The organism is Aureimonas populi (assembly GCF_017815515.1).
Classification (GTDB): domain Bacteria; phylum Pseudomonadota; class Alphaproteobacteria; order Rhizobiales; family Rhizobiaceae; genus Aureimonas; species Aureimonas populi.
In genome coordinates this window covers 2,253,692-2,309,072 of the sequence record NZ_CP072611.1, presented here as the reverse complement: position 1 = coordinate 2,309,072, position 55,381 = coordinate 2,253,692, and the positions used below count along the sequence as shown (strand labels likewise).

Annotated in this window: 51 protein-coding genes, 1 tRNA gene and 1 riboswitch (1 of these 53 only partly in view); of the genes, 25 read left to right on the top strand and 27 right to left on the bottom strand. The window is 68.8% G+C overall.

Translation table 11 applies throughout. The features are described 5' to 3' along the window. The 3 genes from J7654_RS10725 to J7654_RS10715 form a co-directional block, all read left to right on the top strand. Positions 1-449: the 3' portion of a putative glycolipid-binding domain-containing protein gene (locus J7654_RS10725; protein WP_209735920.1), read on the top strand. Its footprint begins 115 nt before the window's first position; 449 of the gene's 564 nt are visible here — the last part of the coding sequence; the start codon falls outside the window, past its left edge; its stop codon occupies positions 447-449. Positions 450-459: 10 nt separating this feature from the next. Then, entirely contained in the window at positions 460-1,653 is a 1,194-nt protein-coding gene (locus J7654_RS10720) for a phosphoglycerate kinase (RefSeq protein ID WP_209735919.1), read from the top strand. A gap of 308 nt (positions 1,654-1,961) precedes the next feature. After that, positions 1,962-2,711, top strand: coding sequence for an SGNH/GDSL hydrolase family protein (locus J7654_RS10715; RefSeq protein WP_245195467.1), 750 nt, complete (start codon positions 1,962-1,964; stop codon positions 2,709-2,711). Here the strand turns inward: J7654_RS10715 and J7654_RS10710 are convergent. Next, positions 2,690-3,703 (bottom strand): ligase-associated DNA damage response exonuclease, encoded by a 1,014-nt coding sequence (locus J7654_RS10710; protein ID WP_209735917.1) that lies wholly within the window; start codon positions 3,701-3,703, stop codon positions 2,690-2,692. The genes J7654_RS10715 and J7654_RS10710 overlap by 22 nt on opposite strands. A gap of 97 nt (positions 3,704-3,800) precedes the next feature. Here J7654_RS10710 and J7654_RS10705 point away from each other — a divergent pair, with 97 nt between their 5' ends. The 4 genes from J7654_RS10705 to pdeM all read left to right on the top strand — a co-directional run bounded on the left by J7654_RS10705 (position 3,801) and on the right by pdeM (position 8,810). Continuing rightward, the gene (locus tag J7654_RS10705; protein WP_245195466.1) at positions 3,801-4,718 is read left to right on the top strand and encodes a class I SAM-dependent DNA methyltransferase; all 918 of its coding nucleotides are present in this window, start codon (positions 3,801-3,803) and stop codon (positions 4,716-4,718) included. Between the two features lie 48 nt (positions 4,719-4,766). After that, entirely contained in the window at positions 4,767-5,459 is a 693-nt protein-coding gene (locus tag J7654_RS10700) for a YitT family protein (protein ID WP_245195465.1), read from the top strand. 38 nt (positions 5,460-5,497) lie between these two features. After that, positions 5,498-8,014, top strand: a complete 2,517-nt coding sequence (locus J7654_RS10695) for a ligase-associated DNA damage response DEXH box helicase (RefSeq protein ID WP_377946321.1) — start codon at positions 5,498-5,500, stop codon at positions 8,012-8,014. A gap of 79 nt (positions 8,015-8,093) precedes the next feature. Further along, entirely contained in the window at positions 8,094-8,810 is a 717-nt protein-coding gene (gene pdeM / locus J7654_RS10690) for a ligase-associated DNA damage response endonuclease PdeM (RefSeq protein ID WP_209735915.1), read from the top strand. A 4-nt stretch (positions 8,811-8,814) separates the two neighbouring features. Here pdeM and J7654_RS10685 read toward each other — a convergent pair whose 3' ends face one another. From J7654_RS10685 to J7654_RS10675, 3 genes are all read right to left on the bottom strand, one after another. Next, positions 8,815-9,585, bottom strand: coding sequence for a TIGR02186 family protein (locus J7654_RS10685; protein WP_209735914.1), 771 nt, complete (start codon positions 9,583-9,585; stop codon positions 8,815-8,817). After that, a complete protein-coding gene (locus J7654_RS10680) occupies positions 9,582-10,511 on the bottom strand; it encodes a sulfite exporter TauE/SafE family protein (RefSeq protein WP_209735912.1) in 930 nt (309 codons plus the stop codon). The genes J7654_RS10685 and J7654_RS10680 overlap by 4 nt, the downstream gene beginning before the upstream one ends. Positions 10,512-10,674: 163 nt before the next feature. Further along, positions 10,675-14,487 carry a peptidoglycan-binding protein gene (locus tag J7654_RS10675; RefSeq protein WP_209735911.1) on the bottom strand — a complete coding sequence of 1,271 codons (3,813 nt, stop codon included), beginning with the start codon at positions 14,485-14,487 and terminating at the stop codon, positions 10,675-10,677. Positions 14,488-14,812: 325 nt separating this feature from the next. Between J7654_RS10675 and J7654_RS10670 the strand changes: the two genes are divergently transcribed. The 4 genes from J7654_RS10670 to J7654_RS10655 all read left to right on the top strand — a co-directional run bounded on the left by J7654_RS10670 (position 14,813) and on the right by J7654_RS10655 (position 20,757). Further along, complete coding sequence (locus tag J7654_RS10670) at positions 14,813-15,286, top strand: MerR family transcriptional regulator (protein WP_245195463.1); 474 nt, start codon at positions 14,813-14,815, stop codon at positions 15,284-15,286. Between the two features lie 177 nt (positions 15,287-15,463). Further along, positions 15,464-17,257, top strand: coding sequence for an acyl-CoA dehydrogenase C-terminal domain-containing protein (locus J7654_RS10665; RefSeq protein WP_209735908.1), 1,794 nt, complete (start codon positions 15,464-15,466; stop codon positions 17,255-17,257). Positions 17,258-17,331: 74 nt separating this feature from the next. After that, the gene (locus J7654_RS10660; protein ID WP_209735906.1) at positions 17,332-18,540 is read left to right on the top strand and encodes an acetyl-CoA C-acetyltransferase; all 1,209 of its coding nucleotides are present in this window, start codon (positions 17,332-17,334) and stop codon (positions 18,538-18,540) included. Positions 18,541-18,552: 12 nt separating this feature from the next. Then, on the top strand, positions 18,553-20,757 hold the full coding sequence (locus J7654_RS10655) for an FAD-dependent oxidoreductase (RefSeq protein ID WP_209735905.1): 2,205 nt from the start codon (positions 18,553-18,555) through the stop codon (positions 20,755-20,757). Positions 20,758-20,805: 48 nt separating this feature from the next. Here J7654_RS10655 and J7654_RS10650 read toward each other — a convergent pair whose 3' ends face one another. Then, positions 20,806-21,876, bottom strand: a complete 1,071-nt coding sequence (locus J7654_RS10650; protein ID WP_209735904.1) for a YihY/virulence factor BrkB family protein — start codon at positions 21,874-21,876, stop codon at positions 20,806-20,808. A gap of 201 nt (positions 21,877-22,077) precedes the next feature. On the opposite strand from J7654_RS10650, the gene J7654_RS10645 reads away from it, so the two are divergent. Then, positions 22,078-22,719 carry a S24 family peptidase gene (locus tag J7654_RS10645; RefSeq protein WP_209735902.1) on the top strand — a complete coding sequence of 214 codons (642 nt, stop codon included), beginning with the start codon at positions 22,078-22,080 and terminating at the stop codon, positions 22,717-22,719. Between the two features lie 86 nt (positions 22,720-22,805). Next, a complete protein-coding gene (locus J7654_RS10640) occupies positions 22,806-23,552 on the top strand; it encodes a hypothetical protein (RefSeq protein ID WP_209735900.1) in 747 nt (248 codons plus the stop codon). Here the strand turns inward: J7654_RS10640 and J7654_RS10635 are convergent. Both J7654_RS10635 and J7654_RS10630 read right to left on the bottom strand, forming a co-directional pair. Beyond that, entirely contained in the window at positions 23,549-25,219 is a 1,671-nt protein-coding gene (locus J7654_RS10635; RefSeq protein ID WP_209735898.1) for a lysine--tRNA ligase, read from the bottom strand. The two genes, J7654_RS10640 and J7654_RS10635, sit on opposite strands and share 4 nt — an antisense overlap. 92 nt (positions 25,220-25,311) lie before the next feature. Further along, entirely contained in the window at positions 25,312-26,079 is a 768-nt protein-coding gene (locus tag J7654_RS10630) for a transporter substrate-binding domain-containing protein (protein WP_245195462.1), read from the bottom strand. A gap of 316 nt (positions 26,080-26,395) precedes the next feature. On the opposite strand from J7654_RS10630, the gene J7654_RS10625 reads away from it, so the two are divergent. Next, entirely contained in the window at positions 26,396-28,153 is a 1,758-nt protein-coding gene (locus J7654_RS10625) for a glycosyltransferase family 2 protein (protein ID WP_209735891.1), read from the top strand. A 7-nt stretch (positions 28,154-28,160) separates the two neighbouring features. On the opposite strand, the gene J7654_RS10620 is transcribed toward J7654_RS10625, so the two are convergent. Then, entirely contained in the window at positions 28,161-28,415 is a 255-nt protein-coding gene (locus J7654_RS10620; protein ID WP_209735889.1) for a DUF2188 domain-containing protein, read from the bottom strand. Between the two features lie 139 nt (positions 28,416-28,554). Beyond that, the gene (locus tag J7654_RS10615; RefSeq protein WP_209735887.1) at positions 28,555-29,274 is read right to left on the bottom strand and encodes a L,D-transpeptidase; all 720 of its coding nucleotides are present in this window, start codon (positions 29,272-29,274) and stop codon (positions 28,555-28,557) included. Between the two features lie 609 nt (positions 29,275-29,883). Between J7654_RS10615 and J7654_RS10610 the strand changes: the two genes are divergently transcribed. From J7654_RS10610 to J7654_RS10595, 4 genes are read left to right on the top strand one after another with little or no spacing between them, the layout of a single operon-like run. Beyond that, positions 29,884-30,942, top strand: a complete 1,059-nt coding sequence (locus tag J7654_RS10610) for a glycosyltransferase family 2 protein (protein WP_209735885.1) — start codon at positions 29,884-29,886, stop codon at positions 30,940-30,942. Then, positions 30,932-32,023 (top strand): acyl-CoA dehydrogenase family protein, encoded by a 1,092-nt coding sequence (locus J7654_RS10605; RefSeq protein WP_209735883.1) that lies wholly within the window; start codon positions 30,932-30,934, stop codon positions 32,021-32,023. Before J7654_RS10610 ends, J7654_RS10605 begins: the two co-directional genes overlap by 11 nt. Continuing rightward, complete coding sequence (locus J7654_RS10600) at positions 32,020-32,736, top strand: PIG-L deacetylase family protein (protein ID WP_209735881.1); 717 nt, start codon at positions 32,020-32,022, stop codon at positions 32,734-32,736. Before J7654_RS10605 ends, J7654_RS10600 begins: the two co-directional genes overlap by 4 nt. Beyond that, entirely contained in the window at positions 32,733-33,308 is a 576-nt protein-coding gene (locus tag J7654_RS10595) for a class I SAM-dependent methyltransferase (protein ID WP_209735879.1), read from the top strand. Before J7654_RS10600 ends, J7654_RS10595 begins: the two co-directional genes overlap by 4 nt. A gap of 107 nt (positions 33,309-33,415) precedes the next feature. Here J7654_RS10595 and J7654_RS10590 read toward each other — a convergent pair whose 3' ends face one another. The 5 genes from J7654_RS10590 to J7654_RS10570 form a co-directional block, all read right to left on the bottom strand. Next, positions 33,416-33,676, bottom strand: a complete 261-nt coding sequence (locus J7654_RS10590) for a GlsB/YeaQ/YmgE family stress response membrane protein (protein ID WP_209735877.1) — start codon at positions 33,674-33,676, stop codon at positions 33,416-33,418. A 138-nt stretch (positions 33,677-33,814) separates the two neighbouring features. Next, positions 33,815-33,889, bottom strand: a tRNA-Gly gene (locus J7654_RS10585). A gap of 100 nt (positions 33,890-33,989) precedes the next feature. Next, positions 33,990-34,229: a hypothetical protein gene (locus J7654_RS10580; RefSeq protein ID WP_209735875.1), complete on the bottom strand. Its 240-nt coding sequence runs from the start codon at positions 34,227-34,229 to the stop codon at positions 33,990-33,992. A gap of 84 nt (positions 34,230-34,313) precedes the next feature. Further along, positions 34,314-34,583, bottom strand: a complete 270-nt coding sequence (locus J7654_RS10575; RefSeq protein ID WP_209735873.1) for an Rmf/CrpP family protein — start codon at positions 34,581-34,583, stop codon at positions 34,314-34,316. 33 nt (positions 34,584-34,616) lie between these two features. Further along, positions 34,617-35,702 carry a 2'-deoxycytidine 5'-triphosphate deaminase gene (locus tag J7654_RS10570; protein ID WP_209735872.1) on the bottom strand — a complete coding sequence of 362 codons (1,086 nt, stop codon included), beginning with the start codon at positions 35,700-35,702 and terminating at the stop codon, positions 34,617-34,619. 88 nt (positions 35,703-35,790) lie between these two features. After that, positions 35,791-35,869: riboswitch (SAM riboswitch) on the top strand. An 81-nt stretch (positions 35,870-35,950) separates the two neighbouring features. Between J7654_RS10570 and J7654_RS10565 the strand changes: the two genes are divergently transcribed. Together J7654_RS10565 and apaG are read left to right on the top strand one after the other, a co-directional pair. Further along, a complete protein-coding gene (locus J7654_RS10565) occupies positions 35,951-37,144 on the top strand; it encodes an O-succinylhomoserine sulfhydrylase (protein WP_209735870.1) in 1,194 nt (397 codons plus the stop codon). A 72-nt stretch (positions 37,145-37,216) separates the two neighbouring features. After that, positions 37,217-37,609 carry a Co2+/Mg2+ efflux protein ApaG gene (gene apaG / locus J7654_RS10560; protein WP_209735869.1) on the top strand — a complete coding sequence of 131 codons (393 nt, stop codon included), beginning with the start codon at positions 37,217-37,219 and terminating at the stop codon, positions 37,607-37,609. On the opposite strand, the gene J7654_RS10555 is transcribed toward apaG, so the two are convergent. The 3 genes from J7654_RS10555 to J7654_RS10545 are packed head-to-tail and all read right to left on the bottom strand — an operon-like array spanning position 37,602 to position 40,745. Beyond that, entirely contained in the window at positions 37,602-38,600 is a 999-nt protein-coding gene (locus J7654_RS10555) for an Hsp33 family molecular chaperone (protein ID WP_209735868.1), read from the bottom strand. The two genes, apaG and J7654_RS10555, sit on opposite strands and share 8 nt — an antisense overlap. Beyond that, on the bottom strand, positions 38,593-39,525 hold the full coding sequence (gene argF / locus J7654_RS10550; protein WP_209735866.1) for an ornithine carbamoyltransferase: 933 nt from the start codon (positions 39,523-39,525) through the stop codon (positions 38,593-38,595). The genes J7654_RS10555 and argF overlap by 8 nt, the downstream gene beginning before the upstream one ends. Further along, complete coding sequence (locus tag J7654_RS10545; protein ID WP_209735864.1) at positions 39,522-40,745, bottom strand: aspartate aminotransferase family protein; 1,224 nt, start codon at positions 40,743-40,745, stop codon at positions 39,522-39,524. Before J7654_RS10545 ends, argF begins: the two co-directional genes overlap by 4 nt. Positions 40,746-41,132: 387 nt before the next feature. Between J7654_RS10545 and J7654_RS10540 the strand changes: the two genes are divergently transcribed. Together J7654_RS10540 and J7654_RS10535 are read left to right on the top strand one after the other, a co-directional pair. Next, a complete protein-coding gene (locus tag J7654_RS10540; RefSeq protein WP_209735862.1) occupies positions 41,133-41,693 on the top strand; it encodes a GcrA family cell cycle regulator in 561 nt (186 codons plus the stop codon). Between the two features lie 11 nt (positions 41,694-41,704). Continuing rightward, positions 41,705-41,953, top strand: a complete 249-nt coding sequence (locus tag J7654_RS10535; protein WP_209735859.1) for a DUF3297 family protein — start codon at positions 41,705-41,707, stop codon at positions 41,951-41,953. 41 nt (positions 41,954-41,994) lie between these two features. Here J7654_RS10535 and phoB read toward each other — a convergent pair whose 3' ends face one another. The 8 genes from phoB to J7654_RS10495 are packed head-to-tail and all read right to left on the bottom strand — an operon-like array spanning position 41,995 to position 50,459. Next, positions 41,995-42,708, bottom strand: coding sequence for a phosphate regulon transcriptional regulator PhoB (gene phoB, locus J7654_RS10530; RefSeq protein WP_209735858.1), 714 nt, complete (start codon positions 42,706-42,708; stop codon positions 41,995-41,997). An 8-nt stretch (positions 42,709-42,716) separates the two neighbouring features. Continuing rightward, positions 42,717-43,433 carry a phosphate signaling complex protein PhoU gene (phoU, locus tag J7654_RS10525; protein ID WP_209735856.1) on the bottom strand — a complete coding sequence of 239 codons (717 nt, stop codon included), beginning with the start codon at positions 43,431-43,433 and terminating at the stop codon, positions 42,717-42,719. 13 nt (positions 43,434-43,446) lie between these two features. Continuing rightward, positions 43,447-44,226: a phosphate ABC transporter ATP-binding protein PstB gene (pstB, locus tag J7654_RS10520; protein WP_209735855.1), complete on the bottom strand. Its 780-nt coding sequence runs from the start codon at positions 44,224-44,226 to the stop codon at positions 43,447-43,449. A 15-nt stretch (positions 44,227-44,241) separates the two neighbouring features. Next, complete coding sequence (pstA, locus tag J7654_RS10515) at positions 44,242-45,540, bottom strand: phosphate ABC transporter permease PstA (RefSeq protein WP_209735854.1); 1,299 nt, start codon at positions 45,538-45,540, stop codon at positions 44,242-44,244. Continuing rightward, positions 45,537-47,024: a phosphate ABC transporter permease subunit PstC gene (pstC, locus tag J7654_RS10510; protein ID WP_209735853.1), complete on the bottom strand. Its 1,488-nt coding sequence runs from the start codon at positions 47,022-47,024 to the stop codon at positions 45,537-45,539. Before pstC ends, pstA begins: the two co-directional genes overlap by 4 nt. A 25-nt stretch (positions 47,025-47,049) precedes the next feature. Continuing rightward, complete coding sequence (locus J7654_RS10505; RefSeq protein ID WP_377946332.1) at positions 47,050-48,114, bottom strand: substrate-binding domain-containing protein; 1,065 nt, start codon at positions 48,112-48,114, stop codon at positions 47,050-47,052. Between the two features lie 51 nt (positions 48,115-48,165). Further along, entirely contained in the window at positions 48,166-49,410 is a 1,245-nt protein-coding gene (locus J7654_RS10500; RefSeq protein WP_209735851.1) for an ATP-binding protein, read from the bottom strand. Between the two features lie 8 nt (positions 49,411-49,418). After that, positions 49,419-50,459, bottom strand: a complete 1,041-nt coding sequence (locus J7654_RS10495; RefSeq protein ID WP_209735849.1) for a hypothetical protein — start codon at positions 50,457-50,459, stop codon at positions 49,419-49,421. Positions 50,460-50,634: 175 nt separating this feature from the next. On the opposite strand from J7654_RS10495, the gene J7654_RS10490 reads away from it, so the two are divergent. Both J7654_RS10490 and J7654_RS10485 read left to right on the top strand, forming a co-directional pair. After that, positions 50,635-52,491 (top strand): glycoside hydrolase family 15 protein, encoded by a 1,857-nt coding sequence (locus J7654_RS10490; RefSeq protein ID WP_245195461.1) that lies wholly within the window; start codon positions 50,635-50,637, stop codon positions 52,489-52,491. Next, positions 52,478-53,284 (top strand): SDR family oxidoreductase, encoded by an 807-nt coding sequence (locus J7654_RS10485; protein WP_209735847.1) that lies wholly within the window; start codon positions 52,478-52,480, stop codon positions 53,282-53,284. The genes J7654_RS10490 and J7654_RS10485 overlap by 14 nt, the downstream gene beginning before the upstream one ends. 66 nt (positions 53,285-53,350) lie before the next feature. On the opposite strand, the gene J7654_RS10480 is transcribed toward J7654_RS10485, so the two are convergent. Next, positions 53,351-54,055: a DUF1013 domain-containing protein gene (locus J7654_RS10480; protein WP_209735846.1), complete on the bottom strand. Its 705-nt coding sequence runs from the start codon at positions 54,053-54,055 to the stop codon at positions 53,351-53,353. Positions 54,056-54,535: 480 nt separating this feature from the next. Between J7654_RS10480 and rcdA the strand changes: the two genes are divergently transcribed. After that, a complete protein-coding gene (gene rcdA / locus J7654_RS10475; RefSeq protein WP_209735845.1) occupies positions 54,536-55,060 on the top strand; it encodes a protease adaptor protein RcdA in 525 nt (174 codons plus the stop codon). Between the two features lie 97 nt (positions 55,061-55,157). Here the strand turns inward: rcdA and rpmE are convergent, their stop codons facing one another. Beyond that, the gene (gene rpmE / locus J7654_RS10470) at positions 55,158-55,379 is read right to left on the bottom strand and encodes a 50S ribosomal protein L31 (RefSeq protein ID WP_209735844.1); all 222 of its coding nucleotides are present in this window, start codon (positions 55,377-55,379) and stop codon (positions 55,158-55,160) included. Between the last annotated feature and the right edge of the window lie 2 nt (positions 55,380-55,381).

Sequence of the window (55,381 nt, the reverse complement as noted above, 5' to 3'; positions counted from 1 at the left end):
TCGGCGAGCGGGGCGGCTCGCCCTATGGACTCGTCTGGCAGATTTCCTGCGATCCGCAGTGGCGCGTTCGGCAGTTGCGCCTGCGCGAGACGGGAGGGCGCACCCTTGCGCTGGACGGCGACGGCGAGGGGCGCTGGAAAAGCGCGGAGGGCACGCCCCTGCCCGCTCTCGACGGCTGCGTGGATATCGACCTGGCCGGTTCGCCCTTCACCAACACGCTTCCCATCCGCCGGCTCGGCCTCCAGCCGCAGGACGGCACGGCGGATCTGCGGATGGTCTACGTGCCCTTCGACAGTTTCGAGCCCATGGTGGACGGCCAGCGCTACACCTGTCTCCTGCCCGGCCAGCTCTACCGATACCAGGCCACCGACCGCAGCTTCTCGGCCGACCTGCCAGTGGACGAGGACGGCTTCGTGACCGACTATCCGACCCTTTTCGTCAGAGTTTAAGGACCGCCCGATGACCCCCTTCAAGACGCTCGACGACGCCGATCTTTCCGGAAAGCACGTTTTGTGCCGCGTGGACCTGAACGTTCCCATGAAGGACGGCAAGGTTACGGATGCAACGCGCATCGAGCGCGTGCTGCCCACGCTGCGCGAGATCGCCGACAAGGGCGGGCGCGTCATCCTGCTCGCCCATTTCGGGCGGCCCAAGGGCAAGGTGGACAAGGCGCAGTCGCTGGAGCCGGTGGCTGAAGTGCTGTCCCGGCAGCTCGGCAAGCCGGTGGGCTTCGCGGACGATTGCGTAGGCCCGGTGGCGGACGGCATCGTCGCCAACATGACCGATGGCGACGTGCTGCTTCTGGAGAACACCCGCTTCCACGCCGGCGAGGAGGCGAACGACGACGAGTTCGCCTCGCAGCTCGCCGCGCTCGGCGACCTCTACGTCAACGATGCCTTCTCGGCCGCCCACCGCGCCCATGCCTCCACGGAAGGGGTGACGCATCATCTGCCCTCCTATGCCGGCCGCGCCATGCAGGCCGAGCTGGAAGCGCTGGAAAAGGGCCTCGGCAATCCGGAGAAGCCGGTCGTGGCCATTGTCGGCGGCGCGAAGGTCTCCACCAAGATCGAGCTTCTGTCGAACCTCGTGAAGAAGGTCGATTGCCTCGTCATCGGCGGCGGCATGGCCAACACCTTCCTCGCCGCGCAGGGCAAGGATGTCGGCAAGTCGCTGTGCGAGCACGACCTGGCGCAGACCGCGCTCTCCATCGTGGCCTCCGCCGAGGCGGCGGGCTGCGTGATCCTCCTGCCGGCCGACGCGGTGGTGGCCAAGGAGTTCAAGGCAGGCGCGCAGAACGAGGTTCTATCGGTGGACCGGATTCCGGCGGACGGGATGATCCTCGATGTCGGGCCGGCCAGCGTGGGCATGGTCAACGAGTGGATCGACAAGGCCAAAACGCTGGTCTGGAACGGCCCGCTCGGGGCTTTCGAGATCGAGCCGTTCGACGCGGCGACGGTTTCGGCCGCCCGGCACGCCGCCCAGCGCACGCGCGAGGGCGCGCTCGTTTCGGTGGCGGGCGGCGGCGACACCGTGGCGGCGCTGGCCCATGCGGGCGTCACCGACGCCTTCACCTATGTTTCCACCGCCGGCGGCGCGTTCCTCGAATGGATGGAAGGCAAGCCCCTGCCCGGCGTGGAGGCGCTCAAGGCCTGACCGGCCCGCGCCCTCGGCCTTCGACCGCTTCGGGATGAGGGCCGCCGGGACGCGCAAGGATTTCAGGATCAGCATCGCCGAACGAGGCGTGCTCCGCAGGAGGGCCGCTGGAAAGGGGCGCTGCGGTTCGATGGACCACGAAACGTGCCGCTCCATCGTGGCAGGCCACCTCGCGCCGATCACGCCGGGTTGGGCTACCGCTTGCGATCCATCGCCGTATGATGGGGTGCCGAGCCGGCCCTTGTCCGAACCCCGAAGGGCCGTCGCGCGATCGCGCGGCGGCCCTGTCCTTTACGGAGCCTTTCCCGTTGCGCGATGCCGTCCTCTCCTGGCTCATGTTTCCGGTCTATGTCTGGCAAGGCGTCGGCATACGCCGGCGCATCGAGCGGATGCGCCCGCCCGAGGGGCGCACGAGCGGCAGCGTCGGCGGGGCGGCGGGCGATCCGGACATCAGGCTCCTGGTGCTGGGCGACTCCTCGGCGGCGGGCGTGGGGGTGGAGCGCATCGAGGACAGTCTCGCGCCAAACCTGGCCCGGCGGCTCCACGCGCTGTCGGGCCGCAGCGTCTTCTGGCGCACGGTGGGCTCCAATTCGGCCGTCTCCTCGGACCTGCGTGATTTCATCGTGCCCAATCTGGCGCGCGAGCCCTTCACCCATATCGTCCTGTCGGTCGGCACCAACGATCTGAAGAATTTTCACGGCGCGCGCCGCTTCAAGCGCGGCTTCGGCGGGCTGCTCTACGCCCTGAAGGCGCGTTTTCCCGACGCGCGGATCGTCTGGTCGCCCCCCGTCGACATGCTGCGCGTGCCGGCCCTGCCCCGGGGTCTGGCGCATGTGCTGGAGCTGCGGGCGCGCGTCATACGCCGTCTCGGCGCACGGCTGTGCCTGGAGCGGGGCGTGGTGCCCTCCGTCACCATCCCGCGCGTGGAGCCCGCCGGCTTCTCGCGCGATGGCTTCCACGCCTCGGCCGAGGGCCAGGCCTATGTGGCGGGGCACTTGGCCGCCTATGTGCTGGGCGACCGGGTGGCGAAGGCGGATCAGTCGCTCTCGTCCTCATAGCCCACGAGGTGCAGGGGCCGCGCGCGCAGGTTCTTGAGCGTGCACCAGCGCACCAGCGCCTCCTCCCGCCCATGCGTGACCCAGACCTCCTGCGGGGCGATCTCGACGATGGTCTCCACCAGCTCGTCCCAGTCGCAATGGTCGGAGACGATGAGGGGCAGCTCCACCCCGCGCTGACGGGCGCGCTGGCGCACCCGCATCCAGCCGCTGGCGAAGCATGAGACGGGGTCGGGGAAGCGCCGCGCCCATTTGTCGGCGAAGGCCGAGGGCGGGCCGACCACGATGGCGCCCGCGAAATCGGCCTTGGCGCCGCGTTCCAGCGTTGCAGGGCGCAGTTCGCCGAGGTCGATGCCCTCGCTTTGGTAGAAGTCGCACAATCGCTTCAACGCGCCATGAATGTAGATCGGCTCGTCATAGCCCTCGTCGCGGATCAGCCGGATCATGCGCTGCGCCTTGCCCAGCGCGTAAGCGCCCACGAGATGGGCGCGTTCGGGAAAGCGGCGGGTGGAGGCCAGCAGCTTGCGTGCCTCCTCGCGTGCGGGCGGGTGGCGGAAGACCGGCAGGCCGAAGGTCGCCTCGGTGATGAAGACGTCGCAGGGCACCGGCTCGAAAGCCTCGGCGGTGGGGTCGGCCCTGCGCTTGTAGTCGCCAGAGGCGACGATCCGCATTCCGCCCCATTCCACCGCGATCTGCGCCGAGCCGAGGACGTGACCAGCCGGATGGAAGGAGACCGCCACATCCCCGATGCGGATCGCCTCGCCCCAGCCGGCGGCCTGCCGCTCGCTCGCGAAATCCTCGCCATAGCGCAGCGCCATGATGTCGAGCGTGCGCCGCGTGGCCAGCACCCTGCCGTTGCCCGGCCGCGCATGGTCGGCATGGCCGTGGGTGACGAGCGCCCGGCCGACCGGCAGGACCGGGTCGATGTAGAAATCGCCCGGCGGGCAGTAGAGCCCTTCGCGGGTCGGGCGGAGAAGGTCTTCGAAGCGTGCCATGGCCAGCATCTAGGGCCGGCACGCCCCGGCCGAAAGCTCTTGTCGGCGAAACCGCGCCGGCGCATATCGCTGGCACCAGCTTGCGGCGAAACCGGCCTTGAACGACGATTCCTCGGATACAATCGACCCGCGCGCGGCACGGCGCGCGCAACACGCCGAATCCTACGCGCGTGCCGGCGATCCGCTGGCCGCCGCCGAGATCATGCGCCAGGCGCTGGAGCTCGCGCCCGACTGGACGCTGGGCCGCGTGCGCCTTGCCGCGTTCGAGGAAGCGGCCGGCGAGCGGGAGGCAGCGGTGGCGACGTTGGCCGCGAGCCTCGCGGACGACCCGGACGGGCGGTTCGGCGCCGGGCTGAAGCTCGCCGCCCTCGGGGCCGCACCCGTCCCGCAAGCGGCGCCCCCGGCTTTCGTGGAAGGCCTTTTCGACCAGTATGCGGAGCGCTTCGAGCACTCGCTCGTCGAGCGCCTCGGCTACCGCATCCCCGACATTCTTCGCGAGGAGCTGGTCGCCATGGGCGCGGCCGGCCCCTTCGGCGCGGTGCTGGACCTGGGATGCGGCACCGGGCTGATGGGCGAGCGGCTGCGCCCCATGGCCCGTCGGCTCGACGGCCTCGACATCTCGGGGGCGATGCTGCGCAAGGCCCGCGCCAAGCGGATCTACGACAGCCTGACGGCCGGCAACCTCCTCGACACCGCTCTGGAAAGCCTGGCCGCCTACGACCTCGTCACGGCGGCCGACGTGCTGATCTATGTGGGGGATCTCAGGCCCGTCTTCGCCAGCGTGGCGCGGCGGCTGAAGGCGGGCGGGCTGTTCGCCTTCTCCATCGAGACCCACGAGGGCGAGGAGCCCTTCGTGCTACGGCCCTCGCTGCGATACGCGCATGCGGCGGGCTCGCTGGCGGGGCTTCTGGCCGGCGAGGGGCTGGCGCTCGCGCGAAGCCGGCCCTGCACGGTACGCAAGGACGGCGGCGCGGACATCGCCGGGCTTGCCGTCATGGCTGCCCTGCGGCCTTGAGGCTTTCGCTCGGCGGAGCGAGCGTCTATTTCCTGGGCAAGGCGAAGAATGAGGCGGGATATGGACGGGCGGGCGCGGGGCGAAGGCGACGACGATATTCCGCAGGACGTACGCCGCGCGCATCGCTTCGGCAACTGGGCCTCGAGCGCCACCCACCACAGCCCGTGGGAAGATGCCTTCGGCATCCTCGCCGGCACGGCGCTCACCGCGCTCGGCATCGCCATCCTCGCCCATCTCGGCCTTCTGACCGGGGGCGTGGCGGGGCTCGCCTTCCTGCTGCACTATTCGACGGGCTGGAACTTCGGCCTTGTCTTCTTCCTCCTCAACCTGCCGTTCTTCGTGCTCGCCATGGGGCGGATGGGCCGCGCCTTCACCATCAAGACCGCCATCGGCATCACCACGCTCTCGCTGATGACGGCCTTCGACGACCGTTTCCTGACCTTCGGGCAGATCGACCCGCTGGTCGGCTCCATGCTCGCCGGCCTGCTGATGGGCTTCGGCCTGCTGGCGCTTTTCCGCCACCGCTCCTCGGCCGGGGGCGTGGGCATCCTCGCCGTCTATCTGCAGGACCGGTTCGGCTGGCGCGCCGGGCTCACGCAGCTTCTCATCGACCTTGCCATCCTGGCCGCCTCCTTCACGGTCGCCTCGCCGCTCGCAATCTTCTATTCAGTCATCGGCGCGGTGATCCTGAACATCTTCCTGGCCATCAACCACCGCAACGACCGCTATCGCGCCGCCTGACCTTGGGCTCGGCGGCAGGCCGCCTTATCTCCCTGACCGTGAGCGCCTTGCCGAGCCCCGATCCCCATCCGCTTCTTCCCGAACCCTTCGCACGATGGTTCTCGGGCAAGGGTTGGAACCCGCGCGCGCACCAGCTCGAACTCTTGTCGCGCACCGGGCTCGGCGCCAGCGTGCTGTTGATCGCGCCCACCGGCGCGGGCAAGACACTGGCGGGCTTCCTGCCCTCGCTGGTGGACCTGCACCGGCGCGGGAAGCGCAAGCCCGGCACGCGCCCGCCCGGCGTCCACACGCTCTACATCTCGCCGCTGAAGGCGCTGGCCACCGACATCCACCGCAATCTCTCCACGCCGGTTTCGGAGATGGGCCTTGCGGTGGAGCTGGAGACGCGCACGGGCGACACATCCCAGTCCAAGCGCCAGCGCCAGAAGCTCAAGCCTCCGGACATCCTGCTGACCACGCCCGAGCAGCTCGCGCTCCTGATCGCGGCGAGGGACGCGGCGGATTTCTTCGCGGACCTGCGCTACGTGATCTTCGACGAGCTGCACTCGCTCGTCATCTCCAAGCGCGGGCACCTGCTGGCGCTGGGCCTGGCGCGCCTGCGCAGGCTGCGGCCCGGGCTCCAGACCATCGGCCTGTCCGCCACCGTCGCGGACCCGGACGAGCTGCGGGCCTGGCTCGTGCCGCAGGCCAAGGGCACGAGGCCGCTCGCCAACCTCGTGACGGTGGAGGGGGGCGCACGGCCCGACATCACCATCCTGAAATCCTCCACCCGCGTGCCCTGGCAAGGCCACCGCGCCGGATACGCGATGGGCGAGATCTACGAGACGATCAAGGCGCACAAGACGACGCTGCTCTTCGTCAACACGCGCTCGGGCGCCGAATTCCTGTTCCAGGAGCTGTGGCGCGTCAACGAGGACACGCTGCCCATCGGCCTGCACCACGGCTCGCTCGACGCGCAGCAGAGGCGGCGGGTGGAAGCGGCGATGGCGCGCAACGAGCTGCGCGCGGTGGTGGCCACCTCCACGCTGGACCTCGGCATCGACTGGGGCGACATCGACCTCGTGGTGCATGTCGGCGCGCCCAAGGGCGCCTCGCGCCTCGCCCAGCGCATCGGGCGCGCCAATCACCGCATGGACGAGCCGTCCAAGGCCATCCTCGTGCCGGCCAACCGCTTCGAGATCTTGGAATGCCAGGCGGCGCTGGACGCGAACTATCTCGGCTCCCAGGACACCCCGCCCTTGCGCGAGGGCGCGCTGGACGTGCTGGCCCAGCACGTGCTCGGCATGGCGGTGGCCGGGCCGTTCCGCTCCGACGAGCTGTTCGAGGAGGTGCGCGGGGCCGAGCCCTATCGCACGCTGGACCGGGAGACCTTCGACCGCGTGGTCGAGTTCGTGGCGACGGGCGGGTACGCCCTCAAGGTCTACGAGCAATATGCCAAGATCAGGCTGACCGAGGACGGCACATGGCGGCTGTCCCACCCCTCCATCGCGCAGCAGTACCGCATGAATGCCGGCACCATCATGGAGGCCGAGGCGCTGAACGTGCGGCTGATCCGCAAGAAGACGCGCTCGGCCATTCAGCGCGGCGGGCCGGTGCTGGGCAAGATCGAGGAGATGTTCCTCGAGACGCTCTCGCCCGGCGACACGTTCCTCTTCGCCGGGCGCGTGCTGGCCTTCCAGGGCATCCACGAGATGGAATGCCTCGTCACCGACACGCGGTCCGACGAGCCGAAGGTGCCCTATTACGGCGGCGCCAAATTCCCTCTCACCACCTTCCTCGCCGCGCAGGTGCGCGAAATCCTGGCCGACCCCCGGCGCTGGGGCGCGCTGCCGACGCAGGTGGGGGACTGGCTGGCCATCCAGAAGCGCAAATCCATCATTCCCGGGCCGAACGACCTGCTCGTCGAGACCTTTCCGAACGGCAACCGCTTCTTCATGGTCGCCTATCCCTTCGAGGGGCGCCTCGCGCACCAGACGCTCGGAATGCTGCTGACGCGCCGGCTGGAGCGCGCCCGTGCCAAGCCCCTCGGCTTCATGGCCAACGACTATGCCCTGTCCGTCTGGGGGCGGGGCGACCTCGGCTCGATGATCGCCGACGGCAGGCTTTCGCTCGACGCGCTGTTCGACGAGGACATGCTGGGCGACGATCTGGAGGCGTGGATGGCCGATTCGTGGATGCTCAAGCGCACCTTCCGCGAATGCGCCGTGATCTCCGGCCTCATCCACAAGCGCCATCCGGGGCGGGAGAAGACCGGCCGGCAGGTGACGGTCTCGGCGGACCTCATCTACGACGTCCTGCGCTCGCACGAGCCCGACCACATCCTGCTGCGCGCCACATGGGCGGACGCGGCGACGGGGCTTCTCGACGTGCAGCGCGTATCCGACCTCCTGGCGCGCATCCGCCACCACATCGTCCACCGCAACCTGGACGAGATTTCGCCCCTCGCCGTGCCGATCATGCTGGAGATGGGCCGGGAGCGGATCGAGGGCGAGGCGCGCGACGAGCTGCTTCAGGAAACGATGGAGCGCGAGATGGTCGAACGCGCGCTCTCGTGACCGCCAGCCTCTTCCCTTGGCGGAATCGCTCTGGCATGAGCATGGGCACGAAACGGGAACAGGCTTGATTCGGACCGGCATGAACAGGCTGCGGCAGCGTGTTGCGAACAGCGGGGGCGAAGCGGTGGAGACGGCGCTGAACGGGGGCCGCCTCGTCTGCGATCCGTCCGGCGTCCTTTACGCGCCCGAGGAGCGGCTTCTCGTCGTCTCCGACCTTCACCTGGAGAAGAGCGCGGCTTTCGCGCGGCGCGGCATGTTGCTGCCGCCCTACGACACGGCCGCCACGCTTGCGCTTCTCGGCTCGGCGCTGGCGCGCTACCAGCCGGCGCGGGTCGTGTGCCTCGGCGACAGCTTCCACGACCGGCCCGGCGCGGCGCTGATGCCCCTGCCCTTCCGCGAGACCCTCGTCTCGCTCATGGCCGGGCGGGAATGGATCTGGATCACGGGGAACCACGACCCCGAGCCGCCGGCCTTCCTGGGCGGCGAGACGCGCGAGGAGGTTCGCATCGGCCCCTTCGTGTTCCGCCACGAGCCGAGCCCTTTTGCGCGCATGGGCGAGGTGGCGGGCCATCTCCACCCTTTCGCGCGCGTGGCCGGCAACGGGCGCTCGGTGCGCGGCGCCTGCTTCGCCTCGGACGGCTCGCGCATGGTGATGCCCTCCTTCGGCGTGACGACCGGCGGGCTCAACGTGCTGGACCGGGCCTTCGCCGGCCTCTTCGCGGTGGAGCGGGCCGTCGCGCATGTGATCGGGCGCACGCGCGTCTACCCGATCTCGTTCTCGTCATTGTGCCGATGAGGGCTCAGTCGCGCTTGAAGAGGATGCGCCCGAACCAGCCGACAAGGAAGGCCAGCGCCACGGCGATCAGCCCGTAGGCGAGGCCGTTGCTGGCGGCGTAGTTGGAGATCCGGCTTTCGAAGCCCGTCTTGCGCACCCACAGGTCCTGGCTTCGATTGCGCAGGAAGGCCCCTTCCCTGAACAGGAAGGCGCGCACGACATGGCGCCCCACGGGCAGGTCGGCCGGCAGGGTCAGATTGGCCCGGAACAGCGTGTTCGACACGAACTGGATGGTGCCGTGGGTGGATTGGTAAAGCCCCGATTCGGCGCGTAGCCGGTTCAGTGCGGCCACATATTCGGCGCGCTCAATGTCCCCGGACTCGACACGGTTGAAGGGCAGGTTCGAAGCACCGACCGAGAGCTGCTGCAACGTCTCGCGGGGGGCGACGTCGCGCAAGGGGCGCGTGGCGGAGACCGAATAGGAGACGGGCACGTCCGAAAAGCGCTCCGCCCCGCGATTGATCCAGAGGCCGAGGAAGCGGCTCCGTTCGCGCACCACCAGCGGCCGGCGCGGCCCCTCCAGAACCACGACGATATCGTAGCGGCCCTGGCGCAGGATGCGCTGGTCGGCATTGTCGAGCGCGCCGAAGACCACGAGCTGCGAGCCGGCGAAATTGGTGCCCACCGAGATCACGTCCGTCGAAAGGCCGATCTCGAAGGTCTCGGCCTCCTGCGCGCGGGCGGGCGCGAGCGCAACGAGGAGCGCGGCGAGAAGCGCGGCGAGCCGGCGCCTCACAGCTCCTCGCCCGTCGAAAGCGTGATCGAGAACAGCTCGTCCGGCATGGTCACGAGCTCGAACAGGAGTCTCACCGCCACCGAGAGCACCAGGAGGGCGAGCAGCGCGCGCAGTTGGTCGCCGCGCAGCTTGCGGCCGGCCTCCGCCCCGAACTGCGCGCCCAGCACGCCGCCGATCATCAGGAGGAAGGCGAGGAGCACGTCGATCGTCTGGTTCGTCGCCGCCTGCAGCACGGTCGTCACCGCGGCGGTGAACATCACCTGCACCAGCGAGGTGCCCACCACGACGCTGGTGGGCACGCGCAGGAGGTAGATCATGGCCGGCACCATGATGAAGCCGCCGCCCACCCCCATGACGGCCGCCAGCACGCCGATGAAGAAGCCGAGCCCGAGGACCGGAATGGCCGAGACGTAGAGCTTGGAGCGCTTGAAACGCACCTTCAGCGGCAGCCGGTGCACCCAGTTGTGGTGGCCCGGGCGCTTGACCTCGCCGGAGCCGCCGGCATGGACGCGGCGCATCGCCTGCACGCTCTCCACCATCATCAGCCCGCCGACGACGCCCAGCATGACGACGTAGAGAAGCGACACGGCAAGATCGAGCTGGCCGAAGCGGCGCAGAACCGTGAAAAGATAGACGCCCGCGACAGAGCCCGCCGCGCCCCCCGCAAGCAGCATTCCCGCCAGCTTGAAATCCACCGTGCCGCGCTTGAAATGGGCGAGCGCCCCGGAGAAGGAGGAGGCGATCACCTGGTTGGCGCCCGTGGCCACGGCGATGGCGGGCGGGATGTTGTAGAAGATCAGCAGCGGCGTGATGAGGAAGCCCCCGCCGACCCCGAACAGGCCCGAGAGGAAACCCACCGCCGCGCCCATGCCGACGAGCACGAAGACGTTCACCGACATCTCGGCGATGGGAAGATAAAGATTCACGCGGCTCTCGTCCCCGATACCGACATGCAAGCCGGGACAAGAAAAAAGGGGTGCGAACCGTCATGGCCCGAACCCCTTTTGCAAGTCAAACCCAAAGCGCGGGAATGGTGAACCGGCGCGTGTATTCTCACCCCGACGCCGGTCCGATCGACCGGAAACCGTGTCAGACGTTGCGCTCGAGAAGCTCGCGGATCAGCGCCTCGTCGATCTCGCCGCTCTCGGGCATTCCGTTGTCCTTCTGGAAAGCGCGCACGGCCTGCGTCGTCCGCTCTCCGACGATCCCGTCCGGAACCCCGGCGTCGTAGCCGAGCTTGGCGAGGATCGCCTGGACGTTGCGGATCGCCCGCGTCATGTCGACCGAGGCGGTCGTCTGCGGCTCGCCGGCCCATTCGGACGGGATGTCCACGGCGTTCGCCGCCTCCACCCGCTCGGTCGGCGTCCAGGCCGCGATCTCCTCGTCGAGCGCGGCCAGCTCCTCGCCGTTCAGCGCTTTGGCCACTTCCTGGGCCTTGGCAAGCGCATCCGCGTCACCGGCCCGGCCGACGATCTGGAACCATTTGTAGGACTGGCCGAGATCCTGCGCCACGCCCGCGCCGCGCGCATGGAGAATGCCCAGATTGTACTGGCTGTCGCGCATGCCCCGCTCGGCCGCCTCGACGAACCATCTGGCCGCCGTCTCCGGCTCCGAACGACCGTCTATACCCGTGGCGTAGAGCACCGCGAGATTATGCATGGCGCGCACATTGCCCGCCTCGGCGGCCAGCGTGTACCAGTCCCTCGCCGCCGTGGCGTTGCGGTCCACGCCGTTGCCTTTTTCGAACAGCGTGCCGAGGCTGTACTGCGCCGGCGCGAAGCCGAGGGCGGCCGAATGGGCGAACCAGTCCAGCGCCTCGGCCGGACGCGGCGTTCCCGTGCGGCCCTCCAGAAGGCGCAGTCCAATCTCGAAGATCGCGCGCGGGTCTCCCCCTTCGGCAGCGGCCACCAGGGGCGTGGTGCCGATGGCCGAAGGCGCGGCCGGCAGGTCGCCCCGCGCCGATCCGGGAAGCTTTTCCAAAGCCGCGAGCAGGAGCGACGCATCCGGGGCGCCCGGCGCCTCGGCGGTCGCTGCCTCGGCGTTCGCGGGCTGGGTCTGCGCGGCGGGGTCCAGCCGCTCCTCCGCCAGTTCGACGGCGGGCGTCGCGGACCCGGACGCCCCCTCCTCCGGCGCGGAGGCCGGCAGCACCGCCGGAGCCTCGGCAACCGGGGGTGCGGCCGGTTCGGCCTGCGGCACGGGTTCCGGCTGCGTGGCGGAGACGACCGAGGATTGCGTCTCGGAGGCGGAGGCCGGCTCGGAGGTGGCGGGCTCGGCCGGCTGGGGGAGCGAGGGAACGGCGGACACCACGATGTCGTCCGCAGGTGCCTGCGCCACCCGTTCCTCCAGGAAGCTGCGCCCGAGCGGCATGGCCATCAGCGCCAGCAGGACCGCGCCGACGGCCATGAGGATCGGCTTGCGGTGCCGGCCCGTGCCCTTGGGGGCGGGGCCCTCCTCGCCGGGCGCGCTGCTCAGCGTCTCGGCCTCGGCCGCTGCGGCAAGCGCCGCCTTGCGGGCGGCGGCGATGAAGTCCGCCTTGGCCACCGGCTCGGCATCGCCCTTTCCGCTCTGCTGCTGGCGTACGCGTTCCAGGAGGGAAGCGATGTCGGGCGCGCCGGAACCGGGCTCCAGCGGGCGGTTGGCCTCGCGCGAGAAGATGCTGTCGGCGGCGTCGATCGAGGGCGTATCGGCCAGCTCGGCGCGCGCGGGCGCCTCCGCATCGCCGGCCTGCGCCTTGTCCGCGCGCAGGCGGTCGGCCGGGTTGGGCGCCGCGCTTGCCGTGCCTCGCCCGCCGAAGTGCCGGGCGATCGCCGCCCTGAGCCCGCGCGCCTCGCCGGGTGCCTCGTCCGCCGGCGCGCTGGCCCGCACGAAGGGCGCGTCGAGCGCGACCGACGCCGTGTCGAGAACGGGCTCCGGCTCGCTGACGCGCGTGGGCGCCGCCACGACGGGCGCGGCGGCGGGAGCCGGCTGGGGGGCAGCGCCGCCGCCCGCCATCTCCTTCTCGATGGTCGTCAGCCGCTCGACGATCTTCAGAAGCGTCGCATGGACGGCTTCGAAGACCTGGATGGAACGGTCGTCGGTCTGGCGGCAAAGGGCCTCCAGGCTGCGAAGATCCTCCGAAAGGCTGAGCACGTGCTCGCCCTCGCGGCGCGCGCCGTCCTCGCGCATCTGGCGCACCGCCTCGTCGGCGGCGGCCCGCGCGGCGGTCATCACATCGGCGCGGCCCGCCTCGAGGCGCTCCTCGATGGCGGCCAGGCGCTGGCCGAGCGCCGGGTCGGCCTCGGATGCGCCGGAAAGGGGCAGGCTCTGCGACAATTGTTCGGCCAGCCGCCCGATCTGCGCTTCCAGCGAGCGCACGACCTCGTCGTCCACGCGCGCGGCGGCGGCCTCCTCCAGCCTGTCCGAGAGCGCGGACAGGCGCGCCTCGAACGCCTCGTTCGTCCCGGTCGGTTGCTCGATCTGCGCGATCGCCGTCTCGATCCGCGCCGAAAAGGCCCGCATATGCGCCTCGACGGCATCCATGCGCGGCTCGGCGCTCATAGCTTCGATGCGGGCGGAGAGTTCGGCGACTCGCTCGGCCAGTCCCTCCGGCGCATCCTGCGCGGCCTGCTTCTCGAGGCGGGCGGCCAGATCGGCCACCCGCGCCTCGATCCGCTCGATCGGCGCCATGTCGAAGGCGGCCTCGCCCCGCGTCGCGGAGGCCACCAGCGCTTCGGAAATCTCGTCCAGCCGCTCTTCCAGGATCACGAAATGCTCGAGATCGGCATCGTCCACCCGCGCCGCGAGCGCCTCGATGCCTTCGCCGAGCGCGCGGATGCGCCCTTCCAGCCGCTCGATCCCGAAGATGTCGGGCAGCGCGACCAGCGCCTCCTCGATCTGCTCGAGCCGCCCGGAGAGGCGGCCGAGCGCCTCGTCCATACGCCCGGAGAGCGCGTCCATGCGCGCGCCGTCCGGCCCGCCCACCGCGCCAAGCGCGTCGATGCGCTCGCGCAGCGTGTCCAGCTCGTCCTTCAGAAGGCGGGTGAAATGCTCCTGCGTCTCTCCGCGCACAGTATCCAGATAACGCGATTCGAACTCGACCCAGCGGCTTTCCACCGCGCGGATCTGCTCCTCGCTCGCCAGGGCGCCGACGGAGAGGCGCAGCCGTTCCAGCTCGGCATTGAGGTCGCGCTTGGCCGCGCCGTCCAGCTCCACATGCTTCGACAGCCGGGCCTCGAACTCGTCCCAGCGCTTGTTGACGGCGGCCACCGTATCCTGGCGCGCCATCTCGCCGACGAGATGCGAGACGCGGTCGATCTCCCCCCGAAGCTGGTCGAGGGCGTCGCGGTCGACGCTCTCGGCCTGCATGGCGGACAGGCGGTCGAGGATAGAGGCGATCTCGCCCGCCTGCGGTCCGCCCTGCCCCTGCGAGCCGACGAGCGCCCGCAATTCCTCGAAGGAGGTGCGCAGCGCCTCGAAACCGGCCTCGTCGCGACCGCTCATGGTCTGCCGGATCTCGGCCTTGAGAACCTGAAGCTCCTCGGCCACGCCGCTGATGAGCTGGAGCGTCTGGCCCTGGAGCTGGAGCTGCTCCACCTCGCCGGCGATGGTGCCGAAGCGGCGGTCGAGCGCGGGCGAGGACGCCTTGCGCCGACGCGGTTTCTTCGCGCCCGGCGCCTGGGGCGGGGCGGCGGCGTCGATGGCGATGCCGGAGGAAGCCTCGAGCCCGGAACGGGAGGCGGCGATGCGCTGCTCGATCATCTTGCGCAGGCGCTCGGCGGCCGGCGCGCCGGGCGTCTCCGGCACGGCGCTCAGCGTCTCGGGAACATCGGAGCCACCGCGCGCTTCCACCGTATCAGGGTGCACATGCGAGAGGCGTCCCAGACGCGCTTCCAGATCTTCCAGGGTCCGGGTCAACGACGACATGGAATCGCCGTCGGATGAACGGTCGACTGCCTCGGTCCGGGAATTCCTGTCGCGTGCGGTCATACGTTTCCCTCGAACGGCGGCGCGGCGCCGGAGCGCGCCCTTCCTGGCCGGCCGGAAGAAGGATTACGAAGCCTTAATCCGGCCGTGGCTTGTTTACGTTCTAGAAAGGGAACCGGGACCGAGGCTGGATTTGACAGGCACCAGCCTTGCACCAGTCTAGAGATAGCTAAATGATCTGCTCGAAGAGCCTCGGTACTCTAGGGGCGAATCGGTCTGGAACTGCGAGGACTTCCCCCGGCCGTTTGAAATGCGCGGATACCCCATGAAGCAAGCCACCGTTGCCCAGCGAACCGACAGGGACGACCTCATCAGCGAGATCGATCGCCTTCTCGGCATCCGGACCGACGCCGATCACGAGAAGGAGATCTTCAAGATCGGCGATCTGGCCCGTGAATTCGACATGACGTTGCGCAGCCTGCGCTTCTATGAGGATCGCGGCCTTCTGAACCCGCAGAGGCAGGGCACGACGCGCCTCTACACGCGGCGCGACAGGATGCGCCTGCGGCTGATCCTGCTTGCCAAGCTTCTGGGCTTCTCGCTCACCGAAGCCAAGCAGATGATCGAGATCTACGACCAGCCGGACGGCCCCCGGCGCCAGCTCCAGGTGGCGCTGGAACGCTTCGAGGAGCAGCAGACCATCCTGCTCGAACAAAAGCGCGAGATCGAACAATCGCTCAAGGCCATGGAGACCTCGCTGGCGCTGGTGAAGCGCGAGCTGTCCAAGCGCAAGGGCTGAGCGCCCCTCTCAGCCCTCCCCGGCTCCCGGCTCCCGGCTCCCGGCTCCCGGCTCCGATATGGTCCACGGCCGTCTTGCGCCTTGCGCGCAAGACGGCCGGTTGGTATCTGTCGGCAGAATTACGTTTACGCAAACGTCAATCGACCGGGCGCATGCCCGTTCGGAGGAGGAAGTCCCATGCCGGTCTATCAAGCCCCCGTCGCCGACACGCTCTTCGTTCTGAACGATCTTCTGCGGATCGCGCGCTACGACAACCTGCCCGGCTTCTCGGATGCCTCGGCGGATGTGGTGGAGGCGATCCTCGGCGAGGGCGGCAAGTTCGCCTCCGAGGTGTTCCACCCGCTCAACCAGATCGGCGATCGCGAGGGTTGCAAGCGGGCCGAGGACGGCTCCGTGGCCACCCCGCAGGGCTTCAAGGCGGCCTACGACCAGTTCCGAGAGGCGGGCTGGGGCGGGCTTTCGGCCGATCCGGCCTATGGCGGACAGGGTCTTCCGCATGTGCTGGCGGCTTCGGTCAACGAGTTCATGTCCTCGGCGAACATGGCCTTCGCCATGTATCCGGGGCTGACCCGCGGGGCCATCGCGGCCATCCAGCAGCACGGCTCGCCCGAGCAGAAGGAGGCCTATCTGCCGCGGATGATCGAGGGTTCGTGGACCGGCACGATGAACCTCACCGAGCCGCATTGCGGCACGGATCTCGGACTCCTGCGCACCCGCGCCACCCCGCAGGCGGACGGCAGCTACAGGATATCGGGCCAGAAGATCTTCATCTCGGCGGGCGAGCACGACCTCTCCGACAACATCATCCATCTGGTGCTGGCGCGCATCGACGGGGCGCCGGAGGGCACCAAGGGCATCTCGCTCTTCATCGTGCCGAAATTCCTGCCGGACGATGCCGGCGAGGCGGGCGGGCGCAACGGCGTGAGCTGCGGCGCCATCGAGGAGAAGATGGGCATCCACGGCAACGCCACCTGCGTCATGAACTACGACGAGGCGACGGGCTACCTCATCGGCGAGGCGCACAAGGGCCTTCGCGCCATGTTCACGATGATGAACGAGGCGCGGCTCGGTGTCGGCATCCAGGGTCTGGCCATCTCCGAGATCGCTTACCAGAACGCCGTGACCTACGCCAAGGACCGCCTCCAGGGCCGCGCCCTCTCCGGGCCCAAGGCCAGGGACAAGGCGGCCGATCCCCTTATCGTCCATCCGGATATCCGCCGGATGCTGATGACGATGCGCGCGGTCAACGAGGCGGGCCGGGCGCTCGTTCTCTACACGGCGCTGAAGGGCGACCTGTCGCATCTGGCCGAGGACGAGGCGGCGCGGCAGGCGGCGGACGACTGGATGGGCCTGCTCACGCCGGTCATCAAGGGCGTTCTGACCGACAAGGGCTTCGAGAACGCGGTGATGGCGCAGCAGGTCTATGGCGGCCACGGCTACATCGCCGAATGGGGCATGGAGCAGTTCGTGCGCGACGCGCGCATCGCGCAGATCTACGAGGGCGCGAACGGCATCCAGGCGCTCGATCTCGTGGGCCGCAAGCTCGGCCTCAATGGCGGGCGCGCCATCCAGGCCTTCTTCGCCGAGGTCGGCAAGTTCGCCGAGGAGAACCGCTCCGACGAGGCGCTGGCCCCCTACACCAAGGGGATCAAGAAGGGCCTGAACGACCTCCAGCAGGCCACCATGTGGCTGATGCAGAACGCCATGGCCAAGCCCGACCATGCGGGCGCGGCTTCCAACGACTACATGCACCTCTTCGGCCTCGTCGCGCTCGGCTACATGTGGGGCCTTTCGGTGAAGGCCGCGCAGGAGAAGCTGGCGGCCGGAGACGGCGACGAGGCGTTCCTCAAGGCCAAGCTCGTGACGGGCAAATTCTTCATGGAGCGCCTGATGCCGGAGACGGCGGCGCATCTGGCCCGCATCTCCTCGGGCGCCGATTCGATGATGGCGCTGGACGCCGAGGCCTTCTGAGGCGGACGGGCCGGGCGCGCCCTTGAGAGAGCGCCCGGCCACCTCATATGCGACGACATCAAAGGGAGAGAAACATGGCCGAGGCCTATATCTACGACCACGTTCGCACGCCGCGCGGTCGCGGCAAGAAGGACGGCTCGCTCCACGAGGTGCCCGCCGTGCGCCTCGGCGCCAAGGTTCTGGAGGCGCTTCGGGCACGCAACGGGATCGACACGGCACGGGTGGACGACATCATCTTCGGCTGCGTCGATCCGGTGGGCGAAGCGGGCTCCGTCATCCCGCGCGCCTCGGCCTTCGAGGCCGGATACGCCTTCTCCGCGCCCGGCATCCAGATTTCGCGCTTCTGCGCGTCGGGCCTCGACGCCATCAATCTGGGGGCGGCCAAGATCGCGCAAGGGGCGGACGACCTCGTCATCGCGGGCGGCGTGGAATCCATGTCGCGCGTGGGCATGGGCATGTCCGGCGGCGCGTGGATCATGGACCCCTCGGTCGGCATCCCCTCCTATTTCATGCCGCAGGGCGTCTCGGCCGACCTCATCGCCACGAAATACGGCTTCTCGCGCGACGACGTGGACGCCTATGCGGTGGAAAGCCAGAAGCGCGCCGCCAAAAGCTGGGAAGAAGGCCGGTTCGCCCGCTCGGTCGTGCCGGTGAAGGACCAGAACGGCCTCACCATCCTCGACCGCGACGAGCACATGCGCCCTGCCACCGACATGCAGTCGCTGGGCTCGCTCAACGCCTCCTTCGCCATGCATGGCGAGATGGGCGGCTATGACGCGGTGGGCATCCAGGCCCATCCCGAGCTTGAAGCGGTGAACCACGTCCATCACGCCGGCAATTCGTCCGGCATCGTGGACGGCGCGGGCGCCGTGCTCCTGGGCTCCCGGGAAGGCGGCGCGATCCTCGGCGCCAAGCCGCGCGCGCGCATCCGCGCCTTCGCCAATATCGGCTCGGACCCCGCTTTGATGCTGACCGGCCCGGTGGACGTGACGGAGAAACTCCTGAAGCGCGCCGGGATGCAGCTTTCCGATATCGACCTGTTCGAACTGAACGAGGCCTTCGCGGCGGTCGTCCTTCGCTATCTTCAGGCCTTCGAGATCGATCCGGACCAGATGAACGTCAATGGCGGCGCCATCGCCATGGGCCATCCGCTGGGCGCCACGGGGGCGATGATCCTCGGCACGGTGCTGGACGAGCTGGAGCGGCAGAACAAGACCACGGCCCTCGTCACGCTCTGCATCGGAGCGGGCATGGGCACGGCGACGATCATCGAACGCGTCTGAGGGAGAAGACGGATGGCTTACAGGAACTTCACGCTCTCGCGGGACGAGGACGGGATCGCCGTCGTCACCTGGGACATGAGCGACCGCTCGATGAACGTGTTCACCGAGGAGGTGCTGCGCGAGATCGACGCCTTCGTGGACGAACTGACGGCCGACGAGGCGGTCAAGGGCGTCGTCATCACCTCCGGCAAGAAGGGCTCCTTCACCGGCGGCGCCGACCTCAAGATGCTGCGCGGCATGTTCGACGCCTACGAGGCCAAGCTCGCGGAGAACCGCGAGGCCGCCGTGGCCGAGCTGTTCGAGCGCTGCGGCGAGATGGGGCGCATCTGGCGCAAGCTCGAAACCTCGGGCAAGCCCTATGTCGCGGCCATCAACGGCACCTGCATGGGCGGTGGCTTCGAGCTGGCGCTGGCGTGCCACGGGCGCGTGGCGGCCAAGGACGCCAAGATGGGCCTGCCGGAGGTGAAGGTCGGCATCTTCCCCGGCGCCGGGGGCACGCAGCGCGTGCCGCGCATGGCCGACACGCAAAGCGCGCTTCAGATGCTGCTCCAGGGGCAGACGCTCACGGCCGACAAGGCCAAGCGCATGAAGCTGATCGACGAGGTGGTGGCCGGCGAGGACGAGCTGGTGGCCAAGGCCAGGGAGATGCTGAAGGCGGGCCTCAAGCCGGTGAAGCCGTGGGACGAGAAGGGCTTCAAGCTGCCGTCCGGGCCGGTCTACTCGGCGGCGGGCGCGCAGGTCTGGCCGGCGGTGGCCTCGCTCTACCGCAAGGAGACCTACGACAATTACCCTGGCGCGCGCGCCATCGTGAAATGCGTCTATGAGGGGCTTCTCGTGCCGATGGACACGGCGCTGAAGATCGAGCAGCGCTATTTCGCCCACGTGCTCCAGACCACCGAAGCCGCGATGATGATCCGCTCGCTCTTCGTCTCGATGCAGGAGCTGAACAAGGGCGCGCGGCGCCCCGCCGGCGTGCCCGCGGCCAGGCTCGGGAAGGTCGCCGTCATCGGCGCGGGCTTCATGGGGGCGGGCATCGCCTATGTCTCTGCCAGGGCCGGGCTCGACGTGGTCCTCATCGACCGCGACCAGGAGGCGGCCGACAAGGGCCGCGCGCATTCCCGGACGCTGATGGAGGGCCTCGTCAAGAAGGGCCGCGCGACGAAGGAGGATGCGGAGGCGCTTCTGGCCAAGATCACCGCCACGCCCGACTATTCGGCGCTGTCCGACGTCGATCTGGTGGTGGAAGCGGTGTTCGAGGACCGCAAGGTCAAGGCGGACGTCATCGCGCGCGCGGCGGCGGCGATGAAGGAAGGCGCGATCTTCGCTTCCAACACCTCCACCATCCCGATCACCAGCCTTGCCGGCAGCTTCCCCGATACGAAGCGCTTCATCGGCATTCACTTCTTTTCACCCGTCGATCGGATGATGCTGACGGAGGTGATCCTCGGCGAGGAGACGGGCGACGAGGCGCTGGCGACCGCGCTCGATTTCGTGCGCGCGATCCGGAAAACGCCGATCGTCGTCAACGACACGCGCGGCTTCTTCGCCAACCGCTGCGTGCTGCGCTACATCTCGGAAGCCTACGACATGCTCGTGGAGGGCGTGCCTGCCCCGATGATCGAGAACGCCGCGCGGGCGGCCGGCATGCCGGTCGGCCCGCTGGCGCTCAACGACGAGGTCGCCATCGACCTCTCCCAGAAGATCATGAAGGCGACCATCGCCGACGAGGGAGAGGCCGCGGTGAACCCGCAGCACTTCCAGCTCGTGAACCGGCTGGTCGAGGAAGGCCGGATCGGGCGCAAGGGCGGCAAGGGGTTCTACGACTATCCTGAAAAGCCCGCCAGGAAGCATCTCTGGTCCGGCCTCAAGGCCCTCTTCCCGCAGAAGAAGGCCGAAGAGGTGGATTACGCGGAGTTGCAGCAGCGCTTCCTCGTGACCATGGCGCTGGAGGCGGCCCGCACGATGGAGGAAGGTGTGGTGGTGGACCCGCGCGAGGCCGATGTCGGCTCGATCCTCGGCTTCGGCTACGCGCCTTATACCGGGGGCACCATCTCCTATATCGACGGCATGGGCGCCAAGGCCTTCGTGGCGATGTGCGAGGCGCTGGAAGCCCGCTACGGCGAGCGCTTCGCCCCCACGCCGCTCCTGCGCGAAATGGCCGCGAGCGGAGACAGCTTCTACAAGCGCTTCGCCCCGAAGACCGCGCAGGCGGCCTGAGGCGGACCGACGTCAAAGGGCCGGTGGAGCGATCCACCGGCCCTTTTTTCAGAGCCGGCGCCGCTTGCGCTTGATGAAGCTGCGCTTCTCGGGGGTCGGCTCGTGGACCTTGGCGGTGGACTGGCCGATCGTATCGGCCACGCGCGCGCCGCGCGCGCCCAGCGGCCGGTCGCCCGCCTTCGTCGTGTCACGCGCGGTCTGGTGCTCCATCTCGGCGTTGATCTCGGCCCCGACGATGAAGATCATCGACGAGATCCAGACCCACATCATGAAGCCGATGACCGCACCGAGCGAGCCGTACATCGCGCCGTAATTGGCGAAGTTCTGGAGATACCAGGAGAACCCGATGGAGGCGACGAGCCAGACGGCGGCGGTCAGCACCGCCCCCAGCATCACCCAGCGCCATTGCGCGCGGGTGCGGCTCGGGCCGAAGCGGTAGATCAGCGCGATGGCGAGCACGATGAAGGCAAACGCCGCCGGCCAGCGCCCCAGGAGGACCAGCTCATCGGTGAAGCTCTGCGCGCCGACAAGCGCCATGACCGCGGGGATGATGCCAACCGCGACGAGCATGACCGTGGCCAGCAGGATGCCGCCGATGGTGAAGCAGAAGGCGACCGCGTTCAGCTTGATGAAGCTGCGATCCTCCTGCTCGCCATAGGCGACGTTCATCGCCTCGAACAGCGTCTTCACCCCGTTGTTCGCGCTCCACATGGCAAAGAGCAGGCCCGTGACGAAGGTCAGGGAGAGGGATGCCGGGTCCTGGGATATCAGCGTCTCGAGCTGCGCCGTCAGGAGGTCGGTCCCCGCCTGCGGCAGGAACTGGCCGATGAAGGCGATGTGGTCCGCAATGGTGTTGGGGTCCGCCACGTAGCCATAGGCGGAGACGAAGACCGCAAAAGTCGGGAAAAGGGCCAGAAGCAGATAGAAGGTCGCCCCTGCCGCGATCAGCATGATGCGATCCTCGAAGAAGGAGACGTAGAGCCTCGCGGCGATGTCCTTCCAGCCGGCGGGAGGAATATCGAACGGCCCGGCCGCATCCCGCCCCCTGCCCGGCTCGCTGGCGCGCCGGCGCATCTCGTCGGTCGTGGAGGGGGTGAAGCGGAGACTTTTATCCGCCATGAGGGACTTCCTCTGCGTGGACGCTCGAACAGACGTGGGAAAACACACCCGATCCAGTGCCCCCCACGATCCAATGCCACATTAACGCCGAAGTTCCGCCACGCCAGTGGCTGCTTGCGACAAGGTTTATATTCCTCTAGAGTTTTCGTGCAGGAGCGCAGCCCGAGCGATGGGCCTCGCGCATCGGGAAGGCCAAGGCCGATGCTGTCGCATGAGCGGATCTGGAGCGCGATAGACGCCCTGGCGGCCCGCCACGGCCTTTCGCCGTCGGGGCTGGCGCGGCGCGCGGGGCTCGATCCCACCACCTTCAACAAATCGAAGCGGCTGGCGGCGGACGGGCGGGCGCGCTGGCCCTCCACCGAATCGCTTTCGAAGATTCTGGACGCGACGGGAACGCGGCTGGAGAGCTTCACCGACCTCGTCGCGCCCCCGCCCGACCCTCGCCTCCTGCAAGGCGGCCGCACGGTGCCGCTGCTCGGCTTCGCGGAGGCCGGCTCGAACGGTTTCTTCGACGATGCCGGCTTTCCCGCCGGACAGGGGTGGGACGAGATCGAGCTGCCCCCCGGCACGAACGAGCCGGTTTATGCGCTGGAGGTGTCCGGCCAGTCGATGATGCCGCTCTACCGCGACGGCGACACCGTGATCGTCGCGCCCGGCGCGCCGGTGCGGCGGGGCGACCGGGTGGTCGCGCGCACGCGCGATGGCGAAGTGATGGTAAAGGTGCTCCAGCGCCGCACCGCACGCACCATCGAGCTGGCCTCCGTCAATCCCGATTATCCCGACCGGCAGTTCGCGGTGGAGGAGATCGAGTGGATCGCCCGCATCCTCTGGGCCAGCCAATAGCCTTTCCCGACGCTGTCCGCGCATCATCTTCCATGGCATGGGACTGGGCGTGATCCCATGTCGGCGAGGCAGGTGAGATGGAGACCTTGAAGCAATCCCTGAAGATCGGCGCGGGCCTTGCGGCGGTGATCGGCCTCGGCCTTCTCGCCCTTCCCGAAAGCCCTGCGCTGCTGGCCGGCAGCGCGCGGCTGGAGGCCCCTGCCCCCTCGGCCCCTCCCGTGGAAGCGCCGGCGCCGCAGGACGCGGAGGTGCCGGCCGGCACGCAGACCGCGCAGGCCGAGGCGCCCGCGCCGACGCCCGGCCAGCTTCATCTTCAGCGCCTGCGCGAAGGGGCCGGGCGAAGCGTGCAACCGCCCGAAGCCGACGCACCGGCCGAGACGCAGGCCCCCGCGCCGGGCGGAACGAGCGATTCACCCCCTCCAGAGGATCTGCCGCTGCCGCGGGAGGCCGCGCCGTCCGGGCCGCCGCAGTTCAGGCTCTTTCGCGCGCCGGGCGCTGCCGATTCCGGCACGCTGCTTCTGGACGAGCAGCCGGTGTCGCTGAGCGGCGTGGTGCCGCTGCCCGCCGATGCCCTCTGCCGGGACGGCTCCGCCTGCGGCGCTGAGGCGCGCGAGGCGCTGAGGGCCTATCTGGCGCGCCAGCCGGTGCTTTGCGCACTGCCGGAAACCCTTGCCGCCGGCGCCTCCGCGCCTTGCCTGGCGGGCGAAGAGGATGTGGGCGAATGGGTGGTGGCCAATGGCTGGGCCGAGGCCCAGCCCGGCAGCCGCTACGAGGAGGCCGAGGCTCGCGCGCGGGAAGCGGGACGCGGCCTCTGGGCGGCCGGAGGGCTCTAGCTCCCGGCCGCCGGGCTTGCCAGCCGGCCCTCCAGCGCCTCGCGGATCAGGGCGCGGGTCTCCTCAATGCCGTAGAGCGCGACGAAGGAGCCGAAGCGGGGTCCGCGCTCCTGGCCGATGAGGATCTGGTAGAGGGCGGAGAACCACTCCACCGAAACGCCGGGGCCGCCGTCCGGCCCCTTCTTCTTCTCGTCCTGATAGCGCGGGATCGGGCGGGCGACATCCAGGACCGCGTCCTGGATCATGCCCGCGTCGGCCCCTTGCGGCAGGCCGGCCAGCTTGGCGTCGAGCTCCTCCAGGGCCCGGCGCTCCACCTCGTCGGGCGCGCGGAAGCGCTTGGAGGGGCGCACGAAATCCTCGAAGTAAGCCAGCGCGTAGCCCACGAGCCGGTCGAGCTCCGGCTCGCTCTGCGCCGTCACGCCGGGGGCGTAGCGCGAGATGAAGCCCCAGAGCGTCTCCTTGTTGGAGGCGTTGGAGGCCGAGACGAGGTTCAGCAACATGGCGAAAGGCACCGAGACGGGGCTTTGCGGCGGCTCGCCCCCATGGATGTGCCAGACCGGATTCTGCAGGCGCTGCCGCTCGTCCTGCCGGCCATAGGCGGAGACGAAGGAATAATAGTCGTCCACAGCCTTGGGGATGACGTCGAAATGCAGCTTCTTGGCCGCGCGCGGCTTGCCGAACATGTAGAGGGACAGGCTTTCGGGCGAGGCGTAGGTCAGCCAGTCGTCGATGGTCAGCCCGTTGCCCTTCGACTTGGAGATCTTCTGCCCCTTCTCGTCGAGGAAGAGCTCATAGTTGAAGCCCGCCGGCGGCTCGGCGCCCAGCGCCTTGCAGATCTTCGAGGAGAGGGTGACGCTGTCGATCAGGTCCTTCCCGGCCATCTCGTAATCCACGCCGAGAGCGGCCCAGCGCAGCGCCCAGTCCGCCTTCCACTGGCACTTCACCGCGCCGCCGGTGACGCTCGTCCACACGCGCTCGCCCGTCTGCGGGTCGTCATAGGCGATGCGCCCGCCCGCAACGTCCCGCTCCACCATGGGCACCTGGAGAACGACGCCCGTGCGAGGGCAGATCGGCAGGAAGGGCGAGTAGGTGGCGCGGCGATCCGGCCCGAGCGTGGGCAGGATGATCTCCATCACCTCGTCGTAGACTGCCAGCATCTTCAGGAGCGTCTCGTCGAAGCGGCCGGATGTGTAGTAGTCGGTCGCCGAGGCGAATTCGTACTCGAAGCCGAAGCGGTCCAGGAACGCGCGCAGGCGTGCATTGTTGGCCGCGCCGAAGGAGGGATACTCGTTGGAGAACGGGTCCGGCACGCGGCTCAGGGGCTTGCCGATGAAGGCGGCCATCATCTCGCGGTTCGGCACGTTCTCCGGCACCTTGCGCAGCCCGTCCATGTCGTCGGAAAAGCAGATGAGGCGCGTGGGCACGGCATCGGCCGTCAGCACGCGGAAGGCATGGCGCACCATGGAGGTGCGCGCCACCTCGCCGAAGGTGCCGATATGGGGCAGGCCTGAAGGGCCGTAGCCGGTCTCGAACAGCACCTCGCCTCCCGGGGCGCCCTTGCCGCGTTCGAGAATCTTGCGCGCTTCCTCGAACGGCCAGGCGGCCGAGCGTGTCGCCTCCTCGATCAGGCTCGGCGCTTCGGTCCGCGCGCTCGACGCTTCGGCCATGGCTTTTCGTTCCGCTTCTCGTGGCAGGAGGCGCGGTCCCGCGCGCTTGCGGCGGGTCTAGGAAACCCGGCCGTCCCCGTCAACACGGGGCGTCAGAACGCGCTGACCGGGAAGTAGCGCAGGAGAAGCTCGGAGAAACGCCGCTCTTCCACGATGCGCGCCAGCGCGTAGTCGAAGGCCCGCGCGAGGGCGATGTCGTCTTGGCGCACGGCCACGGCCAGCCCCTCCCCCAGAAAGACGTCCGAGAAGTAGGGCCCGCCCGAAAAGGCGCAGCAATCGTCCGCCGCCTCTCCGGCGAGCCAGAAGGACAGCCCCACCCCGTCGCCGAAGACGGCGGCGATCTCCCCGCCTTTCAGCGCTTCCAGCGCCTCCTCGCGATTGGCGAAGCCGACGCGTTCGGCGCGCGGGAAGAACGCGCCAAGCATCGCCTCGTGCGCGGCGCCCGAGACGACGCCGATGCGCGCGGCCGGCAGGCCCGCCTGAAGGGCCGCGCCGAGCGGCGCGTCGGCGCGGGTCACGAAACGGGCCGGGTAGCGGAAGAAGGATTCGGTGAAGGCCACACGCCGGCGGCTGTCGGACGTGATGGCAAGGCCGGCGAGGATCGCGTCGCCCTCCCCGGCCTCCAGCGCGGGCAGAAGCTCGTCGAACGGCCGGGCTTCGATCTGGCAGACCTCCATCAGCCCCAGTTCGTCGCAGAGCAGTTGCGCCAGCTCGACATGGAAGCCGGTGAGACGGCCCCGCGCATCGAGAAAGTTGAACGGCGGATAGTCGAGGCTCGTCAGGAACCGGATACGGGACGCAGTCGGCAGAACAGGACGCGGCCCCGCCTGGCGCTGGTCGATGAAGTTCGGCGTGGCCACGGGCTGCGCGGAAGCGCCACCGGGCCAGAAGAATGCAACCCAAAGGAGAAGACCTGCCCAAAGAGCCAGGAGGGTTTCTCGCAGCAGTTTCTTTTTCCGCATCGTTTTCTCGCCAAAGATGAAGTTCCCCGTACGGAGAACCCTCTTGTATCGCGTTCCGCCCTCGTCCGCGCCGAAAGCCGAGGCGGCCTCCTTTCCTTACGATCGCACGCCGGGCCATGCAAAGCGGGAACCGGCCGAAGGCGCCCTTGCGGCGGTGCTGCGGGCGCTGGACCTTCCGGCGCACGAGGTGGCGGTCGCACGCGAACGGGGTCGGATGAACGGGAGCGACCTGTCCGCCGAGCTTCTGGCCGGCGGCCTGACGAGCGAGGAGCGCCTCGCCGACGCCGTGGCGCGCGTGCTCGGCCTTCCGCGCGGCCGGCCGGGGCCGGACGACACCATTCTCGACATGCGGGCCGCTCACCCGCGCCAGCGTTTCGTGAAGACCTGCACGGCGCAATTGCGTCCGCGCGTCTTCCTCGCTCCACCGCTGGACGGGCTTGACGCACTGGCCGGCCGCCTGCGCGAGCGGCGTTCCCGCCCGGAGCATCTCTTCGTCGCGACGCTCGCCGACATCCGCGCCCATGGCGCGCAGGCCAGCGAGGCGCAGCGGCTGCGCGAGGCGGTGGACAGGCTTTCGACCGCCAGCCCCACCCTCTCGGCGCGCAGCACGCTCAGCGCCGGCCAGGCCTTTTTCGGCGGCATTCTTCTATGCGTCCTCCTGTTTTCGGCAATGCGGTTCGGCTACGGGCTCTGGGCGCTGAGCCACGCGGCGCTCGGCCTGTTCTTCGCGGCATGGACGCTGTTTCGCCTGCACATCCTTATCGACCGGCCGCGCGAGCGGCGGCGGCGGCAGGCCGATGAGCGCTTGCGCGACGAAACCCTTTCCCTGCCGGTCGGCCCCATGCCGATCTACACGGTGCTCGTGGCGCTGTATCAGGAGGAAGAGATGGCCGAGCCGCTCGTGCGCTCGCTCGCCGCGCTGAACTGGCCCGCCTCGCGCCTCGACGTGAAGCTGATCTGCGAAGCGGACGACGCGACTACCATCGCGGCGGTGGAACGGGCCATGAGCGGGCGGGCTGGGTTCGAGCTGGTGCGTGTTCCAGCGGGCGGGCCAAGGACCAAGCCCAAGGCGCTGAACCATGCCCTGCCCCTTGCGCGCGGCGACTACGTCGTTCTCTACGATGCCGAGGACAGGCCGGATCCCGACCAGTTGCTGGAAGCCTGGTACGTCTTCTGCGCAAGCCCGCCGGAGCTTGCCTGCCTTCAGGCCCCGCTGGTGATCCGCAACGGCGCCGACGGGTGGTTCGCGCGCCTGTTCGCCCTGGAATATGCCGTGCTCTTCCGCGCCACGCACCCCTATCTCGCGCGGCGGGGCCTGCCGATCCCCCTCGGCGGCACGTCCAACCATTTCCGCCGTCAGGCGCTGGAGGCGGTGGGCGCATGGGACAGCCACAACGTGGCCGAGGATGCCGATCTCGGCATCCGCCTATCCCGCCGGGGCTTCCACACCGGCACGATCCACGCGCCGACGAGCGAGATCGCGCCGCTGCGCTGGCGCGACTGGCGCAACCAGCGAACCCGCTGGATCAAGGGGTGGTGCCAGACATGGCTCGTCCATATGCGCCAGCCTGTCCGGCTTTGGCAGGAATTGGGCCCCAGGCGGTTCGCCACCTTCCAACTGCTGTTCCTGAGCATGGTGGGCGGCGGCGTGATGCACACCATCTTCGTCGGCGCCGTGCTGGTCGAGGTCGCGGCGCTCCTTGCCGGGCACCCGGCTTTTCTCGGCCTGGGCGGATGGGCGATCCTCGACCTGTTCAATATCTGCGCCGCCCTGGCGGTCTTCGGCCTGCTCGCCGCCAGCGTCGTGACCCGGCAGGAAAGGCGCACGCTGTTGCCCGGCCTCTGGACGCTCTGGGCCTACTGGCTGTTGCTGAGCCTCGCCTGCCTGCGAGCCGTCACGCATCTTGTGACGAATCCCTCCGGCTGGGAAAAGACGCCCCATAACGAGGCGGGGGACGCTCGCGCGGAATGAGCGATCGTCAGTGCGGCTCAGAGCCGTCCACGATCTCCGTCATCGGGCGATCATCGCCCCGCGCGACCTCCTCGTGCCAGCGGCCCTTTTCGTCCTGGAAGGCGATGCCTTCCGTCTCGCCCGCAAGGCCCTGCCGCTCGGCTGCGTCCCGCGCGGCGCCGAGCGCGGTGTCGTGATCGGGGAAGGTCTCGGAAAAGACGCCGCCGACCTTGTAGGCCCAGCCGCCGTCATGCTCGACCACTTCATACTTCAGTTCGGACATCTCCCGCTCCTTTCAAGCCGCTTCCGCCCGGAAACGGCGGCGCAGGAGGGTGGGTTCCGGCAAGACGCGGGACGGCTCTTCGAAAACGAAGAGAGCCCGCATGGCGGGCTCCTTCTCGTTCCGAACGTCCCTCTCCGCCTCAGGCGACGGGGCCGCTGCCGCCGGCGGTCCTGTCCGCCGAACCGTGCGGCAGCACCATCACGCGCGTGCCGGTCGGAACACGACGGTGCAGGTCGATGATGTCGTGGTTGAACATGCGCACGCAGCCGCTGGAAACTGAACGGCCGATGCTCCAGGGCTGATGCGTTCCGTGGATGCGGTAGAGCGTGTCCCGCCCGTTGCGGTAGAGGTAGAGCGCACGCGCGCCGAGCGGATTGGTCGGCCCGCCCTCCATGCCGTTCCGGTAGGGCAGGTTGCGCTCCGGGTCGAGGCGGATCATGTTCGGCGTCGGCGTCCAGCGGGGCCATGCAGCCTTGCGCGCCACCGTCGCCTCGCCCTGATAGTCGAAGCCCGCGCGTCCCACGCCGCAGCCATAGCGCAGCGCCTCACCGTTCTCCTGCACGAGATAAAGAAACCGGCGCTGCGGATCGACGACGATCGAGCCGGGCTGCTCAGGCCCGGCGAAAGCCACGATCTGCCGGAAATAGCGGTCGTCCACCTTGGTCAGGTCGATGGCCGGAACCGGATGCGGCTCGTCGTTGATCGCCGCATACATGGCCAGATAGGCTGGAGCGATACGCCTGCGGGGCGGCTCGGGCGCAATACCCGGATTTCCCGTCTGCACGCAGGCGCCCAGCGCGAGCGGCAGGCCGGCCACGAAAGCGCGGCGGCTGAGGCGAGTAGCATCTTTATGTGTCATGGCACTGTCCAACCGATGGGAATCGTTGCGGCGGCCTTCGCCAAACAAACGGCCCCTTTCAGGGCAGCGGGCAAAAACGCAACGCCTCGATGCAAAAGGGCAACAACAACCCTTTCCACTGATTTCGGTGTTAACCCTGCGATCTTAATAAATCGCTCCGAACACGCCTTCGTCATCAGCAACGGCCGATGCGAGACGCGGCGATGGAACCTCTGTGCAGCCTTGCCGTTCGTCCTTCAAGCGACTGCGAGAAGGAGAGATCAATGCTTAAAGGTGGACTGCTCTGGCTCATCGGCATCCCCATTCCGATCATCATCTTGCTGATGATCTTCGTCTTCTGATGGTTCGACAGATATCCTGAAATACTTCTCCGCGGCCCGGCTGCCTTGGCCGGGCCATTTTCTTGGGAGTCGCGGGTGAGACCATCGTTCCGAGGGTGGCGCCGTGCCCGATTCGCCCTTCTCGTGGGCGGTCATGCAAATCGCGGCAAGGTCCCTCAAGACGGTGGATCGCGGCGCTATCTTCCGACGTTCACAGGCCGAAGCGAGGAGAAAGGCGGATGGGCCCCGTTCGAGCAAAGATCCGGCAAGGCGAGAAAAGGCTTTTCCGATGAGGCACGACCTCGTGCCCGTGGTGGCCGTGCCCGCCCGCAACGAGGAAGCGCGCTTGCCACCGTTAATCCGCGCGCTCGGCCGGCAGGTGGCGTGGGGCGGTGCGCCCGGTTCGCTTCAGGTCGTGGTCGTCCTGAACAATTGCACGGACCGTTCGCGAGAGGCGGCGCAGGCCGCCGCGAACGCTTGCCCCGGCATCCAGCTCATCCTTGCCGAAGTCGCGCTTCCCGATGCCGTCGCCCATGTGGGAACGGCCCGCAGGCTGGCGATGGAGATGGCAGCCGACCTCGTGGCCGACCGTTCCGGCGGGGTGATCCTGACCACTGACGCGGATGCCGTGCCGGCAGACGACTGGGTAAGCGCCACGCTGGCAAGCATCGCCAACGGCGTCGATCTGGTGGGCGGGCGCATTTCCGGGGATCAGCAAGAGGAAGCGCGGCTTGGCCCCGCCTTTCTGCGCCGGGCACGCGCCCACGCCATGTATGACGAGTTGTGCGACGAGTTGGCCTCGCTGCTCGACCCCCTGCCTCATGACCCCTGGCCGCGCCATCGCGACCATACGGGAGCAAGCCTCGCCGTACGGGTGGATGTCTACCGCACGCTCGGGGGGCTTGATCCCCTGCCCTTTCGCGAGGACCTCGCCTTCGTCTCCAAGGCTCGCGCGGCGGGCTTTCTGCTGGCCCATCCGCCGGGCGTCAACGTCACCGTTTCGGCGCGCCTTTCCGGCCGCGCGCCCGGCGGCATGGCGGACTGCCTGAAGGCGTGGATGCGCGCCGAGGCGCAGGGCGAGCCGATCCTCGTCGAGGCGCCGGAGGCCGTCGTGGCCCGGTTTCGCAGGCGCTCGGCCTTGCGTGCCCTCGCGGCCCTGCCTCCGGGCGCCGCCCGGCCTCCGCTCTTGGATCTGGGGGGTGCGCCCGAGGGCTTGCCCGCCGCTGCCCTTGTCGAGCGGCTCGCGCCGGACGAACCGGACGCCCCCCCGACCGTGCTGGTCGAGATCGCCTGCATGGCGGTGCGGGAGTATCTTGCGATATTGAAGGGATCGGCCGATGCGGCATGAACCGACCCGCGCCGAGCGCCTCGCCCGTCTTCGCCATACCATCGCCCTCCATGCGCCGGCGCGCGACGCGGACGGCGCCTTCCCGCGCGAGGCTTTCGATGAACTGAATGCCTGCGGCGCGCTTGCCGATCCCCCTTCCGGCCCCGGCGAGATGGCGGCGCTCCTTGCCCTTCTGGCAACGGTGGGCCGGGGCGACCTGAGCACCGGACGCATCTTCGAGGGGCATGTCAACGCGCTTTTCCTGATCGACAGCTTCGGCACGGACGAGCAGCGGGAGCGGGCCCATGCGACGGCGGACGAAGGCGGCATTCTCGGCGTCTGGAACACGGACCTGCCGGCCGACCCGCTGCGCGTGGAGGCGGGGCGGCTGACCGGGAAGAAGGCGTTCGCATCGGGCGTGGACGGGCTCTCGCAAGCCATCGTCACCGTGCCGGTGGCCGGGGGCCGGCAAATGCTGCTCGTGCCGCTGGCCGGGCTGCCGGTGGACCGCGCATGGTGGCGCCCGCTGGGTATGCGGGCCTCGGGCAGCCATATCGTGGACATGAGCGGGCTCGAAATCCGGCCGGAATGGTGGCTCGGCGCGCCGGATGACTACATCACCCAGCCCTTCTTCACCGGCGGCGCGGTACGGTTTCTGGCCGTGCAGGCGGGTGGAATGCACGCCGTGTTCGATGCCGCTGTCGATCACCTCTCCCGCACCGGCCGGGCCGGCGATCCGCACCAGGCGCATCGGCTGGCCCGCATGGGATGCGCGGTCGAGACGGCCTATCTGTGGCTGGCGCGCGCGGGCGAGGCCTGGGAAGCGGCGCAGGCGGCAAGCGACGCGCAGGCGGGCGAGCATCTGAAGGCGGTGGTGGAAGGCGCGCGCGGCGCGGTGGAGCGCGCGGGGCTCGACATACTGGAAGAGGCCGAGCGCGGCGTGGGCGCGGCCGGGCTGATCGCCCCCCATCCCCTGGAGCGGCTCTCGCGCGATCTGCGCACCTATCTTCGCCAGCCGAACCCCGATGGTGCGGCCACCGAGTTCGCGGCCGCCGTCACCACCGGCGCGTGGACTCCGGGCCGAGGCCTCGGCCTTGCATGAGCGCGTTCGATCCGCTGGCCGACACGAGCGGCCCCGTCCTCGTCATCGCTCCCCATCCCGACGACGAAGCCCTCGGCTGCGGTGGCCTCATGGCCCTGGCCGCGCAGGCGGGGCGGCGCGTTCACACCGTCTTCATCACCGACGGCGGCGCCTCGCACCCCCATTCCGCAAGCTGGAGCCGCGAGCGGCTGGCCGCACAGCGCGCGGGGGAAGCCCGCGAAGCGCTGGCCCGCCTCGGCCTCGGCCACGAGGACGCCAGCTTCCTTCACCTGCGCGATGCCGACATGCCGGCCACCGGCACGCCCGAACGGGCCGCCGCCGCGCGAGATCTGGCGGCGATTGTCACGCAGTTCGCCCCTGGCCTTGCGCTGTTGCCTTGGCGTCGCGACCCGCATCGCGACCATCGCGATTCCTGGCGTCTTGCGATGGAAGCCGTTTCAACGCTCGCGGCACCCTGCGCCATCCTCGAATATGCCATCTGGCTGGATGAACTCGGCGTCGAGGCGGACCATCCCGCGCCGGGGGAAATGGCGCGAATCGCTTTTCCGATCGGGGGCGTACGGCAGGCCAAGCGCGAGGCCGTCGCCGCTCACATCTCGCAACTGGGCGGGCTCATCACGGACGATCCCGAGGCCTTCGTCCTTTCCGAAGCCACGATCCTGCGCCTGACGGCGGGAGACGAAGTCTATTGGCGGCCATGCGGCGCAAGATGATCGACGCTCACGGGTTCGAGGCGAAGTTCGCGCGCGATCCCGATCCCTGGAACTATGCTGCCTCGCCCTTCGAAGCGCACAAGCGGCGAATGCTTCTGCGCGCCTGCGGGCCGAGCCTTCACGGGCGCACGCTGGAACTTGCCTGCGCCAATGGCGAGACGACCAAGGTTCTGGCCAAACGAAGCCTGCGGGTGCTGGGGGTGGATGCCTCCGGGAGCGCACTGGCCGAGGCGCGCCGGCGTCTCGCGGGCAATCCGCGTGTGACCCTGCGCCAAGCCCTGCTTCCGGCGCAGATGCCGCGCGGGCCCTTCGACCTCGTGGTGGTGTCCGAGCTTCTCTATTACCTACCGGCCCGGCAAGCGCACGCCGCCATCCGGGCGATCCTTCACGCCACGGCGCCGGGCGGGCGCATCGTGCTTCTGCATCATGTCGTCGATTTCGATGACGCGGCGCAAAAGCCCTGGGTAGCGCAGCAGCGCGGCATCAGGGCGCTGGCGCGCAAAGGCCGGCTCGCCGCGCAGGCGCGTGGCAAGGGCTTCCATATGGCCGCCTTCGTCAAGCGGCGCGGCTGACGCGCGCAGCGCCAGCGCCAATGTTCCTCTTCGAGCCGGCACCGGGGTGCAACGCACGCCACTCGCCGCGCGGGCCGACGAGCGGGCCCGCGCGGCGCCGGACATGCTCAGTGCCTGACGGACCGGCCCCGGACGGCGCGGGCGATGGCGATCAGGATGCAGGCGCCGATGAAGCCGGCGATCAGGTAGCCGAGCCACCCTCCGAAGGAAACGCCGAGCAAGCCGAACAGAAAGCTTGCGACCGATGCGCCGACGATCCCGAGAATGATGTTCAGGAAGACGCCGGTATCGCTCTTCATGAACATGGTCGCGAACCACCCGGCCAGCCCGCCGATGATGATCGCCCCGATCCAGCCTACTCCGTCCATGTCATTCTCCTGTTTGCACGCGTTACGCCCGGAAGATTGCAGCATTCACCGTCATATCAAGGCCAAAATCCGCTTTCCCGGCCCCCGGCGGACGGATTTTCGCCGAAGGGCGAGAGAGGAATGAAAGCTCTGGAGGATTGGAGCGGGCGATGGGGATCGAACCCACGACATCCAGCTTGGGAAGCTGGCGTTCTACCGCTGAACTACACCCGCGCTCCGTATCAAGCCGTAACGAACGGGCGTTTGGAGCGCAAGTGGAATCGAAGCCCTTTCGTATCCGGCCGAGACGGCGCCAACGGGCGCCCGCGCGGCCTCATGTCGCGCGGATCGCGCCCAGCACGCGATCGAGCGTAGCCTCGCCTTCCTCGGTCAGGCGGCCGCGATCGCCCTCCACCGTCAGGAGGCCGGCATCCTTCAGCTCGTCCACCCCTTGCGGGTCGGCCCGGTGCCCGGCGCCGTCGGCCAGGGTCACGTCGCGCACCTTCTCGCCGCTGGCCAGTGCATGATAGGCCGCGAAGGCGAGGATGGAGAGGGCTTTGTCGGTGAGGGTCATCGAAGGCTCCTGTTTCCATGGCAACGGGATGGGGGCCATCCCGATCCTGCCCGGCGGTGAAAACAGCAGAAAAGCGGAACGCGCTCAGTTTTGCCTGGGCAGGTCGCCGAGGATTCCGGCGTCCTCGGACCGGTCGTCGGCCAGCTCGGGCGCGTCGAGCGGAACCGCGTCCGCCCTTGCGCGCAACTGGCCAGTCTGCCCCTGCCGCGCCTTCAGGACGACATCCCAGCCCAGCAGCCACTCGTCACGGCGCGCCGAGCCCCTCTTGTAGGGCACCTGCGAACGCAGCAGGCCGCGCTCATGCGCGTCCTTGCCTTCCTTGAAGACGGTCTGAACGGTCGGTGATCTTGCCATCACCGGGAATCCGGCCGGGCGCGCGATGTTCCATCAGGGGAGGAAGTGCTTGGAAAGCTTCAGCCGCTGGGCCTGGTAGTTCGACCTGAGGTCGGCGCCGTAGAGCCGGCCGGGCTCGGCCGCCATGCGCTCGTAGATGAGCCGGCCGACGATCTGGCCGTGCTCCAGGATGAAGGGCACCTCGTGGCTGCGCACCTCCAGCACGGCGCGGCTGCCCGTGCCGCCCGCCGCCGAATGGCCGAAGCCCGGATCGAAGAAGCCCGCATAATGGACGCGGAACTCGCCCACGAGCGGGTCGAAGGGCGTCATTTCGGCCGCGAAGCGCGGCGGCACGTGCACCGCCTCCTCGGACACGAGGATATAGAACTCGTTGGGGTCCAGCACGAGCTCACCCGACCCGGAGCGGTGGATGGGCTCCCAGAACTCGGCCACCCTGTGGGCCTCGCGCCGGTCCACATCCACCACGCCGGTATGGCGCTTGCCGCGATAGCCGACGAGCCCCTGCTCGTCGCCGTTGAGATCGACCGACAGCGCGATACCGCCGCCGGAAATATTGGCGTCGGCCGCGCTGGTCAGCCGCTCGGCCGCGTTCAGCCCCGCCAGCTCCTCGCCGGTGAGCTGCGCCTTGCCTTCCCGGAAGCGTATCTGCGAGAGGCGCGAGCCGGTGCGCACCAGCACCGGGAAGGTGCGCGGCGAGATCTCGATGAAGAGCGGGCCGCGATAGCCGGCCGGAATCTTGTCGAACTCCTGGCCATGGTCGGCGATGATGCGGGTGAAGATGTCGAGGCGGCCGGTGGAGGATTTCGGGTTGGCCGCTGCCCGCACGCCTTGCGGCAGCGCGAAGCTCTCCATCAGCGGCACGATGTAGACGCAGCCCGTTTCCAGGACCGCCCCTTCCGACAGGTCGAACTGGTGCAGCGAGAAGCGCTCCAGCGTCTGCGACACGCTGCGCCGGGGGCCGGGCAGGAAGCTTGCGCGCACCCGGTAGGCCGTGGGCCCCAGGCGCAGGTCGAGGCTGGCGGGCTGGATCTGGTCCTCGTCGAGCGCGCGCGCGCTCGCGATCGCGCCCGCCTCGAACAGCGCCGCGATATCCCGATCCGGCAGGATGCCTTGCCTCATGTTGCGCTGTTCCCCATCGCTGCGTCCCCCGGCTTTCCAGCGCTCTTAGCAGAGAATTGACCGCAGTCCATCAGGGGGCTATTTTCGGCACCGTTCCCGTGGTGATTTGGCCGGCCGGCTTGCAGCCACGTTAAACAAGTCGCTAAAGGGGCCGATGCGGGGCGAATACGTCCGCGGACCGGCTTTGCGACGTGCAAGAGCCGGTTTTTTTTGTGCCTCGCGGCCCATGAGCAGGAGAAGAGCGAGAGATGTCGAAGACGCAAGAGCCAAGACGGCTGCGCCCCGCAACGCAACTGGTCCATGCCGGCACCATGCGCTCGGGCTTCGGCGAGATGTCCGAGGCGCTCTTCCTGACGCAGGGCTTCGCCTACGACACGGCGGCCGCCGCCGAGGCGCGCTTCAAGGGCGAGGACGACGGCTTCATCTATTCGCGCTACTCCAACCCCACCACCCGCATGTTCGAGGAGCGGATGATGGCGCTGGAGGGCGCCGGAGACGCGCGCGCCACGGCGTCGGGCATGGCCGCCGTGTGGGCCGCGCTCCAGTGCTCGGTGAAGGCCGGCGACCACGTGGTGGCCGCGCTCGCCCTCTTCGGCTCGTGTCGCTACATCCTGGAAACGGTGCTCGGGCGGGCCGGGGTGGCGTGCACGCTGGTCAACGGCCGCGACCTCGAGGCATGGCGCGCGGCTGTGCGGCCCGAAACGAAGCTCTTCTTCATGGAGAGTCCGACCAATCCGACGCTGGAGGTGATCGACATCGCCGCCGTCGCCGAGATCGCCCATGCAGCCGGGGCCAAGCTGGTGGTGGACAACGTCTTCGCCACGCCGCTCCAGCAAAAGCCCCTGCAACTGGGCGCCGACGTCGTCGTCTATTCGGCCACCAAGCATATCGACGGACAGGGCCGGTGCCTCGGCGGCGTCATCCTTTCCTCCAAGGAATGGATCGACGAGAACCTGCACGATTTTTTCCGCCATACGGGCCCCTCGCTCTCGCCCTTCAACGCCTGGGTACTCCTGAAGGGCCTGGAGACGCTGCCGTTGCGCGTGGCGTGCCAGACCGCGAACGCGGCGCGGCTGGCCGACCATCTGGCGCAGTCGCCCAAGGTTTCGCGCATTCTCTATCCCGGCCGGGCCGACCACCCGGACGCCGCCGTCATCGCGCGCCAGATGACGGGCGGGTCGACGCTTCTGGCCTTCGAGGTAAAAGGCGGCAAGGCGGCGGCATTCCGCTTCTGCGACGCGCTCCAGGTGGTGAAGATCACCAACAATCTGGGCGACGCCAAGAGCCTCATCACCCATCCGGCGACGACGACGCACAAGAATCTCGCACCGGAGGCCCGCGCCGAACTCGGCATCAGCGACGGGCTCCTGCGGTTCTCGGCGGGCATCGAGGACATCGAGGACCTGATGGAGGACGTGGACGCGGCGCTGGCGGCGGCCTGAACCGCTTGCAACAGCCGAGGGGCGTCCCACTTCAGGGTGGAATGCCCCGCTCCTCCTGCCTGTCGGACGATCATGTACCAAGAAACCACCGAGGGCATCACGATCAGCGTGACGCCGAGCTTCCTGAAGGACCGGTCCTCGCCGGAGGAGCGGCGCTGGGTGTTCGCCTATACGATCGAGATCGCCAACGGCTCCGACAGGACCGTGCAGCTTCGCTCGCGCTATTGGCACATCATGGACGAGAGCGGCCATGTGGAGGAGGTGCGCGGCATCGGCGTGGTAGGAGAGGAGCCGGTGCTGGCGCCGGGCGACAGCTTCACCTACACCTCCGGCTGCCCGTTGGGCACGCCCTCGGGCATCATGCGCGGCCATTTTCGCATGGAGTGCGAGGACGGCCACGCGTTTGACGCCTGCGTGCCGGCCTTCTCGCTCGACGCGCCGGCGCAGCCGCGCGTTCTCAATTGAGCTTCTTGAACTCGTCCGGCGAGAACTCGTAGGTTTTCGAGCAGAACTCGCAAACCACCTCGATGCGTCCGTCGGTGGTGGAGTCCTCGATCTCCTCGGCCGAGAAGCTGGACAGGACTTCGCCGATCCGCTCGCGGGAGCACGTGCAATCGTCGATCACCGGCGTTGCGGGAAACACCCGCACGCCGCGTTCGTGGAACAGGCGGAACAGGAGGCGCTCCACCCCCACGTCCGGGTCGGCCAGTTCCGCCGGCTCGACCGTATCCACCAGGGCGCGGGTTTCGGTCCAGGCATCGTCGGGTTCGAGCGTGAACTCCTCCAGGCCCTCCGGCGCGTCGCCGCCCGGCAGATCGGGCATGCGCATCCGCTCGGGCGCCTGGGGCAGGAACTGCGCGACGAGGCCGCCGGCGCGCCAGCTTTCCTCGAACCCGCCGCCCTCGCGCCGGCGGGCGATCCGCGCCACGGCGAGGCGAACGGCCGTGGGAATCTGCTCGGACTGGCGGAAATAGGATTCGGCCACCGCCTCCAGCGTCGAGCCGTCGAGCGGCACGATGCCCTGGTAGCGCTGCATGTTGGCGCCCTGGTCGACGGTAAGCGCCAGCGTGCCCTTGCCCAGGAGGTTCTCGGGGTCCGTGCGCTTCGCCTCCTGCGCCTCGGCCAGGCGCTCGGCATCGAAGCGCGCATAGGCGCGCACCGAGGAGGGCGTGGAGAAATCCACCACGAGGAGATCGACCGGCCCGTCCGTCTGCGTCTGCGCGGTGAAGCGGCCGTCGAACTTGAGCGAGGTTCCCAGAAGCACCGTCAGCGCGATCATTTCCGCCAGAAGGCGCGAGACCGGCTCCGGATAGTCGTGGCGCGCGAGGATGGCGTCCACCATGGCGCCGAGCTGCACCGCCCGGCCGCGTGCGTCGAGCGCCTCCACCTGGAAGGGCACCACGGCGTCGTCGCCCGCGAAGCCGAATTCGCCGAGGCCCGGCATGTCGTCATCCATGCGCGCGGACCTCGCCGAACATCCAGGCCAGAACGGCCTTCTGCGCGTGAAGCCTGTTCTCGGCCTCGTCGAAGACCACCGATTGCGGCCCGTCGATCACCGCATCCGTCACCTCCTCGCCGCGATGGGCGGGCAGGCAGTGCATGAAGAGCGCGTCGGGCCGGGCGCGCGCCATCAGCGCCTCGTTGACCTGATAGGGCACGAACACGTTGTGGCCCCGCGCCTCCTCCTCGCGCCCCATGGAAACCCAGGTGTCGGTGACGACGCAGTCGGCGCCCTCCACCGCTTCCTGCGGGTCCTGGGTGATGAGGATCGAGGCCCCCTCCTCCAGCGCCTTCTGCACGTAGAGGCCGGCGGGCTCGGAGCCCTCGGGCGTGGCGATGCGCAGGGAGAAGTCGAAGCGGGAGGCCGCCTCGATGAAGGAATTGAGCACGTTGTTGCCGTCACCCGTCCAGGCGAAGGTCTTGCCCGCCACGGGGCCGCGATGCTCCTCGAAGGTGAGCAGGTCGGCCATGATCTGGCAGGGATGGGTGTCGTCCGTCAGGGCGTTGACCACGGGCACCGTGGCGGCCTCGGCCAGTTCCAGAAGGCGCAGATGCTCGGTGGTGCGGATCATGATCGCGTCGACATAGCGCGAGAGGACGCGCGCGGTGTCGGCGATGGTCTCGGAGCGGCCGAGCTGCATCTCGGCGCCAGAGAGAAACAGCGTCTCGCCGCCGAGCTGGCGCATGGCGACGTCGAACGACACGCGCGTGCGCGTGGAGGGCTTCTCGAAGATCATCGCCAGCACCCGCCCCTCCAGCGGGCGCGCGCCGGCGCGCCCGGCGGCCTTGCGGGCCTTGGCGTCCTCGAGGATGGCGCGAAGATCCCGGCGGTCCACCGCCGAGAGGTCCAGGAAATGCCGCAAGCTCGCGTCCCCGCTCATGCCGCGTCGTCCCGCGCGATCGCGGCGCCCGAGACGGAGAGTGCGGCCAGCGCCGACTCCAGCCGCGCCATGCCCTCGCGCACCTCCTGCGCGGAGACGATCAGCGGCGGCAGGAGGCGTACCACATTGTCGCCGGCCGGCACGCCCAGCAGCCCCTTATCGCGCATCGACATGAGGAGATCCGCGTTCGGCACCCTGGCCTTGATGCCGAGCAGGAGGCCCTCGCCGCGGATTTCCTCGATCACGTCGGGATAGCGGTCCTTCAGGCCTTCCAGGCTCTGCCGGAAAAGCAGCGCCATGTCGCGCACATGGGTCAGGAACCCCTCCTCCAGCACGACGTCCAGCACCGCGTTGCCGACCGCCATGGCGAGCGGATTGCCGCCATAGGTGCTGCCATGCGTGCCGCCGGTCATGCCGCGCGCGGCGTCCTCCGTGGCCAGGCACACGCCCAGCGGAAAGCCGCCGCCGATGCCCTTGGCGGAGGCGAGGATATCGGGCTCAACGCCGGAATTCTCATAGGCGTAGAAGCGCCCCGTGCGCCCCACGCCGGTCTGCACCTCGTCGAAGACCAGCAGCAGGCCGTGCTCGTCGCACAAAGCCCGCAAGGCGCGCAGGAACTCGGCCGGGACGACGCGGATGCCGCCCTCCCCCTGGATCGGCTCGATCAGGATCGCCGCCGTCTGCGGGCCGATCGCGGCCTTCACCGCCTCGATATCGCCGAAGGGAAGCTGCTCGAAGCCTTCCACCTTGGGGCCGAAGCCTTCCAGATACTTCTTCTGCCCGCCGGCCGCGATGGTGGCGAGCGTGCGGCCATGGAAGGCGCCCTCGAAGGTGAGGATCGTGAAGCGCTCCGGCCGGCCGTTCACATAATGCCAGCGGCGCGCCGTCTTGATGGCGCATTCCAGCGCCTCCGCCCCCGAATTGGTGAAGAAGGCGCGGTCGGCGAAGCTGGCCTCAACCAGCCGCTGCGCGAGCCGCGCCTGGCCGGGAATCTCGTAGAGGTTCGAGACGTGCCAGAGCTTCTCGGCCTGGCTCTTCAGCGCCTCCACGAGATGCGGATGGGCATGGCCGAGCGAATTGACGGCCACGCCGCCGCCGAAATCCAGGAAGCGCCGCCCGTCCTGCGTCTCCAGCCACACGCCCTCGCCTCGCTCGAAGCGCAGGTCGGCGCGCGCATAGGTGGCATAGAGGGGAGAAAGGGTCTGATCGGCAGAGGCCATGGCTGGGTTTCGCTTCTTACCAAGCGGGAGGGAGGGCTCTTTAAACGAACGAAGCCTGCCACGGGCAGGCTTTCCTTTGCTTCGAACATCGAAGGGAACAATATACCATGCCCGGCGCAGCGATTGTCAACGAAGCTGCCGGCCACCCGCTTCGCGCACGGCGCAAGGCCCGCGCAAGCTGGGGATAAAGACAAAAACGATTCGCCGGAGGGTGCGCGACTCTTGTCAGCGAGTCGCACCATAAGGTAACTTCTCCCCCACATACTAGATTTCGTGCGGCGAACCCTAGATATCACCCACATATGGTGCGCGACCCGGATTTCCCCTCCGGGAACGTTATTGGATTCAAACGTCCGCGCGATAGCCGAAACGAGGAGCCTCCCGCAAATGAGCTGGACGGATGAACGCATCGAATTGTTGAAGAAGCGCTGGTCGGAAGGCCACAGCGCCAGCCAGATCGCCGGCGAACTCGGTGGGGTGACGCGCAATGCGGTGATCGGCAAGGTCCATCGTCTCAAGCTCGAAAGCCGCATCAAGACGGTGCCGGCCGTGGCCGAGGAGACCGTGGTCGAGGTGCGCGCCAAGCCGGCCGAGGCTCCGCGCATCCTCGCCGAGGCGCCCCGCCTCGTCGTCTCCTCGCAGAGCGCCGTTGCCCGCCAGCCGATGGCGCGCGCCGTGGGCGCGACCGCGCTGAAGATGGAAGAGGAGGAAGAGGTCGTCGCCGCGCCCGAGTTGCACGAGGAGCCGCGCAGCGCCGAGATCGTGCCCATCTCGCGCAACCTCACCCTCGTCCAGCTCTCGGAGCGCACCTGCAAGTGGCCGCTGGGCGACCCACTTTCGCCGGACTTCCGCTTCTGCGGCAACCACTCGGGCGATGCCTCGCCCTATTGCCAGTATCACGCCCGCATCGCCTTCCAGCCGGTGTCCGAGCGCCGGCGCGTGCGTTGAGCGAGGCGGCGATGAGCCAGACGCTGCCCGACCGCCTCTCGGTCGATCCCGACAGCCCGTTCCACGACGAGGCGCTGCTCGCGCGCGGCATCGGCATCCGCTTCAAGGGTGTCGAGAAGACCAATGTCGAGGAATATTGCGTCAGCGAAGGCTGGGTGCGCGTGGCGGCCGGCAAGACGCTGGACCGCAAGGGCAAGCCGCTGACGATCAAGCTGAAGGGCGAGGTCGAGCCCTTCCTGAAGGACGAAGGCGAAGCCTGAGGCTGCTGAAGAAAAAGGCGGCGCGAGCCGCCTTTTTCTTATCAGGCGCGCCTTGACGCGCCGCCGGTGAAGGTTTCGTCCAGCGAGTAGCCCGCACCGCGCACGGTGCGGATCGGGTCCGGCCGGTTGCCGCGATTGATCGCCCGGCGCAGCCGCCCGACATGGACGTCCACGGTCCGCTCGTCCACATAGACGTCCCGCCCCCAGACCCCGTCCAGAAGCTGCTCGCGGGAGAAGACGCGGCCGGGCGCCTGGAGGAGGAACTCCAGCAGGCGGAACTCGGTGGGGCCGAGCTTCACCTCCCGCCCCGCCCGGCGCACCCGGTGCGTTTCGCGGTCCAGCTCCAGGTCGCCGGCGCCCAGCCTCGTCGAGATGCGCTCCGGGCTCGCGCGCCGCAGCATGGCGCGCACGCGGGCCATCAGCTCGGGCGTGGAGAACGGCTTGACGACATAGTCGTCCGCCCCCACCGCCAGCCCCTGCACGCGCTCGCTCTCCTCGCCGCGCGCGGTGAGCAGGATGATCGGCAGGCGCTGTGTCTCGGGCCGCATACGCAGGCGCCGGCAAAGCTCGACGCCCGACAGGCCCGGCAGCATCCAGTCGAGGATCAGGAGATCGGGCATCTCCTCGCGCAGGCGGATATCGGCCTCGTCGCCGCGCGCGATGACCTCCACCTCGTATCCCTCGGCCTCCAGATTGTAGCGAAGGAGGATGCCGAGCGCCTCCTCGTCTTCCACCACCGTGACGCGCGCGCCCATCGCCGGCCTCAGTCGCTCTTGACCGGCGCGACGATGGCGTGGGTGCGGTCGTCCTTCGGCCGGTCCAGCTCCATCTGGTGCCCCGTCTTGATGTAGTAGATCGTCTCGGCGATGTTGGTGGCGTGGTCGCCGATCCGCTCGATGTTCTTGGCCGAGAACAGAAGATGCGTGCAGGCGGTGATGTTGCGCGGGTCCTCCATCATATAGGTCAGAAGCTCGCGGAAGATCGAGGTGTACATCGCGTCGATCTCCTCGTCTCGCGCCCGCACCCTCTCCGCCCGGCTCTCGTCGCGCACCGCATAGGCGTCGAGCACGTCCTTCAACTGCTCCAGCGCCAGCTCCGAGAGGTGCTCCAGCCCCCGGGTCAGCTTCACCGGCTGCTTGTGCTCGTGGATGGCGATGACGCGCTTGGCGATGTTCTTGCCCAGGTCCCCGATGCGCTCCAGGTCGTTGGAGATGCGGATGGCGCCCACGATCTCGCGCAGGTCCTGCGCCATGGGCTGGCGCTTGGCGATGGTGCGGATGGCATATTCGTCCAGCTCGCGCTGGGCGGCGTCGAGGAGCTTGTCCTCCTTCACCACCGCCTGCGCGCCCTCCGCGTCGCTGCGCATCAGCGTTTCCACCGCGCGCGCGACGATGCGCTCGGCCTGCCCGCCCATTTCGGAGATCCGGCGCAGGATCGACTTCAGCTCGTCGTCGTAGGTGGATGAGATATGACCGACCATGTTCTTCCTCCAATCAGCCGAAGCGCCCGGTGACGTAGTCGCGCGTGCGCTTGTCGTCCGGGTTCTGGAACATCTTCTCCGTGGGGCCGACCTCAACGATCCTGCCGAGATGGAACATCGCGGTCTGCTGCGAAACACGCGCCGCCTGCTGCATGGAGTGGGTGACGATGACGATCGTATAATTCTGCTTGAGCTCGTCGATCAGGGCTTCCACCGTCGCCGTGGCGATGGGGTCGAGCGCAGAGCAGGGCTCGTCCATCAGGATCACCTCCGGCGAGACGGCGATGGCGCGGGCGATGCACAGCCGCTGCTGCTGGCCGCCGGACAGGCCGGTGCCCGCGTCGTGCAGCCGGTCCTTCACCTCCTCGAACAAGCCGGCGCGCTTCAGGCTCGAGGCGACGATCTCCTCCAGCTCCGCCTTGCCCCTGGCCAGGCCGTGGATGCGCGGCCCGTAGGCGACATTGTCGAAGATCGACTTGGGGAAGGGGTTGGGCTTCTGGAACACCATGCCCACCCGCGCGCGCAGCTCCACCACGTCGAGCTCGGGCGCATAGATGTCCTCGCCGTCGAGCGTGATGTCGCCCTCCACGCGCGCGCCTTCCACCGTGTCGTTCATCCGGTTCAGGCAGCGCAGGAAGGTGGACTTGCCGCAGCCGGAGGGGCCGATCAGCGCCGTCACCTGCCGCTCCGGCACGTCGAGGTCGACGCCGTGGAGCGCCTGCTTCTCCCCGTAGAATACGCTGACGCCTTTGCCGCGCATCTTCATCGGCGCGAGGGGCACGGTCTGGTCCATGGATCGGGTGCCTTTCTACCAGCGCCGCTCGAAGCGGCGGCGCAGGAGGACGGCCGCGACGTTCATCGCGGCGAGGAAGAGGAGGAGGACGATGATGGCGCCCGAGGTCCGCTCCACGAAGGCGCGGTCGGCCTCGTTGGCCCACATGAAGATCTGCACCGGCAGCGCGGTGGAGGGGTTCATCGGCCCGCCCGGATAGTCGGCGACGAAGGCGACCATGCCGATGAGCAGCAGCGGCGCGGTCTCGCCCAGCGCCTGCGCGAGGCCGATGATCGTGCCGGTCAGGATGCCGGGCGCGGCCAGCGGCAGAACGTGGTGGAAGACCATCTGGTTCTTCGATGCGCCAAGGCCCAGCGCGGCGGCGCGGATCGAGGGCGGGACGGCCCGCAGCGCCGCGCGCGTGGCGATGATGATCGTGGGCAGCGTCATCAGCGTCAGCACCAGCCCGCCGACGAGCGCGGCCGAGCGTGGCAGGCCGAAGAAATTGATGAAGATGGCAAGGCCCAGAAGGCCGAAGACGATGGAGGGCACCGCCGCCAGATTGTTGATGTTCACCTCGATGAGATCGGTGAAGCGGTTCCTCGGCGCGAACTCCTCCAGATAGATCGAGGCCGCCACGCCGATGGGCAGCGCCAGCGCCAGCACGATCGCCATCATCGTGAAGGAGCCGACGATGGCCACGCCCACCCCTGCCGTCTCGGCGCGGGAGGAGGCGCCGAAGGTGAAGAAGCCGGTGTTGAAGCGCTGGGACAGGTCGCCCGAGGCCGAAAGCTCCTCGATCCAGCCGAGCTGCCGGTCGTTCAGCGGGCGCCGGCTCTCCTCCACCGTCAGGTCGAACTGGCCCTTGACGGCCGAGTCCACCGTCGAGCGGGCGGGCAGCCAGACCTCCTGCGTGGTACCGATGACGGAGGGGTCGTCCATCACAATGTCGCGCAGGAGCGTGCGCACGCCGTCCGAGACGAGGCCGCCGGCCTCGCCGGCCACCGCGCGGTCCTGCCCGTCGATGCCCAGCCGCGTCACCATCGCCTCGCGGGCAAGGCGCGGATAGTCCGCGCGCATCAGGGCGGCTGGCTCCGGCGCGCCGGTTCCCTGCGGGTCCAGCACCTCGGCGGAGAAGGTCACGGGCAGACGAAGCTGGGTCTGCCAGAAGGCCGTGTAGCCCTGCCCCACCACGGTGAACAGCAGCCAGGCCAGGAAGAACAGGCCGGTGGCCACCGCCGCGATGCCGTACGCCTTGAAGCGGCGCTCGGCAGCATAGCGGCGCCTGATGCCGATGTCGCGGCGCGGGGGAGCTTTCGAGAGGGTCCGGCTCATTCGTATTGCTCCCGGTACTTGCGCACGATGTAGAGGGCGAAGACGTTCAGCGCCAAGGTGATGACGAAGAGCGTGAGGCCGAGCGCGAACGCGACGAGGCTCTGCGGCGAGGTGAAGTCGATGTCGCCGGTGAGCTGGCTGACGATCTTCACCGTCACGGTGGTCATCGCCTCGAAGGGGTTGATGGTGATGTTGGCCGCGATGCCGGCGGCGAGCACCACGATCATCGTCTCGCCGATGGCGCGGGAGGCGGTGAGCAGAAGCGCGGAGACGATGCCGGGCAGCGCAGCGGGCAGCACCACCTTCTTCACCGTTTCCGAGCGTGTCGCGCCAAGGCCCAGCGAACCGTCGCGCAGCGAGCGCGGCACGGCGGTGATCACGTCGTCGGACAGCGAGGAGACGAAGGGGATCAGCATGATGCCCATGACGATGCCGGCCGTGAGCACCGACTGCGCCTGAATGAAGGTCGCGTAGCTGCCCGTGAGGAGCCCGTTCAGTTGGCCGGAGAGGTCGCGAAGCAGGGGCCCGACGGTGATGAGCGCGAAGAAGCCGTAGACGATGGTGGGGATGCCGGCCAGCACCTCCAGCAGCGGCTTGACGAGCGAGCGCGTTCGCGGCCCCGCATATTCGGCCATGTAGATGGCGGCGAAGAGGCCGATGGGCACGGCGAAGAGCATGGCGACAAGCGCGATGTAGAGCGTGCCGGCCAGAAGCGGGACGAGGCCGAACTGCCCCGCCGCCGTGGAGCCGGCGGAGGCGAAGCGCGGGTCCCACACCGTGCCGAAGAGGAACTCGCCGATCGGCACCATGGAGAAGAAGTCCATGGCCTGGAACAGCATGGAGAAGACGATGCCCACCGTGGTGAGGATGGCGAGCGAGGAGCACAGGATAAGGAAGGCGCGAACGATGCCCTCCACCCGGTCGCGCGCCTTCAGCCGCAGCTTCACGCCGGCAACGCCGATGGCCGCGCCGGCCAGCGACAGTACGAGGACGGCCACGCTCATGGCCTGCCGGCTCGTGTCCTCCGCCGCGATGCGCGCCGTCGCGGAGCCGATCATGAAGTCCTGCGCGGCGGCGGCGATGGGAAAGCCGCGCCGCTGCAGGGCGGGGCCCAGCTCGGCGATGCCCATGGCCGTAACGCCCGCCTGCTCGGCCGCCGGCAGGGAGCGGATGCCGCGCGACAGCGCGTCCACGATGCCCTCGGTGAGTCCCGGAAAGGCGGAGAGCTGCGGCCCCAGATCCTCCGGGAAGGTCTCGCGGACCAGCCCCGAGACCACCGCCGGCGAGATGGCGAGCCACAGGGCCAACAGCAGGAGCGCCGGCACGGCAGCGAGGCAGGCCGCATAGGCGCCGTGGTAGACGGGCCGCGAATGCAGCCGCGCCCCTCCCCCCGCAGCCGCCACGGCGCGCGAGCGGCGGGCCGCCCCGAAGGCGCTCAACGCGGCGATCGCCAGGACGATCAGGACGAGGGTCGAACTCTGCATCGTTTCTTCCTGCGGCGGGGCCTGTTTACAGAGCCAGAAGCGTGCGGGCCGAGAACCCGGCCCGGTATGCGGCGCGTTCCTCGTCCGGGGCGGGAACGAGGCCGTAGCGCGCGAGCGGCCCATCCGGGCCGATCATCTGGTCGTCGAGGAAGAAGTCCACGAACTCCTTCAGGCCCGGAATGATCCCGACATGCGCGCTCTTGACGTAGAAGAAGAGCGGCCGCGACACGACGTATTCCCCGGCCGAGATCGTCTCCACCGAGGGCACCACGCCATCGACGCTCGCCACGCGCAGCCGGTCCTGGTTCTGCTCGTAGAAGGCGAGGCCGAAGACGCCGATGGCCTGCGGATTGGCCTCAATGCGCGAGAGCGTCTCGGTGTAGTCGCCCGAGACGTCGGCCACGAAACCGCCACGCCGCACCTGGAGGCAGGCATCCTCGGCAGCCGAAGGGTCGAGGCCGCTCGCCAGCAAGGCCTCCAGCGCACCGCTGGCCTCGCAGCCGGGCTCCAGCAGGGTCTCGTCGAACACTTCCCGCGTGCCGTGGTTCTCGGCCGGGATGAAGGCGGCGATGGGCTGGTCGGGCAGCGCTGGGTCGATCTGCGACCAGCGGGTGTACGGATTGTCGACCAGCCGCCCCTCGACCACGACGCGGGCCGCCAACGCCTGGAAGACGATGCGCGGGGTGAGCTCGAAGGCCGCGCCGCGGGCGGCGGAGGCGAAGACGATGCCGTCATAGCCGAAGCGCACTTCCTGGATTTCCGTCACACCCGAGGCGGCGCAGGCCCGCTTCTCGTTTTCCGTGATGGGCCGCGAGGCGTTGGCGATATCGATGGTGGAGGAGCCGATGCCGGCGCAGAACTGGGTGAACCCGCCGCCCGTGCCGCCCGATTCCACGATGGGGGTGCGGAAGGCCGGGAAGACCTCCCGGAAATTCTCCGCCACGATCTGCGAATAGGGAAGCACGGTGGAGGAACCGGCGACCTGGATCGGCTCGGATAGCTGCGCGGACGCGGGCCCGCCCGCGACACAGGCGGACAGGGCCGCCGCCATCTGGAGCCTGCGCAAACGCGCCGAGGTCGCGAACAACATCATGGGCCGATCCTATAGGGCTGCGAGGTTTCAGCTTTATGACAACGCATCTCACTGAGAGTGCTGCGTTTTCTCATTCCCGTCATCGATCGCGCGGCGCAGTGCGACGGAAAAGACCGACCCTTCCCCCGGAACGGAGCGGATGGAGAGCCGCGTTCCGTGCCGGACGAGAATGTTGCGCACGATGGACAGGCCGAGGCCCGTGCCCTTGAAGGAGAGCGCACTGCCCTCCTCCACGCGGTAGAAGCGCTCCGTGAGGCGGGGAATGTGGCGCGCCTCGATGCCGGGGCCGAAATCGCGCACATAGGCCTCGAACCCCGCCGCGCCGACCTTCAGCCCGACGACGATCCGCTCGCCGCCCGGCGCGTAGCGGCAGGCATTCTCCACCAGATTGGAGAAGACGCGCACCAGCTCGTCCATGTCGCCCCGCACCGGGGCGTGGCTCTCGATCCCCTCCAGCTCGATGACGAGGCCGGCCTCGGCCGCCACCGGCTGCATCTGCCGCGCGACGATGCGCAGCACCTCCGCCAGGTCCGCCCTGTCCTGCGGCGTCAGCCGGGGCCGCGTCTCGATCCGCGAGAGGGAGAGCAGATCGTCGATGAGGCGGGACATGCGCCCGGCCTGGTCGCGCATGATGGAGAGGAAGCGCGCGCGCGCCTGTGCGTCGTCGCGGGCCGGGCCTTCCAGCGTCTCGATGAAGCCGACGATGGAGGAGAGCGGCGTGCGCAGCTCATGGCTGGCATTGGCGACGAAATCGGTGCGCATTCGCTCGGCGCGATGCTCGCCGGAGCGGTCGCGAAAGTGCAGGAGCAGCGACTCCACCGGCTGGTCCTCGGCCCTCAAAGGCAGGATGGAGAGCGACCAGAACCGGGCCTCGGCGCCGCGTTCGACATAGTCGATCTCGCGCATCTCGCCGCTCGCCAGCGCCTCCTCGGCCGCCGCCAGCACCTTCGGGTCCCGAAACCGCATCACCACCGGATCGCCCGGCAGGAGCCGGCCGAAGGCGCTGCGGGCGGCCTGGTTCGAGAATTGATGCCCCAGCGCCGCATCCACGAGGAACAGGGGTTCGCGCAGGGCCTCTAGCGCAAGGCCGGCGCGCGCCTCCTCCGCGCGCCCGGTGCGTCCCGCGCGCTCTCGCGAGCGCAGGACCGGCGGCGCGCTCGCCCCTCGAAAGAACGCCAGCACCGCGAACAGGAAGGCGGCGGCCAGCGCGGCCAGCGCGCCGGCCGTGGGAGAAACCAGGACCAGAAGTCCGAGCGCCGACAGGAGCAGCGCGGGGACGAAGCGCATCGGCATGGAGGGGGTCAGAGAATGCGCATGCGGACCGAATAAAGGTCCACCGCGCCCGTCTCCGCCAGCCCGGGCCCGATCGCGAGGCTGGCCGGGCCGGTCGCGCCGCCCGGCACCGCCACGTCGAAGACGAAGGCTTCCTCCGGCATGGCTGTGGCGAAGCGCTGCCGCTCGCAGACGCTCTCGCTGCCGAAGACGCAGCGCACGGAAAACTCGCGCAGCTCCTCGTCCGGCGAGCCGGCGATCAACTCGATGCGCACCGTGGAGCCCGCGATCTGCTGGACGAGGCCCGGCCCGAGGGACACCAGAACCTCGGCCTCGGTTTCGGGCAGGACGGACAGGCGAACGGCCGCGCGGCCGGCTTCATCGACCGTTTCCATGCGTGCGCCGTCGGGCGCGGCAAGCTGCTCCAGCTCGCCGCCGGAGAAGACGCCGATCCAGGACAGGCCGTTCGCCGGCGCCTCGGCGGCCTCCTCCCGCGCCGGCGCGCCGCGGTCCGCCTGCCCTTCGACCGCCGGCTCATCGCTCTGCGGCGCGCTCGAGGCGCCGAAGAAGCCGAGCGCGTAGGCGGCAAGGCCGAAGAGGACGACAAGGAACAGGAGGCCGAGCAACACGTGGCCTGCCCCGGCACGGCGGCGCGCCGGGCCCCGCTCGCTCCCCGGCCGCCAGAGGGCCTCCTGCGCCCCCTCATCGGCGGCCGGGTTCGCGTCGGCGGGCTCGAAGCTGGCGGGCGGGCGGGAATGCCGGATCTCGTCGGGCTCGGCGAACGGGTCGGCGGCCGGGTTCAGGGGCGGCTCGCCCGCCTCCCCGCCCGGCGCGCCGGCCTCGCCGAGGGCATAATTGCCGTAGCGCGCGGCGTATTCGGCCTCGACGCTCTCGATGGTCTGGACGAGGCGTTCGCTCTCATAGGAGTCGCGCGCGCTGTCGCGCTCACGGTTGGCCAGCGTGCGCTCCATGGCGCGCGCCGACGCTTCGTAGATCGACAGGCGGAAAGCGGGATCGCTCGGATCGCCGCCCTCCAGCGCCCGACGCAAGCTCTGTTCCATCGCGTTCATCGCCACTCCCGGGGCTGCCGGCGGCTCTTGCCGCGCGGCATCTTTCCCCTTGCCTACGCAACAAATGCGACGCGCTCAAGGGAGCGCCCCCGGCCCGTCGGCGCGCATGTCGGCTTGCCTTCGCGCCCTCACGCCCAATTCTCTCCTGCCCGCCCGCGCTTTTCCCGACGAGTTCATGGCCGAACCCCCCCCCTCCGATGTGCCCACGCCGATCGCCCGCCACGGCGTCATCGGCGACATGCGAACGCTGGCCCTCGTCTCCGACGACGGGCGGATCGACTTCTTCTGCCATCCCGACATCGATTCGCCGACCTTGTTCGCCCGCCTGCTCGACCCGGACAAGGGCGGCGAGTTCCGCTTCTGGGTGGGCGAGGCGGACGTCAAGCTCAAGCAGATCTACCTGCCCGACACCAATATCCTCCTGACCCGCTTCCTGGCCGAAGGCCATATCGGCGAGGTGACGGACTTCATGCCGGTTGATGGCTCGGGCCGTATCGTGCGCCGCGCCAAGGCCATCGTGGGCGAGGTCACGTTCTCGCTCTGCATTCGCCCGCGCCCCGACTACGCGCGCCAGGAGGCCCGTTTCGAGGCCGTGGAGGGCGGGGTGAAGGTCGCATGGGGCGAGCCGGGAGAGAGCGTCTATTTCTACTGCTCGGCGCCCATGCGCATCGAGGCCGACGGCCTGTATGCCACGGTGACGCTGAAGGAGGACGAGACCTGCCACGCCGTCCTGTGCCCCGGCCGGGCCGAGCAGCCGCAGGTGAACGAGGATTACGTGGCGACCGCCTTCCGCGCCACCAGCGACTACTGGCACGAATGGGTGGCCAGGGGCAGCTACCCCACCTACTGGCGCGATCTTGTCGTGCGCTCGGCGCTGACGCTCAAGCTCCTCACTTCCGCCAAATACGGCTCGATCGCCGCCGCCGGAACCTTCGGCCTACCCGAAACGCTGGGCGGGGAGCGGAACTGGGATTACCGCTTCTGCTGGGTGCGTGATGCCGCCTTCACGCTCTACGCGCTTTCCAGGCTCAACTATTTCGACGAGGCGGAGGCCTTCATCCATTTCCTCATGGAGCGCGCCGTGGAAGAGGCGCCCCATCTCCAGATCATGTACTCGATGGAGGGACAGGGCGAGATTCCCGAAACCGAGCTCGACCATCTCTCCGGCTATGCGGGCTCGCGTCCCGTGCGCATCGGCAATGCCGCCTACAGCCAGCGGCAGATGGACATCTATGGCGAGCTGATGGACGCGATCTACATCGCGACGCGCGCACGGGGCAAACCTTCCTACTCCGTCTGGACGAAGCTCGCGGGCATCATCGACTGGCTCTGCGGGAACTGGCGACTGCCCGACCGCGGCATCTGGGAGAGCCGGGGCGAGGACAAGGAATATCTCTCCTCGCGCCTGATGTCCTGGGTCGCGCTCGACCGCGGCCTGCGGATCGCGGTGCGCCATTCCCTGCCGGCCGACATCGTTCACTGGCGCACGCAGCGCGACCTCATCCAGAAGTCGATCCTGGAGGAATTCTGGAACGAGGAGGTCGGGGCCTTCACGCAGGTGAAGGGCGGCAAGGGGCTGGACGCCATCGTCCTGCTCATGCCGCTCGTGCGCTTCATCAACCCGCGCGATCCCTTGTGGACCTCCACGCTCAAGGCGGTGCGCGAAACGCTCGTGCACGACTGCCTCGTCATGCGCTACCACAACACGGATGAGAACCCGGACGGGCTGGAGGGCCAGGAGGGCGCCTTCACCATCTGCTCCTTCTGGTATGTCGAGGCGCTGGCGCGCACCGGCTACGTGGCGGAGGCGCGGCTGCTGTTCGAGAAGCTGCACTCCTACGCCAATCATCTCGGCCTTTATTCGGAGGAGCTCTCGACCTCGGGAGACCATCTGGGCAACTTCCCGCAAGGGCTCACGCATCTGTCGCTGATCTCGGCCGCCATATGGCTCGACCGCGCGCTGAACGGCGACCGGCACGAGCCGACGCATGTCTCCTACGGAATCCTGGAGGACCCCGATGGCATCATCTGATCTGCTGTCGCTGGCGGGGCAGCGCGCGCTCGTCACCGGCGCTTCCGCCGGCATCGGCCGCGCCATCGCCGAGGAGCTGGCGCGCGCGGGCGCGGATGTGGCGGTGAACTACCACGGCAGCGCCGAGAAGGCTGGAGAGGTGGTGCGCGGCGTGCAGGCGCTCGGCCGGGAGGCTGCCTCGATCCGGGCCGACGTCTCGAGCGAGGCGGAGGTGCAGGCGCTGTTCGACGAGGCCGAACGGTGCCTCGGCCCGATCGACATCGTCGTCTCGAACGCCGGAATCCAGAAGGATGCGCCGATCGCGGACATGTCGCTGGACGACTGGAACGCAGTGATCGGCACCAACCTGACCGGCGCTTTCCTCGTCGGGCGCGAGGCGATCCGGCGCTTCCGGCGCAATACGGAAAGCGTTGGCGCGTCGCGTGGCAAGCTGATCTTCAACTCTTCCGTCCACCAGCGCATTCCCTGGGCCTTCCGGGCCAATTACGCGGCCTCCAAAGGCGGGATGAGGCTTCTGATGGAATCGCTGGCGCAGGAGGTGGCGTGCGAGAAGATCCGCGTCAACGCCGTGGCGCCCGGCGCCATCGCCACCGCCATCAACGCGCAGGACCGCGAGGGCGAAGGGGAGCGGGAGATGCTCAAGCTCATCCCCTACGGGCGCGTGGGGCAGCCGGCCGATGTGGGGCGGTGCGTGGCCTGGCTCGCCTCCGACGCGGCCGACTACATCGTCGGCCAGACGATCTTCGTGGACGGAGCGATGACGCTCTACCCGGAGTTTCGCGGCGGCGGCTAGAATGGGAAAGGCGCCGCGGTTGCCCGGAGCGCCTTTCCTTCATCCATTCTCAAGAAACCCGCGTCTTCAGCGGTTCTCGTCTTCCTCGTCCGCCTCCGGGTCGGCCCGGCGCATGGAGGTGAGCTTGGCGAAGACGGCGGCGGCGTCCAGCTCCTTCTCCTCGGCCGGGGCCGAGGACGGGCGCCAGCTCTGCGTCTGCGCGGCGGACAGGAGCCGCTCCTCCTCCGCCACCTCCTCGGGGCGCGGCATCCCGCGCGAGGCCTTCTCGACCTCGAGGTCGAGGTCGATCTGCGAGCAGAGGCCCAGCGTCACCGGGTCCATCGGCTGGAGATTGGCCGAGTTCCAGTGCGTGCGCTCGCGGATCTGCTCGATCGTGTTCTTCGTGGTGCCCACGAGGCGCGAAATCTGCGCGTCCTTCAGCTCGGGATGGCTGCGCACGAGCCAGAGAATGGCGTTGGGCCGGTCCTGCCGCTTGGAGACGGGCGTGTAGCGCGGCCCCTTGCGCTTGGCCTCGGGCACCCGGACCTTGGGCGGCGCCAGCTTGAGGCGATAGGCCGTATCGTTCTCGCCGCGCACGATCTCGTCGCGCGTGAGCTGGCCGGTGATGATCGGGTCCATGCCCTTGATGCCCTGCGCCGACTCCCCGTCCGCGATCGCCTTCACCTCCAACGGATGCAGGGTGCAGAACTCGGCGATCTGGTCGAAGGAGAGCGAGGTGTTGTCGACGAGCCAGACGGCCGTCGCCTTGGGCATCAGAAGCTGCTGAGCCATGGATAATAGTCTCCTGTTCGCCCGCTCCGGAGAGGCAGGCTGTGGTCGTTGGCCACATGTCCGGGAATTGGCTGCACTATAGGCACGCAAGCCGTGTTTCGCAAGGAAGGCCGACGCGCTTCGTGCCGCCCCGGACAGCCGGGCCCCGCGCGCGCAGCAAGACGGATGGTGCAGGGAGTTTCAACGCCGGCTGACGCGGTTAACCCTTCATTAGGCATTCTTCGCCATCCTCTGCTCATCCAATTTCGTTGGATGAGCATCCCGCCTCGGGATGCTCGACGCCCTCCCTGTTGAAGCTTTGAGCCGTCTTCGGACGGCTCCTTTTTCCTTAGCCGGGGCCCTGGCGTTAACCACGGCGCGTGTCGCCGCTTGCCTTGTTCTCTCCCAGGACGCACCTTCCGGCTTCGGGCGCGGGAGCCAAATCGATTCCCCGCGCATTACGCATTGAACTTCTTGCGAGCGGATGCCGGTTTCGGGGTCATGACCAGTTCCATTCTCGATACCGCCCGCGCGGGCGAAACCATCCGGCTTGCCGAGCGCATCGCCTTCACACGGTCCTTCCAGCCCATCTTCGACGAGGGCATGGGGCTGGTGGACGAGACGGCGACCTATCTCGACGGCGAGGGGCGCCACGATGCCAGGGCGCTCGGGCGCGCTGCCTCGACGCTTTATGCCGCCGAATCGATGCGCCTGACCACGCGCCTGATGCAGATCGCCTCCTGGCTGCTGCTCCAGCGGGCCGCGAACCAGGGCGACATGTCGCGCGCGCAGGTGGAGGCCGAGAAGGTCAAGGTGCGGCTCGAGGGCATCGGCACCGGGCGCGACATGCCGGCCTTCGGAGAGTTGCCTGCGGCGTTCCGCAGCCTGGTGGAACGGGCCATCAATCTTGAAACGCGCATCGCGATGCTGGACCGCGAGATCTATGGCTCGGCCGAGCCCGCCCGCGAGAGCCGCAACCCGGTGGGCGAGCAGATCCACCTCCTCCACGCGGCCTTCTCGCTCTGAAATTCCCTTTCACGACCCAATAAAAAACCCGGCGTCTCCGCCGGGTTTTTTATTGTCCGCAAATGAGCGCGGGAGGCCGGGCCTCCCGCCGAGGGTATCAGATACCCAGGCCCTCATACCGCTTCTTGAAGCGCGAGACGCGACCGCCGCGGTCCAGAAGCTGCTGGTTGCCGCCCGTCCAGGCCGGGTGGCTGGTCGGGTCGATATCCAGGTTCATCTTGTCGCCATTGGAGCCCCAGGTGGAGCGCGTCTGGTATTCCGTCCCATTGGTCATGACGACCGTGATGGTGTGGTAATCCGGGTGGATGTCTTTCTTCATCG

What these genes read in the sequence shown, in the direction of transcription:
- J7654_RS10720 (WP_209735919.1), top strand. Translation starts at nt 460, where the DNA reads ATGACCCCCTTCAAGACGCTCGACGACGCCGATCTTTCCGGAAAGCAC.
- J7654_RS10710 (WP_209735917.1), bottom strand. Translation starts at nt 3,703, where the DNA reads ATGGCACGCTTCGAAGACCTTCTCCGCCCGACCCGCGAAGGGCTCTAC.
- J7654_RS10700 (WP_245195465.1), top strand. Translation starts at nt 4,767, where the DNA reads ATGAGGCGGGATATGGACGGGCGGGCGCGGGGCGAAGGCGACGACGAT.
- pdeM (WP_209735915.1), top strand. Translation starts at nt 8,094, where the DNA reads ATGAACAGGCTGCGGCAGCGTGTTGCGAACAGCGGGGGCGAAGCGGTG.
- J7654_RS10675 (WP_209735911.1), bottom strand. Translation starts at nt 14,487, where the DNA reads ATGTCGTCGTTGACCCGGACCCTGGAAGATCTGGAAGCGCGTCTGGGA.
- J7654_RS10670 (WP_245195463.1), top strand. Translation starts at nt 14,813, where the DNA reads ATGAAGCAAGCCACCGTTGCCCAGCGAACCGACAGGGACGACCTCATC.
- J7654_RS10665 (WP_209735908.1), top strand. Translation starts at nt 15,464, where the DNA reads ATGCCGGTCTATCAAGCCCCCGTCGCCGACACGCTCTTCGTTCTGAAC.
- J7654_RS10660 (WP_209735906.1), top strand. Translation starts at nt 17,332, where the DNA reads ATGGCCGAGGCCTATATCTACGACCACGTTCGCACGCCGCGCGGTCGC.
- J7654_RS10655 (WP_209735905.1), top strand. Translation starts at nt 18,553, where the DNA reads ATGGCTTACAGGAACTTCACGCTCTCGCGGGACGAGGACGGGATCGCC.
- J7654_RS10650 (WP_209735904.1), bottom strand. Translation starts at nt 21,876, where the DNA reads ATGGCGGATAAAAGTCTCCGCTTCACCCCCTCCACGACCGACGAGATG.
- J7654_RS10645 (WP_209735902.1), top strand. Translation starts at nt 22,078, where the DNA reads ATGCTGTCGCATGAGCGGATCTGGAGCGCGATAGACGCCCTGGCGGCC.
- J7654_RS10635 (WP_209735898.1), bottom strand. Translation starts at nt 25,219, where the DNA reads ATGGCCGAAGCGTCGAGCGCGCGGACCGAAGCGCCGAGCCTGATCGAG.
- J7654_RS10625 (WP_209735891.1), top strand. Translation starts at nt 26,396, where the DNA reads ATGAACGGGAGCGACCTGTCCGCCGAGCTTCTGGCCGGCGGCCTGACG.
- J7654_RS10620 (WP_209735889.1), bottom strand. Translation starts at nt 28,415, where the DNA reads ATGTCCGAACTGAAGTATGAAGTGGTCGAGCATGACGGCGGCTGGGCC.
- J7654_RS10615 (WP_209735887.1), bottom strand. Translation starts at nt 29,274, where the DNA reads ATGACACATAAAGATGCTACTCGCCTCAGCCGCCGCGCTTTCGTGGCC.
- J7654_RS10610 (WP_209735885.1), top strand. Translation starts at nt 29,884, where the DNA reads ATGAGGCACGACCTCGTGCCCGTGGTGGCCGTGCCCGCCCGCAACGAG.
- J7654_RS10605 (WP_209735883.1), top strand. Translation starts at nt 30,932, where the DNA reads ATGCGGCATGAACCGACCCGCGCCGAGCGCCTCGCCCGTCTTCGCCAT.
- J7654_RS10600 (WP_209735881.1), top strand. Translation starts at nt 32,020, where the DNA reads ATGAGCGCGTTCGATCCGCTGGCCGACACGAGCGGCCCCGTCCTCGTC.
- J7654_RS10595 (WP_209735879.1), top strand. Translation starts at nt 32,733, where the DNA reads ATGATCGACGCTCACGGGTTCGAGGCGAAGTTCGCGCGCGATCCCGAT.
- J7654_RS10590 (WP_209735877.1), bottom strand. Translation starts at nt 33,676, where the DNA reads ATGGACGGAGTAGGCTGGATCGGGGCGATCATCATCGGCGGGCTGGCC.
- J7654_RS10580 (WP_209735875.1), bottom strand. Translation starts at nt 34,229, where the DNA reads ATGACCCTCACCGACAAAGCCCTCTCCATCCTCGCCTTCGCGGCCTAT.
- J7654_RS10575 (WP_209735873.1), bottom strand. Translation starts at nt 34,583, where the DNA reads ATGGCAAGATCACCGACCGTTCAGACCGTCTTCAAGGAAGGCAAGGAC.
- J7654_RS10570 (WP_209735872.1), bottom strand. Translation starts at nt 35,702, where the DNA reads ATGAGGCAAGGCATCCTGCCGGATCGGGATATCGCGGCGCTGTTCGAG.
- J7654_RS10565 (WP_209735870.1), top strand. Translation starts at nt 35,951, where the DNA reads ATGTCGAAGACGCAAGAGCCAAGACGGCTGCGCCCCGCAACGCAACTG.
- apaG (WP_209735869.1), top strand. Translation starts at nt 37,217, where the DNA reads ATGTACCAAGAAACCACCGAGGGCATCACGATCAGCGTGACGCCGAGC.
- J7654_RS10555 (WP_209735868.1), bottom strand. Translation starts at nt 38,600, where the DNA reads ATGGATGACGACATGCCGGGCCTCGGCGAATTCGGCTTCGCGGGCGAC.
- argF (WP_209735866.1), bottom strand. Translation starts at nt 39,525, where the DNA reads ATGAGCGGGGACGCGAGCTTGCGGCATTTCCTGGACCTCTCGGCGGTG.
- J7654_RS10545 (WP_209735864.1), bottom strand. Translation starts at nt 40,745, where the DNA reads ATGGCCTCTGCCGATCAGACCCTTTCTCCCCTCTATGCCACCTATGCG.
- J7654_RS10540 (WP_209735862.1), top strand. Translation starts at nt 41,133, where the DNA reads ATGAGCTGGACGGATGAACGCATCGAATTGTTGAAGAAGCGCTGGTCG.
- J7654_RS10535 (WP_209735859.1), top strand. Translation starts at nt 41,705, where the DNA reads ATGAGCCAGACGCTGCCCGACCGCCTCTCGGTCGATCCCGACAGCCCG.
- phoB (WP_209735858.1), bottom strand. Translation starts at nt 42,708, where the DNA reads ATGGGCGCGCGCGTCACGGTGGTGGAAGACGAGGAGGCGCTCGGCATC.
- phoU (WP_209735856.1), bottom strand. Translation starts at nt 43,433, where the DNA reads ATGGTCGGTCATATCTCATCCACCTACGACGACGAGCTGAAGTCGATC.
- pstB (WP_209735855.1), bottom strand. Translation starts at nt 44,226, where the DNA reads ATGGACCAGACCGTGCCCCTCGCGCCGATGAAGATGCGCGGCAAAGGC.
- pstA (WP_209735854.1), bottom strand. Translation starts at nt 45,540, where the DNA reads ATGAGCCGGACCCTCTCGAAAGCTCCCCCGCGCCGCGACATCGGCATC.
- pstC (WP_209735853.1), bottom strand. Translation starts at nt 47,024, where the DNA reads ATGCAGAGTTCGACCCTCGTCCTGATCGTCCTGGCGATCGCCGCGTTG.
- J7654_RS10505 (WP_377946332.1), bottom strand. Translation starts at nt 48,114, where the DNA reads ATGTTGTTCGCGACCTCGGCGCGTTTGCGCAGGCTCCAGATGGCGGCG.
- J7654_RS10500 (WP_209735851.1), bottom strand. Translation starts at nt 49,410, where the DNA reads ATGCCGATGCGCTTCGTCCCCGCGCTGCTCCTGTCGGCGCTCGGACTT.
- J7654_RS10495 (WP_209735849.1), bottom strand. Translation starts at nt 50,459, where the DNA reads ATGAACGCGATGGAACAGAGCTTGCGTCGGGCGCTGGAGGGCGGCGAT.
- J7654_RS10490 (WP_245195461.1), top strand. Translation starts at nt 50,635, where the DNA reads ATGGCCGAACCCCCCCCCTCCGATGTGCCCACGCCGATCGCCCGCCAC.
- J7654_RS10485 (WP_209735847.1), top strand. Translation starts at nt 52,478, where the DNA reads ATGGCATCATCTGATCTGCTGTCGCTGGCGGGGCAGCGCGCGCTCGTC.
- J7654_RS10480 (WP_209735846.1), bottom strand. Translation starts at nt 54,055, where the DNA reads ATGGCTCAGCAGCTTCTGATGCCCAAGGCGACGGCCGTCTGGCTCGTC.
- rcdA (WP_209735845.1), top strand. Translation starts at nt 54,536, where the DNA reads ATGACCAGTTCCATTCTCGATACCGCCCGCGCGGGCGAAACCATCCGG.
- rpmE (WP_209735844.1), bottom strand. Translation starts at nt 55,379, where the DNA reads ATGAAGAAAGACATCCACCCGGATTACCACACCATCACGGTCGTCATG.